Raw genomic sequence first — 57,671 nt, 5'->3', positions numbered from 1 at the left:
AAGGTCGTCACGGCCAGCGGCATCAATAACCTCAGCTACACGCCTAAACAGGCGTTCACCAGCTGGACTTCGTACACCCTGCCGTTTGGCCTGAAGATCGGTGGCGGCGCGCGTTACGTGGGTGAAATGTTGCGCGGCACCGATGGCGCCGTCGGCACGCCGGCCCGCGTGGATGCCTACTGGGTCTTCGACGCCATGGCAACCTACACCGTCAACAAGAACCTCGACTTGCAGTTGAACGCCTACAACCTGGCCGACAAGACCTATGTGGCGGCCATCAACAAGTCCGGCTTCCGCTACACCCCGGGCCAGCCCCGTTCGTTCAGCCTGACGGCCAATATCAAGTTCTAAACACGCATTGCGCTATTTCAAGCCCCTCTTCGGAGGGGCTTTTTTATTGTCCTGATAATCTTGTCTTTTTGCCGTACCGCCACCCTGCCGCGACTAGCGTATGAAAAGTCATACAGCGATAGCCCGCCGCGTCCAATATTTCGCGCAAGCGTGCAAAATTGCGACATCTAAGCAACAAAAAAGCTTCCTTAAATCAACAACTTAAGAAGTTAGGTCGCAAATTCCCATTTCAGGCATATCCTTTGCTATGTACAGGTTTTGCTGCAAATAATCGCTGGCACGCAAAGGCTTGTTTTTGAGAAATACTGACTCCAAGCTTGAGTTGCTCGCTATCAATAATCCGCTCACAGCGGCGTTTCACCGGAGGAGTCAAAATGAAAAAGAAACGGCCATTAACCCTGTACATCCTGATTGCCATGATCCTCGGCATTGCCGTGGGCTATGGATGCAACACCGCCTTCCCTGATGCCAAGCTCAGCGCTCAGATCGCTGGCAATATTTCCATCGTCACCGACGTCTTCCTGCGCCTGATCAAGATGATCATCGCGCTGCTGGTGTTCTCCACCCTGACGGTCGGTATCGCCCACATGGGCGACGGCAAGACGGCGGGCCGCATCGGCTTGAAAGCCATGTGCTGGTTCGTCGTCGCCTCGCTGGTCTCGCTGGCGCTGGGCATGGTGCTGTCGAACCTGATGCAACTGGGTACCAACCTGGGCCTGCCACTGCCGGACGTACACGCTTCGACCAATTTGAAAACGGCCGCCTTCACCTTGAAAGATTTCTTCACGCACCTGGTGCCGAAGTCGCCGATCGAGGCCATGGCCAACAATGAAATCCTGCAAGTGCTGGTATTCTCGATCTTCTTCGGCGGCGCACTGGCCGGCCTGGGCGAATCGGGCAAGACCCTGACGGCCGTCGTCGACCAGCTGGCACAAGTCATGCTGCGCATCACCGGCACCATCATGAACCTGGCCCCGCTGGCCGTGTTCGCCGCCATGGCCTCCGTCATCACCACCCACGGCCTGGGCGTGCTGGTCACGTTTGCCAAATTCATGGGCGGTTTCTACCTGGGCCTGCTGTGCCTGTGGACCCTGCTGATCGGCGCCGGCTTCGTCGTCATCGGCCCGCGCATCTTCAAGCTCGTCGGCCTGATCCGCGAACCATTCCTGCTGGCATTCTCGACGGCCAGCTCGGAAGCAGCGTATCCAAAACTGCTGACGGCGCTCGACCAGTTCGGCGTGGACCGCAAGATTTCCAGTTTTGTGTTGCCAATGGGCTACTCCTTCAATCTCGATGGCTCGATGATGTACTGCACCTTCGCCGTGCTGTTCATCGCGCAAGCCTACGGTATCGACCTGTCGATCGGCACGCAGATCACCATGCTGCTGCTGCTGATGCTGACCTCGAAAGGCATGGCCGGCGTGCCGCGCGCCTCGCTGGTGGTGATTGCCGCGACCCTGAACCAATTCAATATCCCGGAAGCGGGCTTGCTGCTGCTGATGGGTGTCGACCAATTCCTCGACATGGGCCGTTCGGCCACCAACGCGGTCGGCAATGCCGTCGCCACGGCCGTCGTCGCCAAGTGGGAAGGTGGCCTGGCCACCGAGGAAGAAGCCGCCGCGGCCAACGCCGCCAACCAGAACACGGAAAGCCATTGGGGCGAAGCGGATCACGCTAGCAAAGCCTGATAGCGCCATGGCCCGCCACAAGCGGGCCATTTATTTGTTGTCCATGTTGAGTAACAAGCAGTCAGGTAGTGCGATCAGTAGTCATTCCAACTTATTAGAGAGATTTTCATGAAAAAAGTCCTGTTTACCCTGCTGACCCTTGGCGTAGCCTCCACCGGCGCCATGGCCCAATCGAGCGTCACCATGTATGGCGTGGCTGACGCCGGCCTGGTGTTCGACAAGGATGCGGCTGGAAACCGCCTGAACCGCGTCGCTTCCGGCGTCGCTTCCGGCTCGCGCATCGGCTTCAAGGGCAAGGAAGACCTGGGTGGTGGCCTGGCCGCCATTTTCGTGCTGGAAAGTGGTTTCAATATCGATACCGGCACCTCGGGCCAGGGCGGCCGGCTGTTCGGCCGCCAGTCGTACGTCGGCCTGACCGGCAACGCCGGCGCCGTCACCTTGGGTCGCCAATACACGCCGTACTACCTGGCCCTGCGCGACGTGGCCGATCCGTTCGTCATCGGCCTGGCCGGCACGGCGTCGAACATTATGGCGACGAATTATCGCATCGACAACATGGTGCAATACAGCACGCCGACCTGGAGCAAGCTGTCGGCCGACCTGGCGTATGGCTTTGGCGAAGTGGCCGGCGATAATGCGAAAAACCGCAGCATGGGCGGCGCCGTGCACTACATCGACGGTCCGCTGAACGTGACCCTGACGCACCACCGCCAGGAAAATCCGCTGGCGACCCAGCAAACGCGCAACACCCTGCTGGCCACGCGCTACGACTTTGGCGTCGTGCAAGGCAACTTCGGCTACGCCGACAACCGCGCCCTGGACAACAGCAAGAGCAACGACATCCTGGTCGGCTTCAGCGCCCCGTTCGGCGCCACCAAGCTGGTCGCGTCGTACATCCGCCACAACGACAAGAGCAACCTGAACCGTGACGCCCAGCAGTGGGCCATCGGCGCGTTCTACGCCCTGTCCAAGCGCAGCGACCTGTACACAGGTTACGGCCACATCACGAACAAGAACGGCGCCACTTACAAGGTTGGCAATGCCACCGACGATGGCACCGGCAACAGCGGTTTCAACCTGGGCATGCGTCATACATTCTGATCGCGGCTAGTTACAGCGCAGGCCGCCGGATGCATGTCCGGCGGCTTTTTTATTTCCGCGATTACTTAAATGCGATACTGTGGGTTCTTGCAAGTTGGCAGCTGATTTTATGAATAGCAGTAGTAAACCCTCCCTTTCCTGGCGCCAGCGCCTGGCGCAACGGTCGGGCCGCGAAACGCTGGCCTGGGGCGTGGTGCTGGCCGCCTGCCTGACGACCGTCTGGCTCGTGTATTTCTGGACGGAGCGCATCGCCATCGGCAAGCTGCAGGCGAGCGGCGTACAGCGCCTGGAAGTGTATGTCAGCAGCCTGGAAAATGCGCTGGAGAAATACGACTTCCTGCCCAAGACGCTGGAGCTGAACCGCGACGTGATCCGCCTGCTGCAGCAACCGGAAGACCCGGTGCTGGTCGATACGGTCAACCATTACCTGGAGCAGATGAATGCCCAGGCGAAATCGTCGACCATTTTCATCAGCAACCTCGACGGCAACACGCGGGCCGCCAGCAACTGGCAGGGGCCCGACAGCTTTATTGGCGACAATATCTCGTTCCGCCCGTATGCCCAGGACGCCCTGCGGGGCACGCCGGGACGTTTTTATGGCGTCGGCACGACGCGGCTCGAGCCCGGCTACTTCTTTGCCCATGGCATCTACCAGAATGGCCACATGCTGGGCCTGGCAACGGTGAAGGTGAACCTGGAAACCCTGGAAAAACGCTGGGTGCAAGGCGCCGACAAGGTGATGCTGGCCGACGAGCACGGCGTGATCTTCCTCAGTTCCATGGCCGACTGGAAATACAAGACCCTGGCGCCGCTGTCGCCCGCCATCGTTGAGGAACTCAACCGCACGCGCCAGTATTACTCGAAGCAGCTGGAAGCCATCCCCTTCGTCTCGGACCGCCAGCTGGGCAATGGCGCGCGCGTGATCAGCGTGCGCGAGCAGGAACACGCCGACACGCCACCGAAGATCAGCTCCAGCGTGATGACGCAGATCAAGCTCAAGTCGCCGCAAGGCTGGACTTTCATTTACCTGTCCGACCTGGCACAGGCGAAAGCCAGCGCGCGCGCGGCGGCCGCCTTCTCTTGCGTGCTGCTGGGCTTTTTCATGCTGCTGTTCTTTTACCTGCGCCAGCGCCGCGCAGCCGTGGCGCAAAAACTGCGCGCCCGCGAAGACTTGCAACATGCCTACGACAACCTGGAAGCCATGGTCGAGGAACGCACCTCGGAACTCAATGCCATGACGCAAAGCCTGAGCCAGGAAATCGAGGTGCGCAGCAAGGCCGAGCAAAAGCTCCACATCACGCAAAACGAATTGTTTCAAGCAGGTAAGATGGCCGTGCTGGGACAAATGTCGGCCAGCATCACGCATGAGCTCAACCAGCCACTGACGGCGCTGCGCACCATGTCCGACAATGCCGTCATCCTGCTCGAGCGGGGACGGCTCGACGATGCGCGGCGCAACCTGGCGAAGATCTCGCAAATTGCGGCCAGGATGGGGACCATTACGGGTCAATTGAAGATTTTTGCGCGCAAATCGACGACCAGCCTGACCTCCGTCTCGATACCCACGGCGATCAGCAATGCCCTGTTCCTGGTCGAGCGCCGCCTGCAGGTGGAAAATGTGCGTTTCACTTTGCAACTGCCGCCCGAAGACATCTTCGCCATGTGCGAAAGCAACCGCCTGGAGCAGGTGCTGGTGAACCTGTACGCGAATGCGCTCGACGCCATGAACGGCAGCGACGTGCGCAGCCTGCGCGTGGCCGTCGAATGCACGCCGGAGCACGTGCTGATCCATGTGGCCGACACGGGGCCGGGCCTGTCGACGGAAGTGTACGAACACCTGTTCGAACCGTTCTTCACGACCAAGCCGCAAGGACTGGGACTGGGCCTGGGCCTGGCCATTTCCGAACAGATCACGCGCCAGTTCGGCGGCATGCTGCGCGCCGAAAACGCCCCCGGCGGCGGCGCCATCTTCACCATCGAACTACAGATTGCAACGCAGGAGGAAAAACATGTTTGACGGCTTGAAGGTCTTGCTGGTCGAAGACGACCCCACCGTACGCGAAGGCAGCGAGCAGGCACTGCAGCTGGCCGGCCTGGACGTGCTGGCCTTCCACTCGGCCGAGCTGGCCTATAAACTGCTGACGCCGGATTTCCCCGGCATCGTCGTCAGCGACGTGCGCCTGCCCGGCATGAGCGGCCTGGAATTGCTGCAAGCGGTCAAGACGCTCGATGCCAACCTGCCCGTGATCCTCGTCACGGGCCACGGCGACATCACGATGGCCGTGCACGCCATGCGCACGGGCGCCTACGATTTCATCGAAAAGCCGTATTCGTCCGAGCAACTGGTCGACGTCATCCTGCGCGCGCTGGAAACACGGCGGCTGACGCTGGAAGTGCACAGCCTGCGCCGCCAGTTGGAAGACGGCGGTGGCATCGAGGCGCGCTTATTGGGTAATTCCGTGGCGATGCGCGACATACGGCGTTTGATACTCGACGTTGCCGACGAACCGGCCGACGTACTGATCTATGGCGACACGGGTACGGGCAAGGAAATGGTGGCCCGCTGCCTGCACGACTTCAGCCACCGCCGCAAGCACAACTTTGTCGCCGTCAACTGCGGCGCGATTCCCGAAAGCATATTCGAAAGCGAAGTCTTCGGCCACGAACCGGGCGCATTCACGGGCGCGGCCAAGCGGCAGGTGGGCAAGATCGAGCACGCGGACCACGGCACTTTTTTCCTCGACGAAATCGAAAGCCTGCCCCTGTCCCTGCAAGTCAAATTGCTGCGCGTGCTGCAGGAACGCTATATCGAACGCCTGGGCTCGAACGTGCCCACGCCCGTCGACGTGCGCGTCATCGCGGCGGCCAAGTTGGATCTGGAAGAACTGTCGCAGCAGCAGAAATTCCGCAGCGACCTGTACTACCGCCTGAATCTGATCGTGCTGCATTTGCCGCCCTTGCGCGAACGGCGCGAAGACATTCCCATCCTGTTCGAGCACTTCGTGCTGGCCGCCGCCGCCCGCTACAACCGCGCCGCGCCCGTGGTGTCGAGCGCACAGATGCGCAACCTGATGGCCCATTCCTGGCCCGGCAATGTGCGCGAACTGCGCAATATCGCCGACCGCTTCGTGCTCGGTATCGCCAGCGGCGCTTCGAGCCTGCTGGCGGGCAATCAGGCCAGCCCCCTGTCGCTGGCGGAGCAGGTGAACGGCTTCGAACGCGCGCTGATTGAACAGGAACTGCGCGCATATTCCGGCAACGTCAGCGAAGTGAGCACGGTGCTCGGCTTGCCGAAACAGACCTTGTATCACAAGATGCAGAAGTACAACCTGGTGGCGGAAGAGTTCCGCTAAGGTAAGGCACGGTGGCAAGCTTATCAAAAAGAGCAGCAATATATTGCCGTATGGTATATATTATTTCTTTTTGATAATTTCTTTAAACCAATGAAAAAACCTGCTTTCCTTTTTTCCCTCTTGCTCAGCGCCACCAGCTTTGCCCAGGATATCGCCACCACCGAAGCACCCGCTGCCGCTGTAGAGGTAGCGAGCGCGCCAACGGCACCGGCAATATCCACCGTCAGCCGTCTGCGCCTGTTCGGCCAGAATGGCGCCACCGCCTTCCTGTACCGCGACAGCAGCTGCATCCGCGGCATGTTCAGCGATGGCGTGGAAAAGGCCAGCGGCGGCATGAGCTCCGCGTTCGGCTCCTTCATCGGCAGCGTCAGCAATACCAGCCTGGGCATCGCCGAGACGGAAACGTCGAAAAACCTGTCGCGCAAAGATGGGATTTTCTCGAAAGCCTATTTCCGCGAATATGAAGTTCCAGCCGACAAGCCAAGTAGCCTGCGTATTGGCTTCCGGGACGTTTCGCCATTTTATGTGGTCAACGGCATCAACTATGAAACCGTCTCGCCCAGCTGCAGTGGCGACATCACCTTCACGCCGCGCGCCGGCGAGGATTACGAAGCGGCTTTCTCATGGGAAGGCAAGCGCTGCAGCATCAGCATCAACCAGGTGATCGCCAGGGAAGGCAAGACGGAACTGGTGCCCGTGCCCGTCACCCGCGCGCCGAGCTGCTAAGCAACATCAGGCGGCGCCGACGAATCCCGTGCGCAAGGGCGTGACCCAGTCGGGCCGGCCGTTGGCCAGCGCCAGCCGCGCCGCCTTGTCCCAGTCATACTCGACCGCATGCAACTGCGCCGTCCAGGCACCGTTCGCGCCCTGCTCGGCGATGGCGTAGCGCGCGTGCGGCGTGCCGTTCTCCATCACGTGCGGATAGCCGTGATCGTCATCGTAGGCCTGCAAGCCCACGCTGCCAGGATTGAGAACCAGCCGCCCATCGTCCAGGCGCAACATGCGCGGCATGTGCGTGTGGCCGCACAGGATCAGGGCCGCGTCGGCCGTCCCGGCCCGTTCCGCCACATCCTGCGGCGTGGCGGCGCGGCTGCCTTGCGGCGTGACGCTGTCGAGAAAATACACGAGGTCGCTTGTCGGCGTGCCGTGCACGAGCAGCACGTCCTTGCGCAAGCGCAAGGTGGCCGGCAGCGCGTCCATCCACGCGAGTTGCTCGGGCAACAGTTGCGCGCGCGCAAAGGCGTCCGACGCGCCCATGCGGGCCGGGTCGCCCAGCAACTGGCGCTCATGGTTGCCACGGATGGTGGGCAGGTCCAGCGCCATCAGCCGCGCCGCCGTGGCGCGCGGCTGCAGATGGCCCGAGACGATATCGCCGAGGTTGACGGTCAGGTCCACGCCCCGTTGCGCGATGTCGGCCAGCACGGCCTCGAGCGCGTCGAGGTTGCCGTGGATATCGGAAATGGCGGCGATTCTCATGCGGTGTCTCCTCCTTGTGCACACCATTCTGCCCGCGTCCCGCGTTGCAGGCAATGCCGGGATGTGTACCAGCTGTTACACACGGTAGGACAAATCCGACGGGAATTTGCGCCGTGCGGCTACGTAATCCAAAAGTAACAATTGCTACCATTTCCTCATTGCACTGTTGCCCAGCGTGGACCACCCATGCGTCGCGACAGTTTTCACTTTATCTTGAGGAGTTGTCCCATGGTTGTTACGTCCGTCCCCGCCCGCCTGTCCCCACTCCGTTTTCAGCATCTCGCCTTGCGCGGCGCCATGATGCTGGGTGTGCTGGGCATGGCCACGGCGGCCGCCACGGCGCGGGCCGAGCCATCGCCCACGCTGGACCGTGTCAGCATCTCGGTGGGCGCATTTTCCGCCGATCCGCGCATCAATATCGGCGCCGACACGCAGTTTGGCCGTATCGACGCGCCCGAATCGAAGCAAAGCCACACGACCATCCCGCGCATCAAGGCGGATTTGCTGATCGGCGACCGCCATGGCCTGGCATTCGACTACTACCGCTACGACAAATCCTACACGCCAAGCTTGACGGGCGAGACCATCATCAATGGCCAGCCCGTCACGGGCACGGCCACGGCGAATGCGGATCTGAAGCTGGACCTGGCCAAGCTGGCCTATAAATGGTGGCTGGGCAGCGGCAACGACACCTTCGGCATCGGCCTGGGCGCCGCCTACTACCATGCCAACCTGAACGGCACGGCCACCGGCGTCGTCAATGGCGAAACGGCCACGGCGCGCGATTCCATCGGCGAGCATGCGTTTGCGCCGCTGCTGGAAGTGGGCTGGCGCCACGCCTTCACGCCGGACTTGCGCATGTATGCGGAAGCGTCGGGCATCAAGAAAAATGGCGGGCGCATCAACGGTCACATCTACGGCGGCAATGTCGGCGTGGAATGGTTTCCGTTCAAGAACATCGGATTCGTGGCCGATTACGGCATCTCGAAAATCAAGCTGCACCGCGACAGCGAACGCGATGCCGACTTGAACATTCGCCTGACGGGACCGTCGGCGTATGTGAAAGTACGCTTCTAAACGCGCTCAGGCCGCCGGTTTCAGCAAGGTCAGCTGGAACTGCGGCAAGGCCGGATCATCGTACGCCTCGACCCTGGCAAACGGCAGGCGCGCAAACGCCTGCCGCCAGAACGCGCAGGCAGCGGTATCGTCGCGAAACGTTGCCACCAGCCACGTCCGCCCGCTGTCCAGCAGCACCCTGCGCACCACTTCCAGCGCCACGCCCCGGCGACGGTATTGCTTCAGAATAAAAAAGTCGCTGAACTCCTGCACCGCCAGCCCGCCCGCCATGCCAGGCTCCGTGAGGAAAAAGCCCGCCAGTTCGCCGTCGACCTCGATCCAGCTGGCCGTGTGGCCGGCTGCATGCACATACGACGCCAGCCCCGCATCGCACACGTCGTAGCGGCCATCGGCCAGCAGCGCCTCACAGCTCCAGGCGGCATTGTCATAACAGTACAGTTGAAACAGCCGCGCCAGTGCCTCCTCTTCGCCTGGGGCAATGGCGCGCAAGGCGATGATCTTGTCTATGGCATGCATGAAAACTTTCCTCCGCGGTGGCGTCGATCCAGTGCACGATGGTATCACCGTCACTCATCCCCGCCTGGGGCATTTCATGCCCGTCTTTCCACCTCCGGTCGCAAAAAGCTTACTTTTTTTCTAATTGCTTATATATTATTGCCTTTAAGTAACATCCGCCATCGCGGTTGACCGAAAACAAGGGTGACCCCCTTGCACAGACCGGCAGACAGGTATCTGCCGGCTTTTTAGACCCAAGCTCTGGAGAGTGCTGCACATGCTATCGATCAAACAGCTGAACAAAACATATGCCAATGGCGTCAAGGCCATCAACGATGTCAGCCTGGAGATTCCCAACGGAATGTTCGGCTTGCTGGGACCTAATGGCGCAGGCAAGTCCTCGCTGATGCGGACCATTGCCACCTTGCAAGATCCCGACAGCGGCAGCATCCATTTCGATGGCCTCGATGTGCTCAAGGACAAGGCCGGCTTGCGCCGCCAGCTCGGCTATTTGCCGCAGGATTTCGGCGTCTATCCGAAGGTCAGCGCGGAAACCTTGCTCAACCACTTTGCCGTCCTGAAAGGTTTGACAGAAAAGGGCCCGCGCAAGGAAGCCGTGGAAGCCTTGCTGCAGCAAACCAATCTGTGGGAAGCGCGCAAGCGCAACCTGGGCACGTATTCGGGCGGCATGCGCCAGCGCTTCGGCATCGCCCAGGCCCTGCTGGGCGCACCGCGCCTGGTGATCGTCGATGAGCCCACTGCCGGCCTGGACCCGGACGAACGCAACCGCTTCCTGAACCTGCTGGCGAAGATCGGCGAGCAAGTGGTGGTGATTCTGTCGACGCACATCGTCGACGACGTGACGGACCTGTGCCCGCGCATGGCCATGATCGTCAAGGGACAGGTGCTGGTGCAGGGCGAGCCGCAGGCGGCCATCGATACCTTGCACGGCAAGGTCTGGCGCCGCAGTGTCACGACGGAAGAACTGACGCAGTACCAGCAAACCCTGAACGTGCTGTCGACGCGCCTGGTGGGCGGCAAGCCGCAAATCAACGTGTATGCCGACAGCCAGCCCGACAGCGGCTTCGTGCAGATCGCCGCCGATCTGGAAGACGTGTATTTCCTGCACGTGCGCAACGCTGCCCGCCACAGCGCCGCCGCTCCCGCTGCCGCACCGGCCACCTCCGCCGCCGTGGCAGCGTAAGGGGCCGCCATGTGGAAGGAATTTTTCAAGTTTGACCTCGTCTATCAGCTGAAACAGCCGCTGCTGTGGGTCTTTGCAATCATCATGGCCCTGATGGCCTTTGGCGCCACCACCAGCGACTCGGTGCAGATCGGTGGCGCCATCGGCAACATCAACCGCAACGCTCCCACGGTGGTGGCGCAGATGCTGGGCATCTTCAGCCTGCTGGCGATGTTTCTCGTCACCGTCTTCATCGCCGGCGCCGTGCTGCGCGACAGCGAAGTGGGCATGGCCGACATGCTGTTCGCCACGCCCATGCGCAAGTGGGATTACCTGTTCGGCCGCTTCGCCGCCGGCTTTGTCGCCTGCCTGGTGATCTTCGTCGCCATTGCCCTGGCCACCATGCTCGGCCCCGTCATGCCCTGGGTCGATGCGCAGCGCGTGGGCGCGTTCTCGCTGCAGGCGTATGCCTGGAGCTTCGCCGTCATCGTGATCCCCAACCTGCTCTTCATCGGCGCCCTGCTGATGCTGCTGGCGGCCACCACGCGTTCGATGATGCTCGTGTACGTGGGCGTGCTGGGCTTTTTCGTGCTGTGGGCCATGGCCGGGGTGTTTACGCGCGACATCAACAATGAATGGTATGCCGTGCTGCTCGACCCCTTCGGCGTGCGCGCCTTTGGCCGCATGACGCGCTACTTCACGGCCGCCGAGTCGAATGCCAGCCTGCCGCCACTGTCCGGTTTCCTGCTGGCCAACCGCTTGCTGTGGCTGGGCATCACCGTCGTGCTGTTTGCCGCCACCGTTATCCTCTTCAAGCCGCAGCGCACGGGCACGGGCAAGCGCCTGTTCGGCAAGCACAAGACGCCTGCGACCGCGCCGGCCGTCACCGCGCCGCTGCACCTGCCGCGCAGCATTCCCACCTTTACCCCGGCAACGGCCTGGCGCCAGTGGTGGCAGATCCTGCGCTTCGATGCCGCCGGCGTGTTCAAGAGCGTGCCCTTCCTCGTCATGCTGCTGTTCGGCATCATCAACCTGATCGCCGGCTCCAGCGTGGGCAAGAACATGTACGGCACGGCCGTGTATCCGATGACCCATTTGATGCTGCAAAGTATCAACAACAGCTTCAGCTTCCTGTTGATCATCATCGTCACCTTTTATGCGGGTGAGCTGATCTTCAAGGAGCGCCAGGTCAAGATCGCCGACGTCAGCGATGCCATGCCCGTACCCGGCTGGGTGCCCCTGCTGGCCAAGTGCACGGCCCTGGTCGGCGTCATCGCCGGCTACCTGCTGGTGGGCGTCATCACCGCCATCGGTTTCCAACTCGTCAAGGGCGGCGCGCCCGTGGAACTGGGCCTGTACCTGAAAGGCACCCTGCTCGGTTCCCTCTTCTTCGTGTTGATGGGATTGTGCGCCCTCACCCTGCAAGTGCTGTCGAATAACAAGTTCATCGGCTACCTGCTGGTGATCCTGCTGATGGTGGCGCAAGCCGTGCTGGGCATGCTGCACCTGGAACACAATCTGTACGCCTTCGGCGGCACGCCGGCCATCAAGTATTCAGACATGAATGGCTATGGCCACTTCCTGACGGGCTGGGCCTGGTTCTCTCTGTACTGGAGCCTGTTTACCGTGGCGCTCATCATGCTGGCCCGTGCGTTCTGGGTACGCGGCCTGTCCGTCGACTGGCGCGCGCGCGTGCGCCTGGCCCGCCAGCGCCTGCAAGGCCGCGCCGGCGCCGCCCTGGCCGTGGTCGTGCTGTGCTGGGCAGGCACGGGCGGCTGGATCTTCTACAACACGAACGTGCTGAACAAGTACGAGACGTCGGACATCGGCATGGACAAGCAAGCCCGCTACGAGAAATTGTACAAGCAATACAAGGGCTTGCCGCAGCTGAAGATCACCGACGTCCAGGCCGATGTGGATATCTATCCTGAGCAACGCAAGGTGTTGATCAAGGGCCACTACGTGCTGCAAAACAAGACGCAGCAGCCACTCGACACCCTGCGCATCCAGCTCAACCCGGACCTGGAAACGCACTGGTTGAACTTGCCTGAGCACAAGGTCGCGCTCGACGACAAGGAACTCGGCTTCAGCATCCTCAAGCTGGCGCAACCGCTGGCACCGGGCGCCACCCTGCCGCTGGACTTCACGGTGGCCGTCACGCATCAGGGTTTCACCAACGACGGCGCGCCGGACCAGGTCAACCTGAACGGCAGCTTCTTCAACAACCAGGCCTTCTTCCCCCACTTCGGCTACGCGAAGGAAATGGAGTTGACGGACCGCAATGAGCGCCGCAAACGGGGCCTGGGCGAACCGCAGCGCATGGCCAAGCTGGAAGACAGTTCCGCGTATGGCAATACGGTGTTGGGCGGCGATGCCGACTGGATCCATTTCGACACGACGGTTTCCACCAGCGGCGAGCAGATCGCCCTGGCGCCTGGTTACCTGCAGGCAAGCTGGGAAAAGGATGGCCGCCGCTATTACCGCTACAAGATGGACCAGCCGATGATGCCGTTCTTTGCCTACCTGTCGGCCCGCTGGGAAGTCAAAAAAGGCGACTGGCATGGCGTGCCGATCGAAATTTACTTTAATAAAAAGCATGGCTACAACACGGACCGCATGATTACCTCCGTGCAAAAGTCGCTCGATTACTACACCACCCAGTTCACGCCCTACCAGCACAAGCAGGTGCGCATCCTGGAGTTTCCGGGCTACCAGAGCTTCGCGCAGTCGTTTGCCAATACGATTCCGTATTCGGAAGGCATCGGCTTCATCGCCGACCTGCGCGACAAGGATGACATCGACTACGTGTTCTACGTCACGGCGCATGAAATGGCGCACCAGTGGTGGGGCCACCAGGTAATCGGCGCCAACGTACAGGGCGCCAGCATGCTGATGGAATCGCTGGCGCAGTACTCGGCGCTGATGGTGATGGAAAAGGAATATGGCCGCGAAAAAATGCGCCGCTTCCTGCGCTATGAACTGGACCGCTACCTGAGCGGGCGCGGCGGCGAAGCCATCGAGGAACAGCCGCTGGCGCGCGTGGAAGGACAGCAATACATCCACTACAACAAAGGCAGCCTGGTGTTCTACCGCCTGCGCGACGAGCTCGGCGAGGAGGCCCTGAACCGTGCCCTGAAACGCTATCTGCAAGACAAGGGCTATCAGCAGGCGCCGTTCACCACGTCGTCGGAATTGCTCGCCTACATCCGCGCCGAAGCGCCGCAGGACAAGCAGGCGCTGATCACGGACCTGTTCGAGAAGATCGTCTTCTACGACAACCGCGTGACGCAAGCGTCGGCCGTGCAGCGCAAGGATGGCCAGTGGGATGTCACCCTGCAGCTGCACCTGGCCAAGCTGGAGTCCGACGGCAAGGGCAAGGAAAGCGCGCGCGTCTATGACGAGCCGGTGGAAATCGCCATCTTCGCGCGCGCGCCTGGCGCCAAGGAAAAGGATGAAAAAGTCCTGTTCACGGACAAGCGCATGGTGTCGGGCAGCGACCCGGTACTCACCATCACCGTGAAGGACAAACCGTTCGACGTGGGTGTTGATCCGTACAACAAGATGATCGACCGCGTCCCGCGCGATAACCGCAAGGAAATCACGTTCAATTAAGGCTTCAAGGTGCTTGATGCAACGCAAACAGGCCACGCTATCGGTGATAGCGCGGCCTGTTTTTTTTGCGGCGGATGGGAAATTTTTTCAGGCCAGCAAATAAATCTGCCGCAGCGCACATCCCACCTGCACCAGACAGAACAGCATGGCGACGAGCAATAGCCCAAAATGGCATTTTAAAAAGACATCCAATTTTTCCCGGCTGGCCGCGGGCAGTACGGCGACCGTTTTAAAACGCAGGCCTTTTCCTGCCAATAGCAACAGCACTATGCTCACTGGAAAAGATTGCAAAAAAATATGTCCAGGATACAAAGTCCATGCCAGTCCGAGCAGGATGGAAATCAAGGCAAGTACATCGCACAAGAGAAATACATATTTTCTTTTTTGAAAATCCGCCAACGGTGCAAGCAGCCAGCCCTTTTTCTTTCCGAATATGCGTTCCAAAACCAACCATTGTGCCCCTGAGGAATCGACAGCTATATGCATTACAAGGTTTTTCTTCAATTGAGCCAAAAGACGTTTTCTGCGTACCAACGGCCGAAATATGCTCAGGTCAGATGCGTATTCATCCCATGTCTGAATTACATGCCATGAAGCTCCTGATAAAATTTATCTATAGAAACATTGCAAACAATATACCATTACATAAACAATCGCCAAAATAATTTTAATAGTGAAATAAACAATCACAAAGCGATTCTTCTCCTTATGCAAAAACATCATAACCATATTCGCATTTTGTTTTACCAGAACTGAGGCATGGAGAGACGCGCCATCGGCACCATGAGGTGGCACTGCGGTACAGGCAAAACGCGAAGCCTGGCGTAAGATGGGCGGCATCACCATCGCCTGGCTTTTATCCACGTTGAAAGGGAATGTCATATGCCGCGTCGTCCACTGTCCCTCCGCGCCAGCCTGCTGCTGGCGGCCCTCGTTTTCACCACGCCCGCCTGGAGCGCCGATCCTGTCCACAAGGAAAACGTCGAATTGACGGCAGGCAAGAGCGCGCACAGCGTGAAAGGCAAGATCAAGGGCTACGCCACGGCCGAGTACACGGTCACTGGCAAGGCCGGCCAGACCCTCAGCGTCAAGCTGAAAACCAATCAGCCATCGAATTACTTCAATATCCGCCAGCCAGGCCAGGAAGAAGCCCTGTTCATCGGCTCGGCCAGCGGCAACAGTTACCAGGCGAAACTGCCGGCCGATGGCGAGTACACGGTGCAGGTGTATTTGATGCGCAACGCGGCGCGCAGGAATGCGGTGGCGAATTACAGCCTGGAGATGCGGCTGCGCGATTGAGTCTCCGGCAGCATGACAGCTTATCTGGCCCGATTCGCCGCCGGGGGGCGGGCGGCCACCAGTGATTCAAGCACCAGGCCCGCCATCACTGCCAGGACCGGCATGATGGGTTCACGGTATCGGAATATCACGTAAAACAACATGTGAACGCCGGTGTAGCACGCAAGCGCCAGCCAGAGCAGGGCGACCTGCCGATTTCTGAGCCGTGGAATCAGCAGCGTCCCAATTGCAGCGGCAAGCAGGAGCAGGAACTGTAGCGCCCACAAGAGACGAACCAGCTTTTCTGCCGGCGACGGATCTCCTTTGCCCTCATGGAAGGGCGGCGTCCAGAAGTAAGCCGCTTTCTTCACGGCCAACGTCAGGAACGCTGTTGGATGGGCCTGCACCCAAGAAATAGCTTCCTGTTTCAAGGTCTCGGAGGCCTGGACTTCTCCCGTTTTCCGAAGGGCATCCCAGGTAGGGCCACGTGGTGTCTCCGAGATGGAAACAAACATGCCTGTCGCAGCCGGGTTGTTACCCAAATACAGATTGAAGCCGCCATTGGTGTTCAAGACAGGTGCGCCTATCACTTGCATGTTCCTGAGCAGCCATGGGCCAGACATCACCAACGCAACTGACAGCGCGAGCATGGCCATGCTTAGCCGCTGAGCCATCGATGCGGGAGACAGCAGCAACGCCAAGGCAAGGACCGCCAGCAATGACAAGGCAGCATTGCCAGTCAATGCCAGCAGACCCAAGAGTGCCCCGCAGCCGATCGCCACTGTATTCGAGGGCTGACGCGCCAATCTCAGTGCGCACCACATGACCCCCAGCATCAGGGGAATCATCAAGTTTTACTTGGCCAGATACATCCCATAGATGGCGTTCGGAAGGTATAGCGCCCAGGCGAGTGCGGCGATGAGACGCCCCAACCTGCCTGCGCCCGCTTCCTTGGCCAGCAGATAGCACAGGATGATTGCCACCACTCCCAGGAACATGTTTACCAGGCGAACCGCCAGGAGGTCTTCGCCAAAGAGGAAAAAGACAGGGGCGAGAATAAACAAGGAATAGCCCGCGTTATACATCGCATGGTTGCCCATGCTGTCGACAATTCCGTGTCCGCCAAGCAAGTTGAGCGCCATACTCCTGTAGACAAGTTCATCGCTTTCTGGCACATGCTGGAAGTAGGCCATCGCCGCAACCCTCAGGGCAAAACCGAGGCCTGCGATGATTGCCAGCCACAGCCAATCTTGCTGTTGTTGGGTATCAGATTTGTCATTCATCAACTCCTCCCCACCAACAGCACCCCTGCACAAATCAGCGCCACGCCAATCACACGGGGCATGCTTATCTGCTCGCCTAGCAGATAAGCGATTGGCAGGGTGAGCACGAATCCCAGTCCCACCAGGGGATAGGCCTTGCTCACATCCCATTGCGACAGCACGCCAAGCCAGGCCAGCGCTCCCAGGCCATACAGGAGGAAGCCCCCCAGAACATACTTGTCCGTGAGGATATTAATGAGGGTCATGACGGACTTGGGCTCTGCCATCATTGCCTTCACCCCGGCACCGGACATGCCGGTCTTCAATGAGAACTGCGCCATGAGGGATAGCGCAATGCTCAGGATGGCAATGCAGAGCGTTTTCATGGGTAGCTACCCAATACGAGGAAATGCGCTCCCAGCATGATGGCCACCATGGCGCAGACGGTCATGCGGCTAGCGTGGTCCTTGAGGGCGTAAATCACCGGGTCATCGTGCATTTCACCCCGCGATGTTTTCACCCACAGGCGCGCAAGCCAGTAAATCAATCCCAGGGCGACTAGCCACAGCATCTGCGGGGTGCCATAACGCCCCTGCGTTTCCGGCGCATTGATGAACAGCCCGAACACCACCACGGCAGAGAGGGCCGCCCCGCCCCCCAGAGGCCACAACACCGCCAGGTCGGTCACCCGGTAATCCCGTCCACGCGTGGCTGCCTTGCCATTCTCTTCCAGGGTGAGCAGCTCCGCACAGCGCTTCACCAGGGCGAGGCTGAGGAACATGAAGACCGAGAAAGCCAACAACCAGGAACTGGTGGCGGTACCAATGGCAACCGAACCTGCCAGGATGCGCAAGGTATACAACAGGGATAGCATGAGCACGTCAATCAGCACGTATTCCTTGAGCACCCAGCTATACGCGCTGGTCAGCACGAGGTAAAGCAGGAGCATCAGGAGGAAGGCATGGGACACCGAGAAGGCCAGAACGAGGGCCAGGAGCAACGCCGCCGCCGCCACGACCAGGCCCTTCAGAATCGACAGGCGGGCACTGGCAAAAGGGCGCAGCCGCTTGCGGGGGTGTGCCCTGTCGCTTTCCAGGTCCCACAGGTCGTTGACCATGTAGGTGGCGGAGGCCGCCAGGGAGAAAGCCATGAAGGCCACGGCCATGGTGAGCATCTTGCCCAGGTCGAGGAAGGAGAATGCCGTCAGCAGGGGGACGAACAGCAACAGATTCTTTAACCACTGGTGGACACGCAGGGCTTTCATCCACACGCCAGGCCCGCCGCGCTCACCCGGAAACTCGCGTTCGATCGGGACATGCCGTCGGACGGTCTGGCCCGTACGCCAGGCGACATCGACCAGCACCGCCGCCTTGGCGGCTTGCCAGATGGGGACATCTGCCTTGCTGTCGCCAGCATACACAAAGCATGGCCCTACCTGCTCCTGAATGGCTTGCAGCTTGGCCCTGCCCTTGAGGTTGTGACCGGCTTGCGTCGCCAGCACCTTGTCAAACAGGCCCAGGTGCCTGGCCACGTTGCAGGCAATCGAATGGTGGGCCGCCGTCGCCAGGACAATCATGCGGCCCTTCCGCTTTTCCTCGCGCAGGTAATCCAGCAGGGACGCACGGTAAGGGAGGCCTTCGCCCGAGATGCTGGCACGCGCCGCAATGGCTTCCTTGAAGCCTGCCCGCCCTCGCATGAGCCAGAACGGCATGCGGAGCAAATTGAGCGGAGATTGCTTCACCACCTTGACGACCGATTCAAGCAGGGTATCGGTTGGCGTCAGCGTGCCGTCAAGATCGACAACCAGGGGCGCTTTGGTCGAAATAGCCACCATGGTCTCCCTATTCTGGTGTGGCATTGCAGATGGCGTGCTGAGAGCAGTCCTTAAATTATAGGGGGGGCCATGATGGCGATCACCAACATAGATCAAGGAAGAGAGCGGTTATCCGCTTGAACTGAAGGCCGGTAGCACCGAAAAGAGACCCAAACATCCAATAAAAACGCCTCGCAAATCAAAGATTCGCGAGGCGTTGTTTACAGATGAGCCGTATTGCGTCTTAGAACGGAATATCGTCATCCATATCCGAGAAGTTCGGTGCTGGCTTCGGTGCCGGGCGTGGTGCCGGGGCCGGAGCTGGACGCGGGGCTGGCGCCTGGCGCGGGGCCGGGGCGTCGTAGCCGCCGCCACCGCCACCACCGCCGTAGCTGTCATCGCCACCGCCGGCGTCGCCGCCCATGCCGGAGCGACCGCCCAGCATTTGCATCTGTTCCGCGATGATGTCGGTTGCGTACTTCTCGACGCCGTCCTTGTCCGTGTATTTACGGGTTTGCAGACGGCCTTCGACGTAGACGGACGAGCCTTTTTTCAGGTATTGGCCGACGATTTCCGCCAGGCGGCCGAAGAACGAGATACGGTGCCACTCTGTCAATTCTTTTTGTTCGCCCGTATTGCGGTCCTTCGATTTGTACGAAGTGGCCACGGCGATGTTGGCGATCGCGTCGCCGCTAGGCATGTAGCGGATTTCCGGGTCACGGCCCAGATTGCCGACGATGATGACTTTGTTGACTGATGCCATGAATAACTCCTGATGAACTGCAGCGGGAGCCGGTGTCCCGCGCGTTAGTTTAGTGTGCTAAACGAGGATTATAAGCGACCACGCGGCGCAAAGCACACGCTTTCTGGCGGACGCCCTCTCCCGTGCGGCAGCACGTTTTTTTCACGGCAGGTGAAAACAAGAAACTTGAATACTGGTATTATATACAGTGTTTAAACGTCTGCACGCATCTGTATCAAACTTTGTCGGGGCACGTTCGCCTAGCGGCGCAATCCGCCCATGAACGCCTCAGGCATGCAGAGCAAAACCCGGCTATAGTTACAGGTTGACCCGTTGTGGCTCCTCATCCGCACCCAGGCACAATGCGCCGGCCGCACCACTCACTGAAAGCAAGGCAATCACATGGAACAGATCCGCATTCGCGGCGCTCGCACGCATAACCTCAAGAATATCAATCTCGATTTGCCGCGCAATAAGCTGATCGTGATTACCGGCCTGTCCGGCTCCGGCAAGTCGTCGCTGGCCTTCGACACCCTGTACGCGGAAGGCCAGCGCCGCTATGTCGAGTCGCTGTCGGCCTACGCGCGCCAGTTTTTGCAGCTGATGGAAAAGCCGGACGTCGACCTGATCGAGGGCTTATCGCCGGCCATCTCCATCGAACAGAAGGCAACATCGCATAACCCGCGCTCGACGGTGGGCACCGTGACGGAAATCCACGATTATCTGCGCCTGCTGTACGCACGCGTGGGCACGCCGTACTGCCCCGACCACCCGGAAAACGCGCTGGCCGCCCAGTCCGTGTCGCAAATGGTCGATGCCGTGCTGGCCATGCCGGAAGACACCAAGCTGATGATACTCGCGCCCGTCGTCGCCAACCGCAAGGGCGAACACGTCGACCTGTTCGAGCAGATGCAGGCGCAGGGCTTCGTGCGCTTTCGCGTACAGAGCGGCACGCATGCGTCCAAGATCTATGAAGTCGATGACCTGCCGAAATTAAAGAAGACGGAAAAACATACGATCGACGTCGTCATCGACCGGGTCAAGGTGAACCAGGAAATCAAGCAGCGCCTGGCGGAAAGTTTCGAAACGGCCCTGCGCCTGGCCGATGGCCGCGCCATTGCCTACGAAATGGATACCGCCCAGGAACACGTGTATTCGAATAAATTCGCCTGCAATGTGTGCGGCTATTCCCTGCAGGAACTGGAACCGCGTTTGTTTTCGTTCAACAACCCGATGGGCGCCTGCCCGGAATGCGACGGCCTGGGACACATTGAATTCTTTGACCCGAAACGCATCGTCGCGTTCCCGAACCTGTCGCTGGCGTCGGGCGCCGTCAAGGGCTGGGACCGCCGCAACCAGTTTTACTTCCAGATGCTGTCGAACCTGGCCGCGTTTTACGAATTCGACCTGGACATGCCGTTCGAGCAGCTGGCACTGAATGCCCAGCAAGCTGTGTTGTACGGTTCCGGCAAGCAAGTGATTCCGTTTACCTATGTCAACGAGCGGGGCCGCACCGTCATCAAGGAACACACGTTCGAAGGCGTGGTCAACAATCTGCAGCGCCGCTACCGCGAGACGGACTCGATGGCCGTCAAGGAAGAACTGGCCAAGTTCATCAATGAAAAATGCTGCCCCTCATGCGATGGCGCGCGCCTGCGCGTGGAAGCGCGCTTCGTCAAGGTCGGCACGGGCAAGCAGCAGCGCGCCATCTATGAAGTGGCGGGCAAACCGCTGCGCGAGACGCTGGAATTTTTTGAAAAGCTGAAACTGACGGGCGCCAAGAAGGAAATCGCCGACAGGGTCGTGAAGGAAATCATTTCGCGCCTGAAATTCCTCAACAACGTGGGCCTCGATTACCTGTCCTTGGACCGCAGCGCCGACACGCTGTCGGGCGGCGAAGCACAGCGCATCCGCCTGGCATCGCAAATCGGCTCCGGTTTGACGGGCGTCATGTATGTGCTCGATGAACCGTCGATCGGCTTGCATCAGCGCGATAATGACCGCCTGATCGAAACGCTGAAACACTTGCGCGACATCGGCAACAGCGTGCTGGTGGTCGAGCACGATGAAGACGCCATCCGCACGGCCGACTACATCGTCGACATGGGCATCGGCGCTGGCGTGCACGGCGGCGAAATCATCGCCGAAGGCACCCTGCAAGATATTCTCAAGAACAAGAAGTCGCTGACGGCGCAATACCTGAACGGCAAGCTGAAAATCGCCGTGCCGGCCAAGCGCCATGTCAGCAATCCGGAAAAGCAGTTGGTGATTACTGGCGCGACGGGCAACAACCTGAAGAAGGTGTCGCTGAGCTTGCCGGTGGGCCTGATGACGTGCGTGACGGGCGTATCCGGCTCGGGCAAATCGTCGCTGGTCAACGATACCCTGTACCCGGCCCTGTCGCGCCATTTATATGGTTCGCAGACGGAACCGGCGCCGCACGAATCGATCAGCGGCCTGGAACACTTCGACAAGGTCATTTCCGTCGACCAGGCACCGATCGGCCGCACGCCGCGCTCGAACCCCGCCACCTACACGGGCTTGTTTACACCGATCCGCGATCTGTTCGCCACCGTGCCGACGGCCAAGGAACGCGGCTACAGCGCGGGCCGCTTCTCGTTCAACGTGAAGGGCGGCCGCTGCGAAGCGTGCCAGGGCGATGGCGTGATCAAGGTCGAGATGCACTTCCTGCCCGACGTCTACGTGCCGTGCGACGTGTGCCACGGCAAGCGCTACAACCGCGAAACGCTGGAAGTGCACTACAAGGGCAAGAGCATCACGGAAGTGCTGGGCATGACGGTGGAAGAGGCGCATGAATTCTTCAAGCCCGTGCCCTTGATCGCGCGCAAGCTGCAAACCCTGCTCGACGTGGGCCTCGGCTACATCAAGCTGGGCCAGAGCGCCACCACCTTGTCCGGCGGCGAAGCGCAGCGCGTCAAACTGTCGCTGGAACTGTCCAAGCGCGACACGGGCCGCACCCTGTACATCCTCGATGAACCGACGACGGGCTTGCACTTCCACGACATCGATTTGTTGCTGAAAGTCATACACCGCCTGCGCGACCAGGGCAACACCCTCGTCATCATCGAGCACAACCTGGACGTCATCAAGACGGCCGACTGGCTGGTCGACCTGGGCCCCGAAGGCGGCGCCGGCGGCGGGCAGATCATCGCCACGGGCACGCCGGAAGACGTGGCGCTGAACCCGGCCAGCGTGACGGGGAAATACCTGGGGCCGCTGCTCAAGCAATAACGACGGCAGCGCCATAAAAAACGGCGCGGATTGCTCATGCAATCCGCGCCGTTTCTCTTTTTGCTAGCACCCCAGTCATTGCCGGCGTGTCATTTATCGCACGCCAGTCTTTGCCAGCGTGTTTCTCCCCCACTACTAAACTTTATGCACTCAGCCGCTTTTCCAGCGCAGCCTTGTGATCTGCCAATTCTTGCGGCAGATGATACGCGAGTTTTTCAAACAGCTCCGTATGCAATTTCAATTCTTCCCGCCACGCCGCCTTGTCGATCGACGTGATGGTGTCGAACTGTTGCTGCGTGAATGGCAAGCCATCCCAGTTCAGGTCGCCATACTGCGGCGTCGTGCCGAACAGGTTTTCCACGCCGCCCGCCGTGCCTTCGATACGCTCCAGCATCCACTTCAGCACGCGCATATTGTCGCCAAAGCCAGGCCAGACGAACTTGCCTGCCTCGTCCGTGCGGAACCAGTTGACGCAATAGATCTTCGGCAGGGCGGCCGGGTTGACCTTGCCCACCTTGACGCCCATGTCCAGCCAGTGCTGGAAGTAATCGCTCATGTTATAGCCGATAAACGGCAACATGGCAAATGGATCGCGGCGCACGACGCCCATCTGGCCAACGGCCGCGGCCGTCGTTTCGGACCCCATGGTGGCGGCCATGTAGACGCCTTCGACCCAGTTGCGCGCTTCGGTCACCAGCGGCACGGTGGTGGAGCGGCGGCCACCGAAAATGAAGGCCGAGATCGGCACGCCGGCCGGATCGTCCCAGGCCGCGTCGATCACGGGGTTTTGCGTGGCAGCAACAGTGAAGCGCGCGTTCGGGTGCGCCGCCTTGGTGCCGGACGCCGGCGTCCAGTCCTTGCCCTGCCAGTCGATCAGGTGGCTTGGCGCTTCTTTCGTCAAGCCTTCCCACCAGACGTCGCCGTCGTCCGTCAGCGCCACGTTGGTGAAAATCGTGTTGTCGCGCATGGACGCCATGCAGTTGTAATTGGTTTTTTCGTTGGTGCCCGGCGCAACGCCAAAATAACCGGCTTCCGGGTTGATGGCGTACAAACGGCCGTCGGCACCGGGCTTGATCCAGGCGATATCGTCGCCGATGGTGGTCACTTTCCAGCCATTAAAACTTGCCGGCGGGATCAGCATGGCGAAGTTGGTCTTGCCGCAAGCCGATGGGAACGCTGCCGCGACGTAATGCTTCTTGCCTTCCGGCGATTCCACACCGAGGATCAGCATGTGTTCGGCCAGCCAGCCCGGGTTGTTGTCGGACGCCTGCGCTGCCTGGTAGCCCATGTTCGAGGCGATGCGCAGGGCGAAGCATTTCTTGCCCAGCAAGGCGTTGCCGCCGTAGCCGGAGCCGAAAGACCAGATTTCGCGCGTTTCCGGGAAATGCACGATGTACTTGGTGCTGTTGCACGGCCATTTCACGTCTTGCTGACCGGCAGCCAGCGGTGCGCCCACGCTGTGCACGCACGGCACGAATGCACCATCGGTACCCAGCACGTCGTACACGGCGCGGCCCATGCGGGTCATGACCTTCATGTTGACGGCGACATACGGCGAATCGGACAGTTCCACGCCGATGTGCGCGATCGGCGAGCCCAGCGGGCCCATCGAGAATGGCACGACGTACATGGTGCGGCCGCGCATGCAGCCATCGAACAGGCCGTTCAGGGTGTGGCGCATTTCGCCAGGCTCGGTCCAGTTATTCGTCGGGCCGGCCGCTTCTTTTGTTGCCGAGCAGATATACGTGCGGTCTTCGACGCGGGCCACGTCGCTCGGGTCCGAGCAGGCCAGGTAGGAATTCGGGCGCTTGTCGGCATTCAGTTTTTTCATGGTGCCGCTGGCAACCATCTCGGCACACAGGCGCTCGTACTCTTCCTGCGAACCATCGCACCAGTAAATACGCTCCGGCTTGGTCAGCGCGGCAATGTCGGCCACCCAGTTGATCAGTTTCTGTTGTTTAATATAAGCTGGGACGTTGAGTGCGGCGACGCCACCCATGACGGGCTGATTCATATTACCTCCAATACCAATAAAAGAAATTCTGGTCATTCCGGCAAGACTGGCAGCATCGTTGAGAGGTGGCTGCGGCTCACTGCGGGCGGCGTCTTCACGCGGGCAGGGCTCTGGTGTCGTTTACCTGGATCATGCACCCAGGCTGCGGGAACAGTTTGCGCTATAACTATAATCAGGAAGCTTCAAAAGTGCCGGCGATTGTACACCCGCAAAACAGCTATTCTCGCAAAAATGTAGGAGAATAGCTTGACTAATGTAGTAGGCTATTCAGCATTTCCCGTATCCTGTTATTTCCCTACCAAATTCTTACTAAAATCGGCCATCTACCATGAAAATTGCCATACTCGATGATTATCAGGATGCCGTGCGCAGCCTCGATTGTTTCAAATTGCTCGATGGCCACGAGGTCAAAGTGTTCAGCAATACGGCGCGGGGACTGGGTCAGCTGGCGATCCGCCTGGCGCCATTCGACGCGCTGGTGCTGATCCGCGAACGCAGCAGTTTCAACCGCGCCTTGCTGTCGAAACTGCCGAACCTGAAACTGATTTCGCAGACGGGCAAGGTCAGCGGCCACATCGATGTGGCGGCCGCCACGGAACTGGGCATCGCCATCGCGGAAGGCATCGGCTCGCCCACGGCGCCGGCCGAACTGACGTGGGCGCTGATCATGGCGGCGCAGCGCAAGATCGTGCCGTACGCGCAACATTTACAGGAAGGGCTGTGGCAGACCTCGTCGCTGGAAGCAAAGCGCAATACGCTGGGGACGGTATTGAAAGGGCGCACCCTGGCGATCTGGGGCTACGGCAAGATCGGTCAATTGATCGCCGGCTATGGCCGCGCCTTCGGCATGACCATCCTCGTGTGGGGCAGCGAAGCGAGCCGCGCGGCGGCCGTGGCGGCCGGCGATACGGCGGCGGTTTCACGCGCAGCGTTCTTTGAACAGGCCGACGTCTTGAGCCTGCACCTGCGCCTGTCCGAAACGACACGCGGCCTGGTCACAAGCGAAGACCTGGCGCGCATGAAACCAGACGCGCTTTTCGTCAACACCAGCCGCGCCGAACTGGTCGCCGAGGGCGCGCTGGAAGCGGCGCTGCAGATGGGACGTCCGGGCGCCGCCGCGCTGGACGTGTTTACGGATGAACCATTGCCGCCCGGCGCGCCATTGCTGCTGCTGCCGAACGTGCTGGCCACGCCACACCTGGGCTACGTCGAGCGTGACAGCTATGAGCTGTATTTTCGCTACGCCTTGCAAAACATCGTCGATTTTGCGCAGCATGAATGCACGCGCCTGCTCAATCCCGAGGTGTTGCAGCACGCGCGGCAAACCGCTCAGGAGCGCTGAAACCCCTTGAGCAGGTCAGGCTCGCCCGTGATGCGGATGGCGGGCGCGGGCAGCGCGTGCCGGCCGCGCCACAGGCCGGCCCAGCCGGGTGGCCAGGCGATGTCCGGTCCACGGTACGGCGCCACGCCGGTGCGCACGGCCACGACCGGCACGGGCGGCATGTCCTGCAAGGGCTCGCCCGGGGTACGCTGCATGTCCAGGCTGTACATGTAGGTGGGCAACAAGGCGTCGCAGACGCGGCCAAACCACGCGCTATGGTCGTCGTCGCGCCCCAGCGCCTGCGCCAGGCCCTGCGGATCGAAACGCGCCAGGGCATCGATCAGCTCGCCGGTGGTGGCACCGGGCGTATCGCCCCAGCCCATCACGGGGTTGACGTTGTAATCGGCGCCCGAACCGTACCAGCCTTCGCGCCAGGGCCGTTGCATCCAGTCGCGCGGCCCCGTAAACAAATGCCAGCGCCAGTGCAGTCCGGACGGCTTGGGCCAGGAATACAGATACAGTTTTTGATAACCGGCCTGGTGCAGCTCGCGCACCATGGTCATCAGGCGCGCATGCGGCATGCGGTCGGGCGGCGCGCGGCGAAACAGGATCGCTTCGCCATCGGCAAACTGCACATCGTCGGTCGACAGGTTCAGGTCCAGGGTGCGCGCTTCGCTGCCGAAACGGGCGGCGATCCAGCCCGTCAGCAGATTGACGGACGTGATGACGCCATAGCCGCGGTGGCGGTGAAAAATGACGGTGCCGGGAGCGAGCGCTTTCATACGGAGTCGGGATGGCAGCAAACAAAGAAACCAGTGTACTCACAGATGGCCAAATTTTCCAGATGCGATCTGCAACGGCCCGCAGCGGGCTCGCCATTCACGCAAGGCACACAATCCACGCTATCATGCGCGTCATTCTCCACTGACATCGTGACCACATCATGACTTTGCGCATACTCGCCACCGGCGGCACTTTCGACAAACACTACAACGAATTGAACGGTACCCTGGGCTTTTCCGACAGTCATTTGCCGGCAGCGATTGCCCGCGCGCGCATGACGGCACCCGTGGCCCTGGAGCAACTGCCTCTGCTCGATTCACTCGACATGCAGGATGCGGACCGCCAGCGCGTGCTGGCCTCGTGCCGCGCGGCACAGGAGAAAGCCATCGTCATCATCCACGGCACCGACACCATGCGCGAGACGGCGCAAGTGCTGGGCGCGGCGAACCTGCAGCAAACGGTGATTTTGACGGGCGCCATGATTCCCTACGAAATCGACAACTCCGATGCCCTGTTCAACCTGGGCTTTGCCTGCGGCGTGGCGCAAACCTTGCCAGCGGGCGTGTACGTGGCCATGAATGGCCAGATCTTCGCCTGGGACAATGTGCAAAAGAACCGCGCCGCCGGCGTGTTCCAGCCCTTGTAAGCCGATGCCGGGACAGGGCTAAAAGCACAGGCGAAAAAAAAAGGAGCCGCAGCTCCTTTTTCGTACCTGCACAGCTGCTTTTATGCAGTTGCTTCACCACCCAAAGCTTCGACCACGTCGGCCATCAGCTTGGAGAGCTCGCCCGTCATCAGCATCACGTCGCCGTCGAAACGCTCGTCGTCGTTCTTCGTGCTCGATTCCGTTTCCTTGATCACGTCCAGCGGCTTGACACTCTTGATGGCCAGCGACTCCGTCAGCACGAACGAGATCTTGTCATTCCACGTCATGGCCAGGCGCGTGCACTGCTTGCCGGCCGCGATGTGGCGGCGCACGTCGTCCGCTTCCAAGGTGTGGCGCACGTAGCGCACGGTGGCCTTGCTTTCGCCCGTGGCGCGCAATTCCGTGTCCATGTCGACCGTGAAGCCGGCAGGCGCGTCGTCGGCCTGCAGCCATTCCGTCATCACCGCCACGGGCGAGCGCTGCACGCGCAGGCTTTCCAGCGGCAGTTTGTCGACGGCTTTGAGCAGCAGCTTGATGACTTCATCGGCTTTCGCCGGGCTGGCCGCATCGACCACCAGCCAGCCATTGACGGGGTCGATCCACGTCCAGACGTTGCTGCGAATGCTGAAGGCGCGCGGCAGCAACTCGTCGGCCACGCGCTCCTTCAATTCCTTCATGGCCTTTTTACCGGGCGCAAAGCCTTGCGCTTCTTCCATCTCGGCGGCGCGAGCCTTGGCCACCTGGTTGATGACGGTCGCTGGCAAGAGTTTCTTTTCCGTGCCCAGCAGGATCAACATTTGCTTGTTGACCACGTGGACCAGGCCACCGTTCGGGCGTGGCGTATCCCAGCCCTGGCGCATCAGATCCATGCTGGTCGCCGGCGTAAATTTGTTCGAGGACAAGGCCTCTTCCAGTTGTTCTGGCGTATAAGCCCATGGTGCGGGCAGGCGGTAAATCTGAAGATTCTTGAACCACATAGTTTTTGTCTTCCGTTTGTTTCAGTAGTGCCAGGGGAACGCCATTCTACACTTTCGACGTGAAAATGCCGTCAAAAGCGCGGTCTGGCGCGGTATGTATCTTGTAGGAAACGCCGCTAGAGCCTGGGAAACAGCTCCGCCTGGGCTGGCGCCTGCCGCGTGACAACGGCCGGATCGGACAAGGTCGAGATGCGCACGCCCAACAGGCGGATTTTCTTGTCAAATGGCACGCGCCGCAGGCAATCGCGGCTGGCGCGCAGGATGGCGGCGGCGTCCGCCGTGGCGCTGGGCAAGGTGATGTCGCGCGTGACGGTGCTGAAATCCTCGAAGCGCAGCTTGATGCCCACCGTGCGCCCCGCCAGCGACTGTTTATCGAGGTCGCCCGCCACGCGCGTGCACAGGCTTTCCAGCTTTTCCGACAGGGTGGCGCGGTCGCGCACCACCTGCAAGTCGCGCTCGAACGTCGTCTCGCGGCTGACGGACTTGGTTTCCCGGCTCGTCTGGACGGGCCGCTCGTCGATGCCCAGCGCCGCCTGGCGCAGCCAGCCCGTGTACAGGTCGCCGAACTGCGTGCGCAGCATGGCCATGTCGGCTTGCGCCAGCTCGCCGATGCTGACGATGCCCAGCGCTTCCAGCTTGGCCGTGGCCTTCGGGCCGATGCCATTGATCTTTTTTGCCGGCAAGGGCCAGACCCTGGTTTCGACATCCTCGGGCGACAAAATGGTCAGCCCGTCGGGTTTTTCCAGGTCGGAACAGATTTTTGCCAACAATTTGTTGGGCGCCAGGCCGACCGAGCACGACAGGCCCGTCGCCTCGAACACGGCCGCCTTCAGGCGCGCCGCCATGGCCGGCGCCTGCTCGCCATGTTCGGTCAGGTCGACATAGATTTCATCGATGCCCACGTTCTGGATGATGGGGGCAAGATTGGCCACGGCTTGCTTGAAGCGGGCCGAATACTCGCGGTAAGCCTCGAAATCGGCGGGCAGCAGGATGCTGTCGGGCGCCAGTTTCGCCGCCTTCATGATGCCCATGGCGGAAAACACGCCGAACGCGCGCGCCGCATACGTCGACGTGGTGACGACGCCGCGCCCCACGTAGTCGCGCATGCGCGCGAATTGCCGCGTGCCGTCTTCCTGCAGCATCGGTTGCTGCAGTCGGCCGCCGCCGATGACGACGGCTTCGCCGCGCAATTCCGGATATTTCAGCAGTTCCACGGAGGCAAAGAAGGCATCCATGTCCAGGTGAGCTATCCAGCGGCGGGCGGGTGGCTCGGGAAGTGGGGAGGCAGATGTGGTCAAGGACACCTCGCGGCAGGATACTGTAGTTATATACAGTATCGCTGGAAATGCCCGTGGATGCAAGTTGAAACGCATGCGCACCACAGTTGCTTTTCTCAATGGCAAGATTACAATCCTGACACGACTATAAAAGGAGTTGCCTTGTCTACAGCACATCAAGCTTTGCGCCACATGGCCGTCTGCTCATCCATCCTGCTGTCCACGCTGGCGCCATCCGCGCTGGCCGCCGATGCCACCGCCCCTGTCGCCGCCAGGACGGCCTGGCAGGAAACGCGCCACGGCACGGTCGTCACGGACGACTACCGCTGGCTGCAAAAAAAGACCGATCCTGCCGTGATCGATTACCTGAATGCGGAAAACGCCTACACGGCCGCCGTCACGGCCCCGATCCAGCCGCTGGCCGACAAGGTGACTGCGGAAGTCAAGGGCCGCATGCAGGAAGTGGACCTGTCCGTGCCTGCGCGCCAAGGTAACTTTTACTATTACACGCGCACGGAAGCGGGCAAGCAATATCCGCTGCATTGCCGCCGTCCTGTCGGCGCCAGCGGTGCCTACGATGCGCAGGCGGTCGAAGAAATCCTGCTGGACCAGAATCAATTGGCCGAAGGCCACAAATTCTTTGCCGTGCGCGCGTTTGCCATCAGCCCGAATGAACAATTGCTGGCCTACACCACCGACACGACGGGTTTCCGCCAGTACGAGCTGCATGTCAAGGATTTGAAGACGGGCAAGCTGCTGGGCGATAGCATGCCGCGCGTGACCTCGCTGGCGTGGGCGGCGGACAATGCCACCCTGATGCTGACGCAGGAAGACGCCACCACCAAGCGCTCGGACCGGCTGTTCCGCCTGGCCCTGGGCGGCGCGCCGCAACAGGTTTACCACGAGCCGGTGGAGCAATTCACCATCAATGTGGATCGCACGCACGACAAGCAGTTCTTCGTGCTGACCTCGGGCAGCACGGATACGAGCGAAGTGCTGCTGCTGCCAACGAGCAAGCCGCAAGGCAGTTTCCAGAGCGTGCTGAAACGCGAAAAAGGCCACCGCTACATCGTCGAGCACCGCGACGGCCAGTTGTATATCGTCACCAACAAGGAGGCGAAGAACTTCCGTGTCGTCAGCGCGCCGCTGTCTGCGCCGCAGCCGAAGAACTGGAAGCCCGTCGTGCCGCACAACAAGGATGCCGTGATCCAGTCCATCGACGTGTTCCAGGGCTACCTGGTGGTGATGGAAAAGGCGCGCGCCCTGAACCGCGCGCGCATCTACGATTTCGCGCATAAAAACTGGAAGACGGTGCAGTTCGACGACCCCGTCTACCTGGCCACATCCGTCGGCACGCCAGAGTTTTCCGCCACGCAATTTCGCATGTCGTACCAGTCGCCCGTCACGCCGCCCACCGTCATCGATGTCAGCATGAAGGATGGCAAGCGCACGGTACTGAAACAGCAGGAAATCGGCGGCGGCTTTGACGGCAGCCGCTACACCACGCAGCGCTTGTGGGCGAAGGCGCGCGATGGCGTGCAAGTGCCGCTGTGGGTCGTCTACAAGAAGGGAGTCAAGCTCGACGGTTCCGCGCCGCTGCTGCTGTACTCGTACGGCTCGTATGGCATTTCCACGGAAGCCACTTTCTCCATCAGCCGCATCAGCCTGCTGGAGCGGGGCGTCATCTATGCGCAGGCGCATATCCGCGGCGGCACCGACATGGGCGAAGCCTGGCATGAAGACGGCATGCTGATGAAGAAGAAAAACACCTTCAATGACTTCATCGACAGCGCCGACTATCTGGTGCGCGAAAAATGGACCAGCCCGAACCGCCTCATCATCCAGGGCGGCAGCGCCGGCGGCTTGCTGATGGGCGCCGTCGTCAACATGCGCCCCGAGCTGTTCCACGCCGTGCACGCGGCCGTGCCCTTCGTCGACGTGATGAACACCATGATGGACGCCAGCCTGCCCCTGACGACGGGAGAGTATCTGGAATGGGGCGACCCGAACCAGAAGGCGGCCTACGACTACATGCTCAGCTACTCGCCCTACGACAACATTGCGCGCAAGAATTATCCCGCCATGCTGGTGACGACGGGCCTGAACGACAGCCAGGTCATGTACTGGGAACCGGCCAAGTATGTGGCCAAGCTGCGCGCGTACAAGACGGACGGCAATCCCCTGCTGCTGAAAACGAATATGGGCGCCGGCCACGGCGGCGCATCGGGCCGCTATAACGCCATCGCCGAGAATGCGTTTAATATGGCGTGGATGCTTTCCCAATGGAATATCACGGAATAATGTGAAAAAAGCGCTTGCAGAAGGATTTTAGCCATCCTATAATAGCCCCTCTTCCAGACGTGGTGACAAACGTCGGGATGGTTTTCTGAGACAAGCAACGGGTGCTTAGCTCAGTTGGTAGAGCGGCGCCCTTACAAGGCGTAGGTCGGGAGTTCGAGCCTCTCAGCACCCACCAAATCAGAAAACTGTCCAGTGCTTCATGGATCAGCAATACAGATCATACGAGCTTGGAGTGGTAGTTCAGTTGGTTAGAATACCGGCCTGTCACGTCGGGGGTCGCGGGTTCGAGTCCCGTCCGCTCCGCCAATAAAAGAAAAGCCCTTTGGTTCCCAGAACCGAAGGGCTTTTCCCATTTCCGAACCAGAAAACACGTCAATACTCGCTCCCTTGAATATTTTTGCGCTTTTCAGCAAAAAAACTGCTTTTAGCCCTCAAGAATAGTTGCACAAGCGGGAAAGCGCCCCCTATAATAGTGCCTCTTCCAGACGTGGTGACAAACGTCGGGATAGTTTTCTGGGTATGCGGGTGCTTAGCTCAGTTGGTAGAGCGGCGCCCTTACAAGGCGTAGGTCGGGAGTTCGAGCCTCTCAGCACCCACCACCAATGCAGAAAATTATCCAGTGCTTCATGGATCAGCAACACAGATCATACGAGCTTGGAGTGGTAGTTCAGTTGGTTAGAATACCGGCCTGTCACGTCGGGGGTCGCGGGTTCGAGTCCCGTCCGCTCCGCCAATAAAAGAAAAGCCCTTTGGTTCCCAGAACCGAAGGGCTTTTCCCATTGTGGGGTCAGACCCTCAACACCGCCAACGTCAACCTCAAAGCTAACTTATCTGGGGGTCTGACCCCGGCTGTTAGAATCAGCGCTCGTCCTGACTCTGCAGCTCCTGCCTGATGCGCCTGCCCCACAGTCTTTCCCCCTACCTCGTCCTGCGCTTGCGCCTGGCCCATCATGCTTTGCTGCAATTTGCCGCCAGCCTGGCCAGTTCCATGGAAATTCTCGTGTTCCTGGCCGGCCCCGTCGTGCTGGGCTTGCTCAGCGTCATCGCCCTGCCCGGCTTTCTCGCCATGACCTTGCCCTGGCCCGCCGCTCTGGGTCTCTTGAGCGCGCAAGCCCTGCTGACCTGCCTGCCCGTCTGGTTGCTGCGCAAGCGCCTGCTGCCGGCTCCCATCGCCGCCTGGCTGCGCCAGCTGCCCTTGCCGACGCGCTTGCGCTGGCAAGCCGACGTGGCCGTGGCCGGCTTGCTGATGCTGCCGCTGGGCCTTGCCTACGCGGTCTCGGCCGGCATCTGGCTGGTGCAATCGCCGCCCTGGCTGCGCCCGATTGCCGCGCCCGGCATCGCCGCCACCGTCGCCGCCTGGCTGCTGGCCTGGCTGCTGACGACGCTCATCGTGGCGCAGCGCCTGCGCGCGCCACGCCCCGCACAAAGGGCACACCCGCCAACGATGAGCGCCTATGTGCCGCAACGGCCCCGCTGGCGCACCGTGTTCCTGTGGCGCCAGCTGTTCTGGCTGCCGTTCTGGCGCAATGACAATGTGATTGGCATCCAGCAAAGCGTACTGCTGGCCACGGCTGGCGCCAGCATGCTGGCCTGGCTGCTGCGTGCACCCCTCGTGCCGGCACCGCTGCTCGGTTTACTGGCCAGCGCCAGCCTGATCATTGTGACGGACCGGGGCGACAAGGCCGTGCGCGAGCAGATCGCCGTGCTGCGTCCATCGCTGGACGCCTGGCCCTTGGCCAGCACGGCCTTGACACGCCTGGCCTGCGCGGCGAGCCTGCTGCCACCGTTTGCCGTGCTGCTGGCAGGCGCTGTCTTGCTGTACAACATCCACCCCGCCACCTTGCAGCAGCGCGTGACCAGCGTGTATGCCCTCACCGCCAGCGCGGCCTTGCTGGCAATCGTCGGCCTGCCCCGCCTCACGGCGCGCGGACGCGTCGTCCTCGTCGTGCTGTCCATCCTTGCCTTGAGCGCTATCGGAAGCGAATTATGGAATTGAATGCCTCTTCTCCCACCTTGCACATCGAGCACCTCGATTTTCACTTCCCCACGCACAGCGTCTTCCAGGGATTCAGCCAGCAATTCGGCCCTGGCGTCACCTGGCTGCGGGGCGCGAATGGCGCCGGCAAGACGACCTTGCTGAAGTTGGCGGGCGGCGCCCTGCTGCCCGCGCGCGGGTCCATCCGCCTGGATGACGTCGACAGCGGCTGCATGCCGCTGGCGTACCGCGCACTAGCCTTCTATTGCGGCGGCGACGCACCCGCCCTGCCCTGGCTGCAAGTGCACGAATTTCTCGACCTGCACCTGGCCCTGTACCCGGGCAGCGACCAGTCGCTGCTGAACGACGAGCTGAAGGCGTTTGCCATGACGTCCACCTTGCAGCAAAGCATCATCGCCCTCTCGCTGGGCCAGCACAAAAAACTGCAACTGGCCTTGGCCCTGGCCTTGCCCGTACGCTTGCTGCTGATCGATGAACCGTTCAATGGCCTCGATACGGCCGCCATGGCACACCTGCGCGGGCGCCTGGCCGACCCGCTTCGTCTGGCGCGCCAGTGCATCGTGCTGACCAGCCACCTGGCGCCGGACGTGCCGCTGGCGGCGACGGTGGAAATATAGACAGGAAATACAGCTTTGCAAATCGACCAAGGACAGCTTACGATGCCGTGTTGCAAAAACCGGCGATCCCGGTGCAGCCACGACGACAAAACGGCACGGTTATTCACCGCGCCTGGCTTATTCTTGGAGAAATCATGTTGAACACCCACCGCAGCGCCCTGGCCATCCTGTGCGCCGTCCTTGCCGGCAGCGCCATTGCCGCCGGCCCCACGGGCACGCCCGCCGACTATGGCAGCGCCGCCCACGACGGCGCCGCGCAGCGCAGCATCGACCTGCAGCCCGATACGCGCCGCATCAACGTCACGCGCGGCGAAACCGTCACCATCGCGCGCGCCGGCCAACGTTTTACGTGGCACGTGCAAACCTTCAACAACAAGACCGTCTTCGCCCTGAGCGACATCGCGCCCAAGGACATGGCTGTCGATGGCGTCCAGGTATATGTGGCCGCCAATCCCCTGTACACGGGCAGCTAAGTTTCCTGCGCGCATAAAAAAAACCGGAACAGCCTCGCGGCCGTTCCGGTTTTTTATGCGTGAAGATTTACGCCGTCAATGCTTCTTTCGCTGCCGACTCTTCAACCACTTCCTCGTCGTCCGAGCGGATCAGGTGGTCAAAGGCGGACAGGGCTGCCTTGGCGCCTTCGCCGGTGGCGATGATGATCTGCTTGTATGGCACCGTGGTGACGTCGCCGGCCGCAAATACGCCGGGGATCGAGGTCTGGCCGCGTGCGTCCACTTCGATTTCACCGTGGCGCGACAACGCGACCGTGCCTTTCAGCCACTCCGTGTTCGGCACCAGGCCGATTTGCACGAAGACGCCTTCCAGCTCGACCTTCTTCGACTCGCCGCTGACCCGGTCCGTGTAGCTGAGGCCATTGACGATCTTGCCGTCGCCATGGATCTCGGTGGTTTGCGCCGACGTAATCACGGTCACGTTAGGCAGGCTGTGCAGCTTGCGTTGCAGCACCGCATCGGCACGCAATTCCGCGCCGAACTCGATCAGGGTCACGTGTTTTACCAGGCCGGCCAGGTCGATCGCCGCTTCCACGCCCGAGTTGCCGCCGCCGATCACGGCCACGCGCTTGCCCTTGAACAAGGGACCATCGCAGTGCGGGCAGTAGGCGACACCGCGGTTGCGGTATTCCTTCTCGCCCGGCACATTGATTTGGCGCCAGCGGGCGCCGGTGGCCAGGATCACGGTCTTGGCTTTCAGGATGGCGCCATTCGCCGTTTCGACCTCGATCAGCTTGCCCGGCGTCAACTTCGTGGCGCGCTGGGTGTTCATGATGTCGACGTCATAGGTCTTGACGTGCTGTTCCAGCGCCATGGCAAACTTCGGACCATCGGTTTCCTTGACGGAAATAAAATTCTCGATGGCCATGGTGTCGAGGGTCTGGCCGCCGAAACGCTCGGCCAGCACGCCCGTGTTGATGCCTTTGCGGGCCGCGTAAATGGCCGCTGCCGCGCCGGCAGGACCGCCGCCGACGATCAGTACATCAAAGACATCTTTCTTGCTCAAAGCTTCCGCCTGGCGGGCGCCGGCATTGGTGTCGAGCTTGGCGAGGATTTCCTCGACATTCGTGCGTCCCTGGCCGAAGTGCTGGCCATTCAGGAACATCATCGGCACGGCCATGATCTGGCGCTCTTCCACTTCTTGCGGGAACACGCCGCCATCGATGGTGGTGACCTTGATACGCGGGTTGATCACCGCCATGGCATTCAAGGCCTGCACCACTTCCGGGCAGTTATGGCAGGAGAGCGAAATAAACGTTTCAAACTCGTAATCGCCGTCGAGGTTGCGGATCTGCTCGATCACGGCATCGTCGAACTTGATGGTGTGGCCGCCCACTTGCAGCAGCGCCAGCACCAGCGAGGTAAATTCGTGGCCCAACGGCACACCGGCGAAACGCACGCCGATATCGGAGCCGGTACGGTTGATACTGAACGACGGGACCCGTACGCCAGCGTCAAGGCGCTCGACCAGCGTGATCTTGTCGCTCAACAGGACTATCTCCTGGAGCAATTCCTTCATCTCGCGGGCTTTTGCGCTGTCATCGAGAGAAGCGACCAGCTCAAGCGGATACACCACTTTTTCCAGGTAGGATTTCAGTTGGGTTTTGAGGGTTGCGTCTAACATGATTTTTTTCCTTTTCTACAAATATTTAGGCGAATGCCGGGCCGGACACCCGGTCCGGCATCGCGGTAACTACTTGTTTGCTGCTTGCTGCTTCAAGATTTAGATCTTGCCAACCAGGTCCAGCGATGGGGTCAGCGTTGCTGCGCCTTCCGTCCATTTGGCTGGGCAAACTTCGCCTGGGTGAGCGGCAACGTATTGGGCTGCCTTGACTTTGCGCAACAGTTCCGATGCGTCACGGCCGATGCCGTTGTCATGCACTTCCAGCACTTTGATGAAGCCGTCTGGATTGATGACGAAGGTACCGCGCAGTGCCATGCCTTCTTCTTCGATCATGACTTCGAAATTGCGCGACAGGGTGCCGGTCGGGTCGCCGATCAGTGCGTATTGCACTTTCTTGATCGCGTCCGAGGTATCGTGCCATGCTTTGTGCGCGAAATGCGAGTCGGTCGAGATGCCGTAGACATCGACGCCCAGCTTCTGGAATTCAGCGTGGTGATCGGCCAGGTCTTCCAGTTCGGTTGGGCAAACGAAGGTGAAGTCGGCTGGGTAGAACACGAATACCGACCACTTGCCTTTCAGCGATGCTTCCGTCAGGTCGACGAATTTGCCATTGTGGAATGCGGTTGCCTTGAATGGTTTAACTTGGGTATTGATGAGCGACATAATCATTTCCTCTCGTGTGGTGAATCAGTAAGACTCTAGTGTAAGGGGTTTTAGCCCATATGCAAAATTGATTGTAACAATAGTTTCAATTGGTTTTAGCTATCGCTACATGATGAGAACTCCATGATAGGCAGTTCCCACAGGATTGAACAGCGACAAAAAGGGTTCCCCTTCCTGCCGCCGGGTCTTTAATTTTTGAGTTCTTCCGGTACTTTGCCGCCGTTGTCCGCCAGCTTGATCATCACCTGGCGGTGCAGCCAGATGTTCATGCTGGCCGAATCGTTGGTATCACCCGTGAAGTGCAGCTCTTGCGCCAGTTCCTTGCGCGAAGCCAGGCTGCTGTCGAGTTGAAGCAGTTTCATCAGGTCGACGATGGACGTGCGCCAATTGAGTGTTTCCGCGTTCTTGCTGGCCAGGTCGACCAGCACCACTTCCACGTCCACCACCGGCACGGCAACCGCTGGTGCAGCTGCTGCTGGTGCCGCTGGCGCATCGGTAGCGGCCGCTGGCGTGGCTGCCGGGGCAGCGTCGGACGCATGGTGGAAGATTTTATTGTAGATATTGCTGAAAATGCCCATGAGGTCACCTCGAGTTGAGTGAATGGAAGAAGAGTTGCCTGCGCGCCCGGTTCATGACGCGAACCGGTGACAGCTGGAGCCGGGCGCAGGCGCCAGCCCGTCGAGTATAAGCCCGTTCAGGCCGGAAGCCCTGTCCCGCAGGGCCAGTGGACATCTGGTGGCAGGACACGCCTGTTTCAAGGGTGCAAGGGCCGCCGGGCGTGCAGCAGCGCATCGAACGCTTCGATGGCCAGCGGCGGCGCAAACAGCTCGCCTTGCGCAAAATCGCAGCCGATTTCCAGCAGCCGCGCGCGCTGCTCCGGCGTCTCCACCCCTTCGGCGATGACCTGCAAGCCCAGTTTATGCGCCATGGTGACGATGGCTTCGCACAGCGCCAGTTCGCTGGCCCCGGGCGCCAGCTTGCGCACCAGCACGCCGTCGAGCTTCAGGTAATCGATGCCGCACTGCTGCAATTGGGTCAGCGAAGCGGGGCCGCTGCCGAAGTTGTCGAGGGCAATCTGCAAGCCCGCCTCGCGCAAGTGCTGCAGCCGCTGCGCCATGCCGCTGCCGCTGCCGGCGCCCAGCAGCGCATCTTCGCGCATGTCGAGCACGATGGCCGAAGCCGGCACATCGAGCGCCAGCAACTGGCGCAGCCAGGTGCCGGGCGCCTCCACTTCGCGCTGCAGCTCCAGCGGCGACTGGTTCAGGCACAGTTGCAGCCCCGGCAAGCCGATGGCCTGGCCCTGCGCGCGCCAGCGCAGCAGTTGCGCGGCCGCCGTGCGCAGCACCCAGTCACCGATGTCGACGATCAAGCCGCTGCTCTCGGCCAGCGCCAGAAAATCCGGCGGACACACGATGCCCCGCTGCGGATGCTGCCAGCGCAGCAAGGCTTCCACCTTGGCAATATTGCCGCTGTGCAGCTCGACGATGGGCTGGTAATGCAGCTGCATCTGCTGTTCACGCAAGGCCGTGCGCAAGTCCGCCCCCAGGCGCATGCGGTTGACGGCCGCCACCTGCATGGCGGGCGTGAAATAGCTGTAGCGGTTGCGCCCCGCGCCTTTCGACACATACATGGCCTGGTCCGCATGCTTGAGCAAGTCCTCGATGGTGCCCGCGTCGTCCGGATACAGGGTGATGCCGATCGAGGCGGAGACAAACGCCTGCTCCTGCCCCAGCAAGAACGGCGCCAGCAAGCCGTCGAGTATCTGCCGGGCGATGCGGTCAACTTGCTGCAGATCATCGAGATCGGACAGGATCACCGTGAATTCATCGCCGCCCAGGCGCGCCACCGTATCCGTCTCGCGCACGCCCACGCGGATGCGCCGCGCCGCTTCGATCAGCAAGATATCGCCCTGGTGGTGACCGAGGGTGTCGTTGACTTCCTTGAAATGGTCGAGGTCGATGAACAGGATGGCCACGCGGCTCGTATCGCGCCGGCCCTGGGCCAGCGCCAGGCGCAAACGCTCGTGGAACATGCGCCGGTTTGGCAGTTGCGTCAGGGTATCGAAATTGGCTTGCTGCCAGATCAGCGCTTCCGTTTGCCGCTTGTCCGTCACGTCTTCCAGCATGCACAGGTGGTGCGGCCCACCGTGGCGCGCCGTGGCGATGGCCGTCACCGAGGCATCGACCCACACCACGTCGCCATCGGGACGCACGATGCGCTTGGCGTGGCGGAAGCCCGGCATGCGCCGCGCCAGCAGCTGCGCCACGTGTGCCTGCTCGCCCGCCACGTCGTCGGGATGGCTGATCTCCATCCAGCTCGTTTGCTTCATGTTTTCCAGGCTGCGCCCGGCGATGGCCAGATAGCGCGGATTAATATCCAGAAACTGTCCGCTCACGGTATCGATCAGGGCGATGCCCATCGGTGCTTCCTCGAACATGGTGCGAAAGCGCAATTCCCCTTGCCGGATGGTTTCCTCGGTGCGGCGGCGCTCGCGCGCCAGGTTGCTGAAGTGAAAGGCAGCCGACACGGCCAGCAAGCTGCCCGCCACGCCCAGCGACAGGTACAGCCAGCCGAGATCCGCGCCCGGCACAGGGTGGTACAGGAAACCCTGGTAGGCGCGGCTGTCCGTGGCATTGCGCGGCAGCACGCCCATGGCGGCATAGGTGTCGGCAATGTGCTGCCAGCGCTGGGGATTCATGTAGCCGAGCTCCACCAGCACGGGCTGCAGCAGCAATTCCATCTGCTGCGCCTCGTACAGCAGGTGATCGCGGTCATGGCGCTGGCTGTATTTGACGTGAATCACATCCGCCATTTCCTCGCGGTGCGCCATCGCGTACTGCCAGCCGCGCAGGCTGGCCGCGCGGAACGCTTTCACGCGCTCAGGATGCCGGCGCAGTTCGTACTCGCTGGTAAACAAATTGTCGCCGTAGAAATCGATGCCGGCCGTGCGCGGCGTAAACTGGTAATAGGGAAAGCCCGCCCGGTCCAGGTAGTCCGGTTCATTGGTGGAATACGCGGCAATCGCGTCGACCTTGCCATCGATCAAATCCCCGATCCGGTAGCTGGGCGGCAAGTGGCGCATCTGCTGCGGCGCGACGCCCATTTTCTGCAGGTACAGCGAGACTTCATCGAATGCGCCTGCCACGTCGCTGGCCGCACCGATCATCACGGGCGCCCCCACCAGCTTGCGCACATCGGGCGCACCGCCATGCTGGCGCATCAGCAGCACGCTGGGTGAATGCTGGAACACCACGGCCAGCACCACCACGGGCTTGCCGGCCATGCGGCTGAGCAACAAGGTGCTGTTACCCACACCATATTCAGCCTGGCCCGTCAGCACGGCCGCCTCGGCAAGCGGCGCGCCGCTGCCTTCGACCAATGTCACCTCGAGGCCAGCCTCGCGGTAATAACCTTGCTCGATGGCCGCGTAGTAGCCGGCAAACTGGAACTGGTGCGTGAAATTGAGCTGCAGGGAGATAGGCTCCAGCGCGCGGGCTTGTGTGGCCAGGCACAGCAGCAGAATGAAACAGCAGCGGAAAGCGTCGAATGCTTTCATCGGCATGGCAGAACACCACAGGAAGCTGCCGGGCTGGCAGGGTACGGCTATTGTAGCCGCCCCTTTTGCCGATGGATAATTATTTCACTAAGAACAATAACGTTGATGTTTTTGGCAAACAATCTGGCGTTTGTTTGCGCTAGAACACGACGCCGGCCACCAAAATGATGTTGGCATACGGACTGCACTCACCCGTACGCACGATGGCGCGCGCGCCCTTGCTCAATTGCTTGAACTCCTCGTGCGTCACCTGGCGCGCATCGGGCAAGGCCAGGGCCGCCACCTGCGCCGCCATGGCCGGATTATGCTGCGGCAATTCGCTGGCCAGCAAATGGTATTCCACCTGCATTTCACTCAATACCGTGTTGACGGTATCGATGAAGCCGGGAATGCCGCGCGTCAGGGCCAGGTCGATCAGGGGCACGCCCGGCTGCGACGGCAAGCCCGCGTCGCCGATGACGAGCATGTCGCCATGACCGAGCGACGCGATCAGTTGCGACAGCGCGATATTAAGCAGCGGTGATTTTTTCATCAGAACAACTCGTGCAAGTGGGGAATCGAGGTTTGCGCGCCGGGCTTGGTGACGCTCCAGGCGGCCGCGCGCTGGCCTTGTTGAATCGCGTCCGCCTCGTCCATGCCGGACGCCAGGCCCGCCACAAAACCGCCGATGAAGGTGTCGCCGGCAGCCGTCGTGTCGACCGCTTGCACCACTTCGGCCGGGAACGTGAAATCGCCGCCATACAGGGCCGCATGCACGCCCTTGGAACCCAAGGTGATGATGACATTGTCGCTGCCCAGCTTTTGCAGCGCGACCGCCAGCGCCTGGACGTCCGCGCCGTCCGGGCTGACGCCGGCCAGCATGGCCGCTTCGATTTCATTCGGAATCAGGTAGTCGACCAGTTCCAGCACGCCTTCTGGCAGGCTGGCGGCCGGGGCCGGGTTCAGCACCACCGTCTTGCCCAGCAAGCGGGCCAGTCTAATGGCGTGCACAACGGTGGCCATCGGCGTTTCCAGCTGCAGCACGACGATGTCCGCCTGTTCGATCAGCTCTTTGGCCGCATCGATGTGCGCGGGGCTCAGTAAATCGTTGGCGCCGCCGGCAATCACGATGCTGTTCTGGCCGTTGTCGTCGACCAGGATGGAAGCGATGCCGGACGCGACACCGGGCAAGGTGGTGATGTGGCTGTCGATGATGCCGTCACCCACGAGGGCCGCGCGCAAGGTCGCGCCGAAGGCGTCGTCGCCCACGCAGCCGACCATGGCCACTTGCTGGCCGCCGGCGGCCACTTTGCCGCTCAGGCGCGCGCAAGCCACGGCCTGGTTGGCGCCCTTGCCACCAGGAATGGTTCGAAACGCGCCGCCCGTCAGGGTTTCGCCGGGGAGGGGCATGCGCGGCACGCGCAAGACCAGGTCCATATTGATGCTGCCGATAACCACGATCATGATGTCATTCCCATCAGTTCAGTTGCAGGAGAAGTAAAAGGTACAGGCGCGGCGGCCACGCTGGAGCCGCGCACGTGCAATGCGGGGGCGATGCTGCGCTGCTGGCGCGGCAAGGCGGGGTCGGCGATGCGCGCCAGCAGGCAGGCGGCCGTGATACGGCCCAGTTCGCGCGTATTTTGCGCCACGCTGCTCAGGGCCGGATGCACGAAGCTGGCCAGGTCGATATCGTCGAAGCCGACGACGGCCAGTTCCACGGGCACGGCGATGCCGCGCTCGGCGGCGGCGCGCAAGGCGCCAAAGGCCATCAAATCATTGCAGCAGAACAAGGCGTCGGGGCGCTCGCCCTGGGGCAGCGCCAGCAAGTCCAGCGCCGCCGCATAACCGCCCGCGCTCGTAAAATCGCTATGGCGGCACAGGGCGTCGGCCAGGACCACGCCCGCGTCCGCCATGGCGCCGCGCGCGCCGGCGATGCGCTCGTTGGAAATGCTCACCTCGCGGGGACCGGCGATGCAGGCGAGGCGCCGGCGTCCCAGCCCCAGCAAATGGCGCGCGGCCAAGGATCCCCCGGCGCGGTTGTCGACGGCCACGGCATCGATGGCCAGGTCGCTGGGCGCGCGGTCGAGCAGCACGGCCGGCACCTTCATCTTGCGCAGCAATTCGCCATCGCTGTCGGCCAGCGCGGACAAGATCAGGCCGTCGCAGCGCTTGGTCAGCAGCACGTTCAGGTAATCGCGCTGCTTGACGGGGTCGTCATCGGAATTGCACAAAATCACGCTGTAGCCGGCCGCGTAGCAACTGTCCTCGATGCCGCGCGCCACTTCCGAAAAATACGGATTCGTATTATTGGGAATGATCAGGCCAATGGTGCCCGTGCTGCGGCTGCGCAAGGAGCGCGCCAGCGCGCTGGGCACGTAATGCAATTGCTCCGCCGCCGCCAGCACGGCGCGGCGCGCCGCGTCGCTGACGGGGCGGGTATTGTTAAGGACGTGCGAGACGGTGGTAAACGACACCCCCGCCGCCTGCGCCACTTGTTTGATGGTTGCCATGGGCCAGTATTATGAACGCTCGCCACGGCGGCGGTAAGTGTCGAGCACGACGGCGGCGACGATCACCAGGCCCGTGACGATGCGTTTCACGGGTTCCGACACGCCCACCTGCGCCAGGCCCGCTTCCAGCACGGAAATGATCAACACGCCGATAAAGGTGCTGATGACGGAACCGCGCCCGCCCATCAGGCTCGTGCCGCCGATCACGACGGCGGCGATCACTTGCAATTCCATGCCCACGCCGCCATTCGGGTCGGCCGCTTCCAGGCGCGACACCTGGAACAGCGCGCCCACGCCGGCCAGAAAGCCCATAAAGGCAAACACCAGCACTTTCGACGGTTTTGTGTTGATGCCGGACAGCCGCACGGCTTCTTCATTCGTGCCGATGCCGATCCAGTGGCGTCCCAGCACCGTGCGCGTGAGCACCAGGTGGCCGATGACGACGATGGCGATGGCGGCGATGAAGGCGGGCGACAGGCCGAAGGCGATCGGCGAGCTGATGCCGTCGACGGCGCTGCCGATGTATTCCGTGCGCGAATTGGTCACCTGGTACGCTAGGCCCCGTGCCATTTCCAGCACGCCCAGCGAGACGATGAACGAGGGGATGCGCCAGCCGACGGAAATGAGGCCCGTCGTCGCGCCGCACAGGGCGGCGACGAACATGCCCAGCAGGGCCGCGCTCCACACGGGCCAGCCCCAGTGCACGACGGCCAGCGACAGCACGGAAGCGGCCAGCGCCATCACGGAGCCGACGGACAGGTCGATGCCGCCGATGATCAGGACAAACGTCATGCCGACGGCCATCACCACCAGGGTCGGGATGTTGTTCGACAGGGTGCTGAGGGTAGCCAAAGTAAAAAAGTTTTCGCTGGCAAACGAGAACAGCACGCACATGGCGACCAGGGCGCCGATCAGGCCCGCATAGTTTTTCAGGTCGGCCAGGCTGCGCTGCAGATACGAAGGAGAGGAATGGGTGGTCATGGGAATCTTTCCGGCGGATCAGGCCGCAGCTGGAGTGGAAGTGGGGGTCAAATAGCCGGAGAAGGCGGCCGACAGCAGCGCGTCCTGGCTCCAGGCGCCGCGCTCGAAGGTGTCGACGATGCTGCCCGCGCTCATCACGGCGATGCGGTCGCAGATCAGCATCAGTTCGCGCAAGTCGCTCGACACGATGACGAGACCCTTGCCCTGGCGCGCCTGTTCGGCCAGCACCTGATAAATATCAAACTTGGCGCCGATATCGATGCCGCGCGTGGGCTCGTCGAACAGCATCACGGGGCAGTCGCGGTACAGCCAGCGGGCGATCACCACTTTTTGCTGGTTGCCGCCAGAGAGCTCGGCCACCGTTTGCGCGCTGCTGCGCGAGCGGATGCCCAGGCGCTGAATGTAATCGTCGGCCACCGTCGCTTCGGCCGCATCGTTGAGCCAGCCTGCGCCACTGACGGTATCGAGCGAGGCCAGGGTCGTGTTGACGGCGATGGACTGGCGCAACAACAAACCTTGGCCCTTGCGGTCTTCCGTGATCATGGCGATGCCCGCTTTCACGGCCGCCTGCGGCGAGTGCAAGGCAGCGGGTACTTCGCTGTCGCCGAGGAATACGTCACCGGCGTCGGCGCGGTCGGCGCCGAAGATCAAACGCAGCAATTCCGTGCGGCCCGAGCCGATCAGGCCGGCGATGCCGAGGATTTCACCGGCGCGCAAGTCGAACGAGGTGGGGTTGACCACCTTGCCGCGCGCCAGGCCGCGCACGCGCAGCAGCGGCGCGCCGATGGTGCGCCCGCTCAGGTCGACGGCATCGTCGGCCGAGCGGCCCACCATCAGGCTGACCAGGTCGGCGGCGGAGTGGCCCGCGATAGCGTCATCGCACACGAGCTGGCCGTCGCGCAGCACGGCGATGCGGTCGGCCACGCGCTTGAGTTCTTCCAGGCGGTGGGAAATATAGATGATGCACACGCCGTCGGCCTTCAGGCGCTCGATTTGCAGGAACAGCAATTCCACTTCGCGGTGCGTCAGCATGGCCGTCGGCTCATCGAGCACCAGCAGGCGGCAGGAACCAATCAAATTGCGTGCGATCTCGATCATCTGCTGGTGGCCGATACCCAGCTCGCCGACCAAGGTCCACGGGTCGAGGCCGCCCAGGCCCACTTTGTCCATCTGTTCGCGCGCGTCGCGTTCAAGACGGGTGCGGTCGATGAAGCCGAAACGCTGCGGCAGGTTTTTCAGGTACAGGTTTTCCGCGATCGACAAGGTGGGAATCAGATTGAGTTCCTGCATCACCATGCGGATACCCAGCGCCTCGGCGGCGCCGCGCGAGGCGGGCTGGTAAGGCTTGCCGTCGAGCAGCATGGTGCCCGTGGTGGCTTGCTCCAGGCCGCAGATGATCTTCGACAAGGTACTCTTGCCCGCGCCGTTCTCGCCCGTCAGCGCCAGCACCTGGCCAGCGGCGAAGCGCAAGCCCACGCCGCCCAGCACGGGGCCGACATAGGACTTGCCGATGTTATCGAGCGTTAACAGGGGAATGGCGGCTGGCGCCGGGGGTATGTCGATGGGCATGATAAAACTCCGCGGTAGTGGCGGCGGGGCCGGCTGCGCCTGCTCGGTGAGCAAGCGGGCGCCAACCCCGGCGGGATCAAACGATCAGGACTTGGCGCCCTTGGCGACCAGTTCGACCTTGGTTTCGATGACGCCACCGAGCTCGGCCTGTTTCTTCTTCTGCGCCAGGGCTTTCAGCACGGTCTCGATGCCGAACACGGCTTGCTGCGAACCGAACTGGTCGGCGGTGGCCAGCACGCGGCCATCGGCCAGCATCGGCTTGATGGCGTTGATGTTGTCATAGCCGACGACGAGCACTTTGCCCGTCTTGCCGGCCGCCTTGATGGCGGAAATGGCGCCGATGGCCATGTTGTCGTTACCGCACAGCAAAGCCTTGATATTCGGGTTGGCGTTCAGCATGGCGGCGGCCACCGTGTTGGCAGGGGCGATTTCCCACTGGCCCGACTGCACGCTGACGACCTTGGCGCCGGCCGCGTTCATCGCGTCCTGGAAGCCCAGGGTACGCTGCTGCGCGTTGTAGGTGGTGGAGACGCCTTCGATGATGCCGACGGGATCACCCTTCTTGATCTGCTTGGCCAGGAAGTCGCCGACCACCTTGGCGCCCTTGCGGTTGTCCGGGCCGACGAACGGCACGCTGATGCCCTTCTCTTTCAGGGCGCCCTCGTCGAGCTTGTTGTCGATATTGACGACGATGATGCCCGCGTCGATGGCTTTTTTCAGCACCGGCACCAGCGCTTTCGAGTCGGCCGGGGCAATCACCAGCGCGTTGACGCGCGAGACGATCATTTGCTCGACCAGCTTGATCTGGCTCGACGTATCCGTTTCATCCTTGATGCCGTTCGACAGCAAGTCGTACTTGGCGGCATTCGCCTTCTGGTGCGCCTTGGCGCCATTTTCCATGGTCAGGAAAAATTCATTGGCAAGCGACTTCATCACCAGCGCCACCTTCGGTTTGGCAGGTGTCTGCGCCATCGCCGGCACGGCAGGCAAGGCACACACGAGGACAGCGGCGGCAATCATTTTCAGGCGAATACGGGATGTCATGGGCGTCTCCAGAGTTGTTGGTCAAGCACGTGTAGAGCATGCTTTTATGGAATTTCATTGCGCGCAAACGTTTGCGCGAAGCGAATAGTGCCTCAATGCCCCATATCAGTGCAAGCAAAACTGTATGTGCGGTGCAGCAAAAGGGAGACGCCCAGAGGGAAGCAGGCAGGCCGATGCGATCGGCCTGCCGAGGGGAAATGCGCAGAAGTCAGGCGTTTGTTGCGGGACGGGCGCTGGCCCACTGCACGGCCAGCACGCTGGCCAGCACCAGCAGCAAACCCAGCATCGACCAGCCCGTCATGGCCTGGCCCAGCAAGGCCCAGCCCAGCACGACAGCCATCAGGGGGCTGAGCAAGCCCAGCGAGGACACGGCCACGGGCGACAGGCGGCTGATGCCGCGGAACCACAAGGCATACGCCAGCAGCGCGCCGGCCAGGCACAGGTAGGCGTAGGCCAGCACTTGCTGCACGGATAACGCCGGCAGCGGCGCGTCGGCCAGCCAGGCGACGGGCGCCAGCATCAGGCCGCCAAGCAGCAATTGCCAGCCCGTCAGCGCCAGCACGGGCAAGTCCGGCTTCCAGCGTCGTGTCAGATACGTGCCGGCCGCCATGCAAGCCGTGCCGCCCAGCGCGGCGGCGATGCCGACGGGTTCCCACACGGTGCGCGGCGACAATAACAGAACGCCCATGCCGGCCACGCCCAGCACGCTGGCCAGCAAGGCCAGGCGGGCCGGACGGCGCCCTTCCACGCCCCAGGCCAGGCCCATCACCAGCAGCGGCTGGATGGCCCCCACCACGGCCGCCAGGCCGCCCGGCAAGCGGTAGGCGGCGACGAACAGCAGCGCCTGGAACACGCCGATATTGAGCGCGGAAAGAATCAGCACGCGGCCCCAGTCGCGCCGCGCGGGCAGGCGCCGCATCAGCAGCAGCAACAGCAGGCCGGCCGGCAGCACGCGGATCAGGGCCGCCGTGAAGGGCCGGTCGGGCGGCAGCAGTTCGGACGTGACGATATACGTGGAACCCCAGATCAGGGGCGCCAGCGCCGTGAGCAGAATGTCGCCCCAGGCGGGACGGGCAGAAGAAGAGGCCATGCAACTATCTCGACATTAAGATAAAAGTCCAGTGTGGGCGCGAACTATCTTGATGTCAAGATAAATTGGCGTGCGCGCCGTTGCCTGCGGGCGGGCGAAAAAAAACCCGGCATGGCCGGGTTCCGGAACGCTGCCAAGCGGCACGTTGCGCCGCCTGGCTCGCCGTTTAATCGCGCATGCGCCGCAGGGTTGTCACCCGCATGCCGCCCATGCTGATCTGCGCCGTGCTGCCATCGTCACTGACGATAATGTCCATGGCCGCATCGCCCGCGCCTTGCGGCGTGATCGTCACGGTATTGCCGTTGGTGGTGAAGGTGGCCTTGGTCGAGGTTCCGTTATTGATCACGCTGTCGCGCGTAAATTCCAGGACATTGCCCATCGCCGCCTGCCATTTCCCCACCGCCGGGTGACCGCCAAAGCTGAACGCGCTTTTCAGCTTGTCCAGCATGCCCGCGCCCTGCACGGCCGGCGATTTGCCTATCGCACCGGTCAAGGCCGCCTGGCTCATCTGCGTTTCGTCGATGACTTGCCACTGCTTGTCGACCAGCGCCATCGGCAACCGCACTTCCAGGTCGCCGTCCGGCAAGCGTTGCAGGATCAGTGCGCGGTCCGGCGATTTGGCGAACCACGCCGCCTCATCGGTCAGCGTCAGCGTGGCCTTGGCCATCGCCACGTGCTGTGCGCCCAGGTCGCGCACCTGGTCGTAGCCGCTGACCTTGGCCACTTTCACGCCCTTGGCCACGCACAGCTTGTCGCCGCGCAAAGCCGCCTTGCCCGGTGCGGCCAGCGCGTAGACAAATTGCGATTGCGCAACCCAACCACCGCTGCCTTGTTCCACGGGTGCGCTGTACAGTCCGCTACGCACGAGGATATCCAGCCATTGCCGAGTGGAACTGTCGTACGAGGCCACGCGGATCTCTTCCTTCTGGTACGGCAAGTTGGTGAGGCACAGCAACTTGTCGCGCGCCGCCTCGTCGGCCGCCAGATGGGCATCGATGGCGCGGCTGAAACTGCCGGCCGAGGCCGCTTCCGGCGCCAGCAGCCACGCCAGCGCGCCGCCGGCCACGATGACCACCGCCAGCACACCGCCGGCGATCATGATGTGGCGCCGCTTCACGCCGGACAGCACCGGCGTCGCGGCTGCTGCAGATGCCGGTACTGGTGCGGGCGCAGGCGCCGGTGCCGCGTTGACGGCCTTGCCGCATTCATCGCAAAAGCGCGCGTCCGGGGCATGGGCGGTACCGCATTTGGTGCAGAAGTGAGCCATGGTGTGCCTTACTTGAGTTTATGCGCGCATTCGCCGCAGAACACGTCATCGGACGCGACCGGTGCCTTGCAGTTCGGGCATTGCAGGCTGTCAGCTGGCGCTGCCGGAGCGGCTGGGGCCGTCGCCTGCTCGGCCAGGGTGCGCGCACGTTCACGCGCTTCCTCGGCCTTTTTCTTGACCACGGCCAGGCCTTCGTTCAGGCTCGCTTCCGAGGCGCTGAAATCGACATTGCGCGTGGCGTTCAGGTAAATGATGCACACGCCCTTGGTGAAAATCAGACCAGGCACAACGGCCGCGGCCGCCATCAGCAAGCCGCCGCCCAGGCCGGCAGCGATGATATAGCCGGAACCGCCGCCGCCACCCAGGCCCGAGGCCAGCGTGTACATGTTCATCTGGCTGCCCAGGCCCAGGATGCCAGCCGACATGCCCGTGGTCAGCGACACGCCGGCACCGAGCACGCCAAAGATCAGCAGGGCCACAAACGAGGTCATCATGAACAGCAGCACTTCCAGCAGGATTACCGACACCAGCTTGGTGCGCACGATCTGGTTCAGGCGCGCAATGATCTGGAACACGCTGGCACCCGACCAGGCGGCAGGGCCGGCCAGCGGCAGCATCACGTAGAACAGCGCAAACACCAGCACGCCCAGCACGATGGCCGACAAGGGGAAGACGACCGCGTACAGCACGGGGCCGAGCACGGGAATCTTGCAAACGAACAAGATGATGGCGATGGCGAACATGGCCGCCAGCACGATCAGAAATTCCAGGAAGACGACCGCGATCAGGCGGTGGCTGGTGTACAGCGAAACGAGCACGGCATCAACCAGGCTCATCCCAGGCTGGCCTTGCGCATCGCGCATCAGCAGGATGCCCACGGCGTTGGAACCGTAAAACATCACCAGGAAGGCCATCAGGCCGCCCAGAAAGGCCAGCACGGCACTGTTCATGCCGCCGGCCAGCATCATCAGCACGCCACCGACGAGCACGGCACCGATGAAGGTCAGGGCCAGCAGGACAATCGCGCGGAAGTTCTTGATGGCATCGGTCGCTTCGATCAGCGAACCCACGGCGGAGGAAAAGGGAAGAGGTTTATGTGCTTCGGTGGAAATAGTCATGTCTGGCCTGGAAGGGGGAAATCGGGATGGGACGGCCTGCCTGGCCGTCCCGTGGTATTGATGTGTCAGTAGGCCAGCGCCAGTTGCAGCTCGCTCGCAGGCGCCTGGCGCTGGACGATCTGCAGCTTGACGTCCTGGCCGCCGACACGCTTGCTATTCAGGTACAAGGCCGTGCGCACGGGGTAAATGCCCTGCGGTACGCCTTCGGGCATGGGAATCGAGAAGCCGCCCTTGTAGGCGCCGCTGCCATTATTGCTGCTGACGACCTTGCGCACAGTTTTGATCAGGTCGCCATTTGGCTTGTACAGGCTCAATTCTTCTTCCACCAGCGGATTCGGATCGCGCGTGCCGGCGGCCACTTCGATATACGAATTGGTCTGCGCCTTCTGGCCCGGACGGACGGAGGACGGCGTAAAGGCCGTCTCATACTTCACCAGCGTCGACTGCTCGGGCAGCTTGCCCTTGTTGGCCACCTTGTAGTCGGCCTGCACTTGCTGCGCCGTCTTGACTTGCTGGCTTTGATAATTCAAGGCCACGCAGGCGAGTGCGCCCAGGCTGGCGCCCAGGGCCGCGCCGCGCACGGTATTCGTGCCACCGCCCAGCAAGCCGCCCACGACAGCGCCGATGCCGGCCAGCATGGCCGTATTGCATTCACCGCTGGCCGCTTCCGTGCCTGCGGTGGTGGTGCCGGTGGCGCCAGGGCCACCCGGCGCGGCGCAGCCGGCCAGCATCGAGGACACGACCAGCAGGGCTACCATGGGCTTGGCAATTTGTTTCAAGTTTTTCACGTTATTCTCCGGGAGGAACAAAATAGGGGAAGGCAAGCAGCGCGGCTTACTCGATCTGGATTTGCGACAGCGCCTTGTCTTGCGCGTCTTTCGCCTTGCGCTTGATGTCGAGCGCGTAGCGGTTGCCCTTGTCCATGCGCAACACGGCATTCGCGTTGGCAATGGCACAGTCGTATTTGCGCTGGCTCATGCAGTGGCTCGCTTCCGACAGGCTCTCCGTGATCACGCTTTCCAGGCCGGCAGCCTTGTTCACAGGCGCGGCCGGCGGTGTCACCTTGACGGGTTTTGCCGGCTTTTCCGCGACAGGTGCCGGTGCTGGCTCGGGTGCTGGCTCGGGCGCCGGAACGGGAACGGCCTCCGGCACTGGCGCGGGTTCGTCCGCAGCCGCAGCAGGTGTCGCGGCAAAGTCGGCCGTCGCGGCGCCATCGAGCACAGGGTCGCTGATGGCCAGCGGCTGCTCGGCGGCAGACGCGGCGTCCTCCTGCCCCGGCGAGCTTGGCGCGGATTCCGGCGCCGCTACAGGCGGCTTGCCTGACAAGAAATAGTAAGCGCCCGCACCGCCCAGCAGCACCACCACGGCGACCGCCGCGCCGATCAGCTTCATGCGGTTGCCGCCTGTCGGGCTGTCAACCGGCGTGTCGGGAACACTGTCCGGCACGCGTGCGGGAATGGCTTCCGGTTCCGGCGCAGGGGCGGGCACAGGATCGGCACGGCGCTTTTCCAGCACCGGCGGTGGCGGCGCGACCGGTTCCGGGATGAAAACGGGAACGGGTTCCGGGGCAGCTTCGGCGACCACGTTTTCCACTGGTACGGCGACCGGCTCCGGCGCCGTCACCGGCGCCACGGCAAAGCTGAACGCGCACTTGGGGCAGAATTTGGCATCGGCCTTGCAATCATGGCCGCACTGGCCACAGGATTTGCCTGGCAGCGGGGCGGCAGCGATGGTGGCAACGGCAAACGTCGTGCCGCAGGAAGAACAGAATTTTGCGCCCGGTTTATTCTCGGCCTGGCAGGAAAGGCATTTCAATTGGCATCTCTTTTCATATCAACGCTGACGCCGTACGCCTGTATCGCTTGCCAGAATGGCAGCTTTGTTGCCGTACGGCTAAATATGCAACGAGTATATTTTCAAACAGCAAGTTGCCACAAGAGAAAATTGCCTTTTGCTCTATTCAATTTTTAAATATTGGTAAAAATACTGCCGCCAAGGCCATCTCGCGCACCATCTTGGTGCGCAGAGAGCAAAAAACCCGGCAACGCAGTCCGCGTTGCCGGGTTTTCAGGCGATGCCCGAGGCGCCGAGGGCAGTTTACTTGCGCCCGCCCCGTGCCGGCGCGGCATGGCCACCCTTGGCGGGCGGCTTGCTGCCACGGCCCATCGGCACGACGGCCGGCTTGGCCTTCGTCTTGATGGTCGACAAAATCGAGGGCCGCACTTTCGATTCCGCAGCCGAGGCTTTTGGCGCGGCAGCCGTGCCGCCCAGGGCGATGCGGTTCTTGCCTGGCGTGACCTTGAACTTGTCCGGCGTGCCGGCGCCATGCGTCTGGCGGCTGCGTTCGCCTGCGGCCAGGCCGCCCGACTCGGACGAGGTCCAGGCAGGAATCAAGTGCTTGTCGCCATTGCCGATCAAGTCGCCACGCCCCATGTTGACCAGCGCTTCGCGCAGGATCGGCCAGTTGGCCGGATCCTGGTAGCGCAGGAAAGCCTTGTGCGTGCGGCGGATCTTGCCGCTGCGCGCCGTTTCCACCACTTCCGAGTCAGTCGTGACCTTGCGCAAGGGATTCTTGCGTGTGTGATACATGGTCGTGGCCATGGCCATCGGCGTGGGCATGAAGGTTTGCACTTGGTCCAGCTTGAAATTGTTTTTCTTCAGCCACAGGGCCAGGTTCAGCATGTCCAGGTCCGTCGTGCCCGGATGGGCGGCGATGAAGTACGGGATCAGGTATTGCTTCTTGCCCGCTTCCAGCGAGAAACGGTCGAACATTTCCTTGAATTCGTCATACGCGCCGATGCCGGGCTTCATCATCTTCGACAAAGTGCCCTCTTCCGTGTGCTCGGGCGCGATCTTCAGCAAACCGCCGACGTGGTGCGTCACCAGCTCTTTGACGTACTCGGGCGAACGCACGGCCAGATCGTAGCGCAAGCCCGAGCTGATCAGCACTTTCTTGATGCCGGGAATGGCGCGCGCCTTGCGGTACAGGGAAATGAGCTTGCTGTGGTCGGTGCCCAGGTTGACGCAGATCGACGGGTACACGCAGGACAGGCGGCGGCACGACACTTCGATCTCTTTATCTTTGCAAGCGAGGCGGTACATATTCGCCGTCGGGCCACCCATATCGGAAATGGTGCCCGTAAAGCCTTTGGTTTTATCGCGGATATGCTCGATTTCGCGCAGGATCGACGGTTCCGAGCGGCTCTGGATGATGCGGCCTTCATGTTCCGTGATCGAGCAGAAGGTGCAGCCGCCGAAGCAGCCGCGCATGATGTTGACGGAAAAACGGATCATTTCCCAGGCGGGAATGTGCGCCTTGCCGTAACTTGGGTGCGGGGCGCGCGCGTAATTCATGTCGTACACGCCATCCATCTCGTCCATGGCCAGCGGCAGCGGCGGCGGATTGAGCCACACGTCGCGTTCGCCGTGCGCCTGCACCATGGCGCGCGCATTGCCGGGATTCGATTCCAGGTGGAACACGCGCGACGCGTGCGCATACATGACGGGGTCATCCTTGACGACGTCGTAGGCGGGCAAGCGCACGACCGTCTTGTCGTGCTTTTCCTTGGCCATGGCCAGGCGCTCTTCGCGGCTCATGATGCGGATCGGCTTGATGACTTCGGCCGATTTCGAGGCATTTTCCGTGGCGCAGGCGGTCTTGTCTTCCTGCACCATCTCATACGGGCTGTAGTGCGGATCGACCTTGCCGGGCACGTCGACGCGGGTGGAATTGTGCACGCCCCAGTCGTCGCCAGGCAGCCAGCCGGACGGCACCATGAAGGCCGTGCCGCGCAAGTCGCGGATATCCTTGATGTTTTCGCCGGCGGCCAGACGGTGCGTCAGGTCGACCAGCGCCCGTTCGGCATTGCCAAAGATCAACAGATCGGCCTTGGAATCGGGCAAGACGGAACGGCGGACCTTGTCCGACCAGTAATCGTAATGGGCGATGCGGCGCAGCGACGCCTCGATACTGCCGATGACCACCGGCACGTCGGGATACGCTTCGCGCGCGCGCTGGGCGTACACGGTGACGGCGCGGTCCGGGCGTTTATTCGGTTCGGCATTCGCCGTGTAGGCGTCGTCGGAGCGGATCTTGCGGTCGGCCGTGTACTGGTTGACCATGGAATCCATGTTGCCGGCGGTAATGCCATAGTACAAACGCGGCTTGCCGAGGATGCGGAAGGCGTCGGCCGACAGCCAGTCCGGCTGGCTGATGATGCCAACGCGGTAACCTTGCGCTTCGAGCAGGCGGCCAACGAGGGCCATGCCGAAACTCGGATGGTCGATGTAGGCGTCGCCCGTGACGAGGATGACGTCGCACTGGTCCCAGCCCAGCACGTCCATCTCGGCACGCGACATCGGCAGGAAAGGCGCCACGGCAGCGCGGGCAGACCGCTTGGGAACGGTCGCAAATAAATTGGTAGGGGAGCTCATAGGGTACGGATTGTACCGGAATTGGCCATTTCCAACCTGACGGCCTGCTTTTTACTGTTGGATTTCAGTACAAAAAACGTTTATTTTTCAATCACTTGGGGAAAGAAGGCCCTTGGGGTCTGACCCTTCGGGGGTCTGACCCCAGCTTTTCCCCGGGTTACATCAGATCCCCATATTGGCGAGAATCTCGCCAAGTTCCCGCAGCGCCGGCTCCAGTTTCGGATGCTTGACGGCAAACTTGGCCGACAATTCCTGGCTGCGCTCGGCCAGCCCATACGTGGTCGACTCTTCGTCCTGTTCCTGCGCGGCGCGCTTTTCCATCAGCAACTTGATGTCGACATCGAGTTTTTGCAGCAAACCATGCAGTTCTTCATCGACGGGGCCGCTGGTTGCGAGTGTCGAATGCAACTGTTGCAGCGATTCCTTGAGTTTGCTATCCATATCTTTTTCCTGTCAGTCAGTAAATTGCGTGTCCAGGAACAATTGTTCCACCTTGCTCCTGGCCCACGGGGTCTTGCGCAAAAATTTCAGGCTCGACTTGATGCTGGGATCGCTGATGAAGCAATTGATATCGATGTGCTTGGCCAGGCCGTCCCAACCGTAGTGGGCGTGCAGGCGCGTCACGATACCTTCCAGGGTGATGCCATTCAAATCTTGCTGACTCATATACTCTTTCGACTGCCTTGGTTACGTCTTCATTTACATCTTACTCAATTCTACGCCGCCGGCACAGAAAGCTTGCGTGCGCCATGTCAACGCAACGCAAGCTTCTGATGAGGACGGCTTACTTCGCGTTCAAGCCGCGGCGTTCCAGCAATGGTTCCACGGTGGCGTCGCGGCCGCGGAAGTCACGGAACAGTTGCAGCGCATCGACGCTGCCGCCGCGCGACAGCAATTTGCTGCGGAACCAGTCGCCATTCTTGCGCGTCAGGCCGCCGTTTTCCTTGAACCAGTTGACCGATTCGGCGTCCAGCTTTTCCGACCACAGGTAGGCATAGTATGCCGCCGAGTAGCCGCCCGAGAAGCTGTGCGAGAAGTAGCTGGTGCGGTAGCGCGGCGGCACGGGCGCGTAGTCGACGCCCGCGTCTTTCAACGATGCCGCTTCAAAGGCCAGCACGTCCGTCGGAATCTGCGCTGGCGCCAGCTGGTGCCAGCGCTGGTCCAGCAGGGCCGCCGACAGGTACTCGGTGGTCATGAAGCCCTGGTTGAATTTCTTCGCCGCCGTGACCTTGTCGAGCAATTCCTGCGGCATGGCCGCGCCGCTCTGGTAGTGCTTGGCATAGTTTTGCAGCACTTCCGGCCAGACGGCCCACATTTCATTGACTTGCGATGGATACTCGACGAAGTCGCTCGGCACGCTGGTGCCGGCAAAGCGCGGGTATTTCACGTTCGAGAACATGCCGTGCAGCGCATGGCCGAATTCGTGGAACATCGTCGTCACTTCATCGAACGTCAATAGCGTCGGCTGACCGGCCGGCGGCTTCGGAATATTCAACTGGTTGGCGACAACGGGATGCGTGCCCATCAGCGATGATTGCGACACGTATTCATTCATCCACGCGCCGCCATGCTTGTTGCCACGCGCATAGAAGTCGGCGATGAACAGGGCCAGCGGCTTGCCGTTGGCATCCAGAACGTCGTAGACGCGCACGTCCGGGTTGTACACCGGTAAATCAGTACGTTGCTTGAAGCTGATGCCGTACAGTTTATTGGCGGCAAAGAAGACGCCGTTGTTCAGCACGCTGTTGAGTTCCAGATACGGTTTCAGCTCGTTTTCATCAAAGTTGAAACGTTGCTTGCGCAGCTTGTCCGTGTAGATGGCCCAGTCGGCCGCCGCTACCTGGAAACCGCCTTTTTCCGCATCGACCACTTGCTGCAGGTCGGCCGCTTCGCGGCGCGCATTGGCGACAGCCGGTTTCGCCAGTTCCGACAGCAAGGTGTTGACGGCGGTCGTCGTCTTGGCCGTCTGGTCTTCCAGCGAATAGGCGGCGTAATTGGCGTAACCGAGCAAGGTGGCCCGTTCGGCGCGCAATTTGGCCAGTTTCAGCACGATGGCGCGGTTGTCGAACTCGCCGCCCTGGCTGCCCCGGTTCAGCGAAGCGTCCATCAAACGCTGGCGTGTCTTGCGATCCGTCAATACGGCCAATGGCGGCTGGCCGCTGGTGTTGACCAGGGCGATGACGAACTTGCCCGTCAAACCGCGTTCCTTGGCGGCCGCGGCGGCCGTGTCGATATCGCTGTCCGTCATGCCGGCCAGTTCGGCACGGGTGTCGACGACGAGGCTCTTGGCATTCGTTTCCTTCAGCACGTTTTGCGCGAAGGCCGTTTCCAGGCCCGCCTGCTCGGCGTTATAGGCTTTCAGTTTTTCCTTGTCCGCATCGGACAGCTTGGCGCCGGCGCGCACGAAATCCGTGTGATAACGTTCCAGCAAGCGCAAGGATTCGGCATCGAGGCCCAGCTTGTCGCGCTTGGCATACAGGGTGTCGATGCGGGCAAACAGTTTCGGGTTCAGGGTGATGGCGTCGCCATGCGCGGCCAGCTTGGGCGACACATCCACTTCCACCGCTTCCAGCACGGCATTGGTATTGGTCGACGTCATGTTGCTGAAGATGCTCTGCACGCGGTGCAGCAGCTGCCCCGTGCGCTCCAGCGCGACGATGGTGTTTTCAAACGTGGCCGGCTGGCGGTTGCTGGCAATCGCGTTGACTT

The 57,671-nt window shown here is 61.6% G+C and carries 49 protein-coding genes and 4 tRNA genes (2 of these 53 cut by a window edge); 21 read left to right on the top strand and 32 right to left on the bottom strand.

Annotation, left to right across the window (positions count from 1 at the left end; all coding sequences use genetic code 11):
* From KY494_RS18990 to KY494_RS18965, 6 genes are all read left to right on the top strand, one after another.
* Positions 1-351, top strand: the 3' portion of a protein-coding gene (locus tag KY494_RS18990; protein ID WP_219887847.1) for a catecholate siderophore receptor Fiu. Its footprint begins 1,983 nt before the window's first position; only the last 351 of its 2,334 coding nucleotides appear in the window; its start codon lies beyond the left edge, outside the window; its stop codon occupies positions 349-351.
* 374 nt (positions 352-725) lie between these two features.
* A complete protein-coding gene (locus KY494_RS18985; RefSeq protein ID WP_219135815.1) occupies positions 726-2,039 on the top strand; it encodes a dicarboxylate/amino acid:cation symporter in 1,314 nt (437 codons plus the stop codon).
* Positions 2,040-2,147: 108 nt separating this feature from the next.
* Positions 2,148-3,140, top strand: coding sequence for a porin (locus KY494_RS18980; RefSeq protein ID WP_219887846.1), 993 nt, complete (start codon positions 2,148-2,150; stop codon positions 3,138-3,140).
* A gap of 109 nt (positions 3,141-3,249) precedes the next feature.
* A complete protein-coding gene (locus KY494_RS18975; protein ID WP_219887845.1) occupies positions 3,250-5,157 on the top strand; it encodes an ATP-binding protein in 1,908 nt (635 codons plus the stop codon).
* Positions 5,150-6,493, top strand: coding sequence for a sigma-54 dependent transcriptional regulator (locus tag KY494_RS18970; protein ID WP_219887844.1), 1,344 nt, complete (start codon positions 5,150-5,152; stop codon positions 6,491-6,493). The genes KY494_RS18975 and KY494_RS18970 overlap by 8 nt, the downstream gene beginning before the upstream one ends.
* A 90-nt stretch (positions 6,494-6,583) precedes the next feature.
* Positions 6,584-7,219: a hypothetical protein gene (locus KY494_RS18965; protein WP_219887843.1), complete on the top strand. Its 636-nt coding sequence runs from the start codon at positions 6,584-6,586 to the stop codon at positions 7,217-7,219.
* A 6-nt stretch (positions 7,220-7,225) separates the two neighbouring features.
* Here KY494_RS18965 and KY494_RS18960 read toward each other — a convergent pair whose 3' ends face one another.
* The gene (locus tag KY494_RS18960; RefSeq protein ID WP_219887842.1) at positions 7,226-7,969 is read right to left on the bottom strand and encodes a metallophosphoesterase; all 744 of its coding nucleotides are present in this window, start codon (positions 7,967-7,969) and stop codon (positions 7,226-7,228) included.
* A 228-nt stretch (positions 7,970-8,197) separates the two neighbouring features.
* Here KY494_RS18960 and KY494_RS18955 point away from each other — a divergent pair, with 228 nt between their 5' ends.
* Positions 8,198-9,046, top strand: a complete 849-nt coding sequence (locus KY494_RS18955; RefSeq protein WP_219135821.1) for an OprO/OprP family phosphate-selective porin — start codon at positions 8,198-8,200, stop codon at positions 9,044-9,046.
* Positions 9,047-9,052: 6 nt separating this feature from the next.
* On the opposite strand, the gene KY494_RS18950 is transcribed toward KY494_RS18955, so the two are convergent.
* On the bottom strand, positions 9,053-9,562 hold the full coding sequence (locus KY494_RS18950) for a GNAT family N-acetyltransferase (protein WP_219887841.1): 510 nt from the start codon (positions 9,560-9,562) through the stop codon (positions 9,053-9,055).
* Positions 9,563-9,818: 256 nt separating this feature from the next.
* Between KY494_RS18950 and KY494_RS18945 the strand changes: the two genes are divergently transcribed.
* Together KY494_RS18945 and KY494_RS18940 are read left to right on the top strand one after the other, a co-directional pair.
* On the top strand, positions 9,819-10,745 hold the full coding sequence (locus tag KY494_RS18945; RefSeq protein WP_219887840.1) for an ABC transporter ATP-binding protein: 927 nt from the start codon (positions 9,819-9,821) through the stop codon (positions 10,743-10,745).
* Between the two features lie 9 nt (positions 10,746-10,754).
* Entirely contained in the window at positions 10,755-14,336 is a 3,582-nt protein-coding gene (locus tag KY494_RS18940; protein WP_219887839.1) for a M1 family aminopeptidase, read from the top strand.
* 87 nt (positions 14,337-14,423) lie between these two features.
* Here KY494_RS18940 and KY494_RS18935 read toward each other — a convergent pair whose 3' ends face one another.
* Together KY494_RS18935 and KY494_RS18930 are read right to left on the bottom strand one after the other, a co-directional pair.
* Entirely contained in the window at positions 14,424-14,849 is a 426-nt protein-coding gene (locus KY494_RS18935) for a hypothetical protein (RefSeq protein WP_219887838.1), read from the bottom strand.
* Positions 14,850-14,945: 96 nt separating this feature from the next.
* Positions 14,946-15,218: a hypothetical protein gene (locus KY494_RS18930; protein WP_219887837.1), complete on the bottom strand. Its 273-nt coding sequence runs from the start codon at positions 15,216-15,218 to the stop codon at positions 14,946-14,948.
* Between KY494_RS18930 and KY494_RS18925 the strand changes: the two genes are divergently transcribed.
* Positions 15,219-15,635: a hypothetical protein gene (locus tag KY494_RS18925; RefSeq protein WP_219887836.1), complete on the top strand. Its 417-nt coding sequence runs from the start codon at positions 15,219-15,221 to the stop codon at positions 15,633-15,635.
* 20 nt (positions 15,636-15,655) lie between these two features.
* Here the strand turns inward: KY494_RS18925 and KY494_RS29825 are convergent, their stop codons facing one another.
* The 5 genes from KY494_RS29825 to ssb form a co-directional block, all read right to left on the bottom strand.
* Positions 15,656-16,462, bottom strand: coding sequence for a hypothetical protein (locus KY494_RS29825; protein ID WP_258194326.1), 807 nt, complete (start codon positions 16,460-16,462; stop codon positions 15,656-15,658).
* Between the two features lie 6 nt (positions 16,463-16,468).
* Positions 16,469-16,897, bottom strand: coding sequence for a hypothetical protein (locus tag KY494_RS29820; RefSeq protein WP_258194325.1), 429 nt, complete (start codon positions 16,895-16,897; stop codon positions 16,469-16,471).
* Positions 16,897-17,262, bottom strand: coding sequence for an EamA family transporter (locus KY494_RS18915; protein ID WP_219887835.1), 366 nt, complete (start codon positions 17,260-17,262; stop codon positions 16,897-16,899). Before KY494_RS18915 ends, KY494_RS29820 begins: the two co-directional genes overlap by 1 nt.
* Positions 17,259-18,710 carry a UbiA family prenyltransferase gene (locus KY494_RS18910; protein ID WP_258194324.1) on the bottom strand — a complete coding sequence of 484 codons (1,452 nt, stop codon included), beginning with the start codon at positions 18,708-18,710 and terminating at the stop codon, positions 17,259-17,261. Before KY494_RS18910 ends, KY494_RS18915 begins: the two co-directional genes overlap by 4 nt.
* Positions 18,711-18,933: 223 nt before the next feature.
* Entirely contained in the window at positions 18,934-19,452 is a 519-nt protein-coding gene (ssb, locus tag KY494_RS18905) for a single-stranded DNA-binding protein (RefSeq protein WP_071075050.1), read from the bottom strand.
* 381 nt (positions 19,453-19,833) lie between these two features.
* Between ssb and uvrA the strand changes: the two genes are divergently transcribed.
* A complete protein-coding gene (gene uvrA, locus KY494_RS18900; RefSeq protein ID WP_219135829.1) occupies positions 19,834-22,683 on the top strand; it encodes an excinuclease ABC subunit UvrA in 2,850 nt (949 codons plus the stop codon).
* A gap of 142 nt (positions 22,684-22,825) precedes the next feature.
* On the opposite strand, the gene KY494_RS18895 is transcribed toward uvrA, so the two are convergent.
* Positions 22,826-24,697 (bottom strand): phosphoenolpyruvate carboxykinase (GTP), encoded by a 1,872-nt coding sequence (locus KY494_RS18895; RefSeq protein ID WP_219887833.1) that lies wholly within the window; start codon positions 24,695-24,697, stop codon positions 22,826-22,828.
* Positions 24,698-25,025: 328 nt separating this feature from the next.
* Between KY494_RS18895 and KY494_RS18890 the strand changes: the two genes are divergently transcribed.
* Positions 25,026-26,039 carry a D-2-hydroxyacid dehydrogenase family protein gene (locus tag KY494_RS18890; RefSeq protein ID WP_219135831.1) on the top strand — a complete coding sequence of 338 codons (1,014 nt, stop codon included), beginning with the start codon at positions 25,026-25,028 and terminating at the stop codon, positions 26,037-26,039.
* Here KY494_RS18890 and KY494_RS18885 read toward each other — a convergent pair.
* Positions 26,027-26,800, bottom strand: coding sequence for an L-asparaginase (locus tag KY494_RS18885; protein WP_219887832.1), 774 nt, complete (start codon positions 26,798-26,800; stop codon positions 26,027-26,029). The genes KY494_RS18890 and KY494_RS18885 overlap by 13 nt on opposite strands.
* Positions 26,801-26,961: 161 nt before the next feature.
* On the opposite strand from KY494_RS18885, the gene KY494_RS18880 reads away from it, so the two are divergent.
* A complete protein-coding gene (locus tag KY494_RS18880) occupies positions 26,962-27,447 on the top strand; it encodes an asparaginase domain-containing protein (RefSeq protein ID WP_034781194.1) in 486 nt (161 codons plus the stop codon).
* 80 nt (positions 27,448-27,527) lie between these two features.
* Here the strand turns inward: KY494_RS18880 and KY494_RS18875 are convergent, their stop codons facing one another.
* Positions 27,528-28,424 (bottom strand): recombination-associated protein RdgC, encoded by an 897-nt coding sequence (locus tag KY494_RS18875; RefSeq protein ID WP_100874868.1) that lies wholly within the window; start codon positions 28,422-28,424, stop codon positions 27,528-27,530.
* A 116-nt stretch (positions 28,425-28,540) separates the two neighbouring features.
* Entirely contained in the window at positions 28,541-29,659 is a 1,119-nt protein-coding gene (gene dinB / locus KY494_RS18870; RefSeq protein ID WP_219891650.1) for a DNA polymerase IV, read from the bottom strand.
* A gap of 204 nt (positions 29,660-29,863) precedes the next feature.
* On the opposite strand from dinB, the gene KY494_RS18865 reads away from it, so the two are divergent.
* From KY494_RS18865 to KY494_RS18830, 8 genes are all read left to right on the top strand, one after another.
* Positions 29,864-32,002, top strand: a complete 2,139-nt coding sequence (locus KY494_RS18865) for a S9 family peptidase (protein WP_258194323.1) — start codon at positions 29,864-29,866, stop codon at positions 32,000-32,002.
* Between the two features lie 99 nt (positions 32,003-32,101).
* A tRNA-Val gene (locus KY494_RS18860) sits at positions 32,102-32,177 on the top strand.
* Between the two features lie 54 nt (positions 32,178-32,231).
* Positions 32,232-32,308 (top strand) — tRNA-Asp (locus tag KY494_RS18855).
* 217 nt (positions 32,309-32,525) lie between these two features.
* Positions 32,526-32,601 (top strand) — tRNA-Val (locus KY494_RS18850).
* 57 nt (positions 32,602-32,658) lie between these two features.
* Positions 32,659-32,735: transfer RNA gene (locus tag KY494_RS18845), tRNA-Asp, on the top strand.
* A 159-nt stretch (positions 32,736-32,894) separates the two neighbouring features.
* Positions 32,895-33,998 carry a hypothetical protein gene (locus tag KY494_RS18840; RefSeq protein ID WP_258194322.1) on the top strand — a complete coding sequence of 368 codons (1,104 nt, stop codon included), beginning with the start codon at positions 32,895-32,897 and terminating at the stop codon, positions 33,996-33,998.
* Positions 33,989-34,615, top strand: coding sequence for an ATP-binding cassette domain-containing protein (locus KY494_RS18835; protein ID WP_219887831.1), 627 nt, complete (start codon positions 33,989-33,991; stop codon positions 34,613-34,615). The genes KY494_RS18840 and KY494_RS18835 overlap by 10 nt, the downstream gene beginning before the upstream one ends.
* Before the next feature lie 134 nt (positions 34,616-34,749).
* Positions 34,750-35,088: a CzcE family metal-binding protein gene (locus KY494_RS18830; RefSeq protein ID WP_219887830.1), complete on the top strand. Its 339-nt coding sequence runs from the start codon at positions 34,750-34,752 to the stop codon at positions 35,086-35,088.
* A gap of 67 nt (positions 35,089-35,155) precedes the next feature.
* Here KY494_RS18830 and ahpF read toward each other — a convergent pair whose 3' ends face one another.
* The 19 genes from ahpF to KY494_RS18735 all read right to left on the bottom strand — a co-directional run.
* On the bottom strand, positions 35,156-36,751 hold the full coding sequence (ahpF, locus tag KY494_RS18825) for an alkyl hydroperoxide reductase subunit F (RefSeq protein ID WP_219887829.1): 1,596 nt from the start codon (positions 36,749-36,751) through the stop codon (positions 35,156-35,158).
* A gap of 99 nt (positions 36,752-36,850) precedes the next feature.
* Positions 36,851-37,414, bottom strand: coding sequence for an alkyl hydroperoxide reductase subunit C (ahpC, locus tag KY494_RS18820; protein WP_034780873.1), 564 nt, complete (start codon positions 37,412-37,414; stop codon positions 36,851-36,853).
* 188 nt (positions 37,415-37,602) lie between these two features.
* Positions 37,603-37,992 (bottom strand): DUF3597 domain-containing protein, encoded by a 390-nt coding sequence (locus KY494_RS18815; protein ID WP_219887828.1) that lies wholly within the window; start codon positions 37,990-37,992, stop codon positions 37,603-37,605.
* A gap of 176 nt (positions 37,993-38,168) precedes the next feature.
* Positions 38,169-40,976, bottom strand: coding sequence for an EAL domain-containing protein (locus KY494_RS18810; RefSeq protein WP_258194321.1), 2,808 nt, complete (start codon positions 40,974-40,976; stop codon positions 38,169-38,171).
* A gap of 133 nt (positions 40,977-41,109) precedes the next feature.
* Entirely contained in the window at positions 41,110-41,502 is a 393-nt protein-coding gene (gene rbsD / locus KY494_RS18805; protein ID WP_035823039.1) for a D-ribose pyranase, read from the bottom strand.
* Positions 41,502-42,413 carry a ribokinase gene (rbsK, locus tag KY494_RS18800; protein ID WP_219887827.1) on the bottom strand — a complete coding sequence of 304 codons (912 nt, stop codon included), beginning with the start codon at positions 42,411-42,413 and terminating at the stop codon, positions 41,502-41,504. Before rbsK ends, rbsD begins: the two co-directional genes overlap by 1 nt.
* A complete protein-coding gene (locus KY494_RS18795) occupies positions 42,410-43,459 on the bottom strand; it encodes a LacI family DNA-binding transcriptional regulator (RefSeq protein WP_219887826.1) in 1,050 nt (349 codons plus the stop codon). Before KY494_RS18795 ends, rbsK begins: the two co-directional genes overlap by 4 nt.
* Positions 43,460-43,468: 9 nt before the next feature.
* On the bottom strand, positions 43,469-44,440 hold the full coding sequence (locus KY494_RS18790; protein WP_219887825.1) for an ABC transporter permease: 972 nt from the start codon (positions 44,438-44,440) through the stop codon (positions 43,469-43,471).
* Positions 44,441-44,458: 18 nt separating this feature from the next.
* Entirely contained in the window at positions 44,459-46,009 is a 1,551-nt protein-coding gene (locus KY494_RS18785; RefSeq protein WP_219887824.1) for a sugar ABC transporter ATP-binding protein, read from the bottom strand.
* Positions 46,010-46,093: 84 nt separating this feature from the next.
* The gene (locus tag KY494_RS18780; RefSeq protein WP_100874882.1) at positions 46,094-47,053 is read right to left on the bottom strand and encodes a sugar ABC transporter substrate-binding protein; all 960 of its coding nucleotides are present in this window, start codon (positions 47,051-47,053) and stop codon (positions 46,094-46,096) included.
* Positions 47,054-47,261: 208 nt separating this feature from the next.
* Positions 47,262-48,143, bottom strand: coding sequence for an EamA family transporter (locus tag KY494_RS18775; protein ID WP_219135842.1), 882 nt, complete (start codon positions 48,141-48,143; stop codon positions 47,262-47,264).
* Between the two features lie 166 nt (positions 48,144-48,309).
* Positions 48,310-49,410 (bottom strand): zinc ribbon domain-containing protein, encoded by a 1,101-nt coding sequence (locus KY494_RS18770; RefSeq protein ID WP_219887823.1) that lies wholly within the window; start codon positions 49,408-49,410, stop codon positions 48,310-48,312.
* An 8-nt stretch (positions 49,411-49,418) separates the two neighbouring features.
* Positions 49,419-50,528, bottom strand: coding sequence for a zinc ribbon domain-containing protein (locus KY494_RS18765; protein ID WP_219887822.1), 1,110 nt, complete (start codon positions 50,526-50,528; stop codon positions 49,419-49,421).
* 65 nt (positions 50,529-50,593) lie between these two features.
* On the bottom strand, positions 50,594-51,316 hold the full coding sequence (locus tag KY494_RS18760; protein WP_099761587.1) for a hypothetical protein: 723 nt from the start codon (positions 51,314-51,316) through the stop codon (positions 50,594-50,596).
* 46 nt (positions 51,317-51,362) lie between these two features.
* Complete coding sequence (locus KY494_RS18755; protein ID WP_219887821.1) at positions 51,363-52,343, bottom strand: zinc ribbon domain-containing protein; 981 nt, start codon at positions 52,341-52,343, stop codon at positions 51,363-51,365.
* A 282-nt stretch (positions 52,344-52,625) separates the two neighbouring features.
* The gene (locus KY494_RS18750) at positions 52,626-54,887 is read right to left on the bottom strand and encodes a YgiQ family radical SAM protein (RefSeq protein WP_219891646.1); all 2,262 of its coding nucleotides are present in this window, start codon (positions 54,885-54,887) and stop codon (positions 52,626-52,628) included.
* 237 nt (positions 54,888-55,124) lie between these two features.
* Positions 55,125-55,403 carry a DUF4404 family protein gene (locus KY494_RS18745; RefSeq protein WP_219887820.1) on the bottom strand — a complete coding sequence of 93 codons (279 nt, stop codon included), beginning with the start codon at positions 55,401-55,403 and terminating at the stop codon, positions 55,125-55,127.
* Between the two features lie 12 nt (positions 55,404-55,415).
* Entirely contained in the window at positions 55,416-55,628 is a 213-nt protein-coding gene (locus tag KY494_RS18740; RefSeq protein WP_070219603.1) for a VF530 family DNA-binding protein, read from the bottom strand.
* Positions 55,629-55,746: 118 nt separating this feature from the next.
* On the bottom strand, positions 55,747-57,671 hold the 3' portion of the coding sequence (locus tag KY494_RS18735; protein ID WP_219887819.1) for a M3 family metallopeptidase. It continues 217 nt past the right edge of the window; 1,925 of the gene's 2,142 nt are visible here — the last part of the coding sequence; its start codon lies beyond the right edge, outside the window; its stop codon occupies positions 55,747-55,749.

Source organism: Janthinobacterium sp. PAMC25594, from assembly GCF_019443505.1.
In the GTDB taxonomy this organism is placed as follows: domain Bacteria; phylum Pseudomonadota; class Gammaproteobacteria; order Burkholderiales; family Burkholderiaceae_D; genus Janthinobacterium.
This window is presented reverse-complemented; position numbering and strand designations above follow the sequence as displayed.

What these genes read in the sequence shown, in the direction of transcription:
- KY494_RS18810 (WP_258194321.1), bottom strand. Translation starts at nt 40,976, where the DNA reads ATGCCGATGAAAGCATTCGACGCTTTCCGCTGCTGTTTCATTCTGCTG.
- KY494_RS18835 (WP_219887831.1), top strand. Translation starts at nt 33,989, where the DNA reads ATGGAATTGAATGCCTCTTCTCCCACCTTGCACATCGAGCACCTCGAT.
- uvrA (WP_219135829.1), top strand. Translation starts at nt 19,834, where the DNA reads ATGGAACAGATCCGCATTCGCGGCGCTCGCACGCATAACCTCAAGAAT.
- KY494_RS18950 (WP_219887841.1), bottom strand. Translation starts at nt 9,562, where the DNA reads ATGCATGCCATAGACAAGATCATCGCCTTGCGCGCCATTGCCCCAGGC.
- KY494_RS18740 (WP_070219603.1), bottom strand. Translation starts at nt 55,628, where the DNA reads ATGAGTCAGCAAGATTTGAATGGCATCACCCTGGAAGGTATCGTGACG.
- KY494_RS18915 (WP_219887835.1), bottom strand. Translation starts at nt 17,262, where the DNA reads ATGAAAACGCTCTGCATTGCCATCCTGAGCATTGCGCTATCCCTCATG.
- KY494_RS18975 (WP_219887845.1), top strand. Translation starts at nt 3,250, where the DNA reads ATGAATAGCAGTAGTAAACCCTCCCTTTCCTGGCGCCAGCGCCTGGCG.
- KY494_RS18965 (WP_219887843.1), top strand. Translation starts at nt 6,584, where the DNA reads ATGAAAAAACCTGCTTTCCTTTTTTCCCTCTTGCTCAGCGCCACCAGC.
- KY494_RS18770 (WP_219887823.1), bottom strand. Translation starts at nt 49,410, where the DNA reads ATGGCTCACTTCTGCACCAAATGCGGTACCGCCCATGCCCCGGACGCG.
- KY494_RS18815 (WP_219887828.1), bottom strand. Translation starts at nt 37,992, where the DNA reads ATGGGCATTTTCAGCAATATCTACAATAAAATCTTCCACCATGCGTCC.
- ahpC (WP_034780873.1), bottom strand. Translation starts at nt 37,414, where the DNA reads ATGTCGCTCATCAATACCCAAGTTAAACCATTCAAGGCAACCGCATTC.
- KY494_RS18785 (WP_219887824.1), bottom strand. Translation starts at nt 46,009, where the DNA reads ATGCCCATCGACATACCCCCGGCGCCAGCCGCCATTCCCCTGTTAACG.
- ahpF (WP_219887829.1), bottom strand. Translation starts at nt 36,751, where the DNA reads ATGTTAGACGCAACCCTCAAAACCCAACTGAAATCCTACCTGGAAAAA.
- KY494_RS18780 (WP_100874882.1), bottom strand. Translation starts at nt 47,053, where the DNA reads ATGACATCCCGTATTCGCCTGAAAATGATTGCCGCCGCTGTCCTCGTG.
- KY494_RS18980 (WP_219887846.1), top strand. Translation starts at nt 2,148, where the DNA reads ATGAAAAAAGTCCTGTTTACCCTGCTGACCCTTGGCGTAGCCTCCACC.
- KY494_RS18880 (WP_034781194.1), top strand. Translation starts at nt 26,962, where the DNA reads ATGACTTTGCGCATACTCGCCACCGGCGGCACTTTCGACAAACACTAC.
- ssb (WP_071075050.1), bottom strand. Translation starts at nt 19,452, where the DNA reads ATGGCATCAGTCAACAAAGTCATCATCGTCGGCAATCTGGGCCGTGAC.
- KY494_RS18925 (WP_219887836.1), top strand. Translation starts at nt 15,219, where the DNA reads ATGCCGCGTCGTCCACTGTCCCTCCGCGCCAGCCTGCTGCTGGCGGCC.
- KY494_RS29820 (WP_258194325.1), bottom strand. Translation starts at nt 16,897, where the DNA reads ATGAATGACAAATCTGATACCCAACAACAGCAAGATTGGCTGTGGCTG.
- KY494_RS18940 (WP_219887839.1), top strand. Translation starts at nt 10,755, where the DNA reads ATGTGGAAGGAATTTTTCAAGTTTGACCTCGTCTATCAGCTGAAACAG.
- KY494_RS18765 (WP_219887822.1), bottom strand. Translation starts at nt 50,528, where the DNA reads ATGACTATTTCCACCGAAGCACATAAACCTCTTCCCTTTTCCTCCGCC.
- rbsD (WP_035823039.1), bottom strand. Translation starts at nt 41,502, where the DNA reads ATGAAAAAATCACCGCTGCTTAATATCGCGCTGTCGCAACTGATCGCG.
- KY494_RS29825 (WP_258194326.1), bottom strand. Translation starts at nt 16,462, where the DNA reads ATGATTCCCCTGATGCTGGGGGTCATGTGGTGCGCACTGAGATTGGCG.
- KY494_RS18840 (WP_258194322.1), top strand. Translation starts at nt 32,895, where the DNA reads ATGCGCCTGCCCCACAGTCTTTCCCCCTACCTCGTCCTGCGCTTGCGC.
- KY494_RS18890 (WP_219135831.1), top strand. Translation starts at nt 25,026, where the DNA reads ATGAAAATTGCCATACTCGATGATTATCAGGATGCCGTGCGCAGCCTC.
- KY494_RS18790 (WP_219887825.1), bottom strand. Translation starts at nt 44,440, where the DNA reads ATGACCACCCATTCCTCTCCTTCGTATCTGCAGCGCAGCCTGGCCGAC.
- KY494_RS18910 (WP_258194324.1), bottom strand. Translation starts at nt 18,710, where the DNA reads ATGGTGGCTATTTCGACCAAAGCGCCCCTGGTTGTCGATCTTGACGGC.
- KY494_RS18955 (WP_219135821.1), top strand. Translation starts at nt 8,198, where the DNA reads ATGGTTGTTACGTCCGTCCCCGCCCGCCTGTCCCCACTCCGTTTTCAG.
- KY494_RS18750 (WP_219891646.1), bottom strand. Translation starts at nt 54,887, where the DNA reads ATGTCGCGTGCCGAGATGGACGTGCTGGGCTGGGACCAGTGCGACGTC.
- dinB (WP_219891650.1), bottom strand. Translation starts at nt 29,659, where the DNA reads ATGGATGCCTTCTTTGCCTCCGTGGAACTGCTGAAATATCCGGAATTG.
- KY494_RS18795 (WP_219887826.1), bottom strand. Translation starts at nt 43,459, where the DNA reads ATGGCAACCATCAAACAAGTGGCGCAGGCGGCGGGGGTGTCGTTTACC.
- KY494_RS18895 (WP_219887833.1), bottom strand. Translation starts at nt 24,697, where the DNA reads ATGAATCAGCCCGTCATGGGTGGCGTCGCCGCACTCAACGTCCCAGCT.
- KY494_RS18885 (WP_219887832.1), bottom strand. Translation starts at nt 26,800, where the DNA reads ATGAAAGCGCTCGCTCCCGGCACCGTCATTTTTCACCGCCACCGCGGC.
- rbsK (WP_219887827.1), bottom strand. Translation starts at nt 42,413, where the DNA reads ATGATCGTGGTTATCGGCAGCATCAATATGGACCTGGTCTTGCGCGTG.
- KY494_RS18945 (WP_219887840.1), top strand. Translation starts at nt 9,819, where the DNA reads ATGCTATCGATCAAACAGCTGAACAAAACATATGCCAATGGCGTCAAG.
- KY494_RS18830 (WP_219887830.1), top strand. Translation starts at nt 34,750, where the DNA reads ATGTTGAACACCCACCGCAGCGCCCTGGCCATCCTGTGCGCCGTCCTT.
- KY494_RS18745 (WP_219887820.1), bottom strand. Translation starts at nt 55,403, where the DNA reads ATGGATAGCAAACTCAAGGAATCGCTGCAACAGTTGCATTCGACACTC.
- KY494_RS18930 (WP_219887837.1), bottom strand. Translation starts at nt 15,218, where the DNA reads ATGACATTCCCTTTCAACGTGGATAAAAGCCAGGCGATGGTGATGCCG.
- KY494_RS18970 (WP_219887844.1), top strand. Translation starts at nt 5,150, where the DNA reads ATGTTTGACGGCTTGAAGGTCTTGCTGGTCGAAGACGACCCCACCGTA.
- KY494_RS18775 (WP_219135842.1), bottom strand. Translation starts at nt 48,143, where the DNA reads ATGGCCTCTTCTTCTGCCCGTCCCGCCTGGGGCGACATTCTGCTCACG.
- KY494_RS18960 (WP_219887842.1), bottom strand. Translation starts at nt 7,969, where the DNA reads ATGAGAATCGCCGCCATTTCCGATATCCACGGCAACCTCGACGCGCTC.
- KY494_RS18985 (WP_219135815.1), top strand. Translation starts at nt 726, where the DNA reads ATGAAAAAGAAACGGCCATTAACCCTGTACATCCTGATTGCCATGATC.
- KY494_RS18875 (WP_100874868.1), bottom strand. Translation starts at nt 28,424, where the DNA reads ATGTGGTTCAAGAATCTTCAGATTTACCGCCTGCCCGCACCATGGGCT.